This is a genomic window from Bacillus nitratireducens, assembly GCF_001884135.1.
Taxonomy (GTDB): Bacteria; Bacillota; Bacilli; order Bacillales; family Bacillaceae_G; genus Bacillus_A; species Bacillus_A nitratireducens.
Map to the genome: position 1 here is coordinate 1 of NZ_MAOC01000051.1, position 55,769 is coordinate 55,769.

The 55,769-nt window shown below is 35.6% G+C and carries 73 protein-coding genes and 3 pseudogenes (1 of these 76 running past the window's edge); 20 read left to right on the plus strand and 56 right to left on the minus strand.

Annotated elements, in window-relative coordinates:
* Nucleotides 1–20: 20 nt before the first annotated feature.
* The 14 genes from spo0A to accB form a co-directional block, all read right to left on the minus strand.
* A complete protein-coding gene (gene spo0A, locus BAU23_RS15820; RefSeq protein WP_000411416.1) occupies nt 21–815 on the minus strand; it encodes a sporulation transcription factor Spo0A in 795 nt (264 codons plus the stop codon).
* 287 nt (nt 816–1,102) lie between these two features.
* Nucleotides 1,103–2,395, minus strand: coding sequence for a SpoIVB peptidase (gene spoIVB, locus BAU23_RS15830; protein ID WP_002077217.1), 1,293 nt, complete (start codon nt 2,393–2,395; stop codon nt 1,103–1,105).
* A gap of 118 nt (nt 2,396–2,513) precedes the next feature.
* Nucleotides 2,514–4,253 (minus strand): DNA repair protein RecN, encoded by a 1,740-nt coding sequence (recN, locus tag BAU23_RS15835; protein WP_000947733.1) that lies wholly within the window; start codon nt 4,251–4,253, stop codon nt 2,514–2,516.
* A 266-nt stretch (nt 4,254–4,519) separates the two neighbouring features.
* Entirely contained in the window at nt 4,520–4,969 is a 450-nt protein-coding gene (argR, locus tag BAU23_RS15840) for an arginine repressor ArgR (protein ID WP_001032584.1), read from the minus strand.
* A 142-nt stretch (nt 4,970–5,111) separates the two neighbouring features.
* Nucleotides 5,112–5,951 (minus strand): TlyA family RNA methyltransferase, encoded by an 840-nt coding sequence (locus BAU23_RS15845; protein ID WP_000111880.1) that lies wholly within the window; start codon nt 5,949–5,951, stop codon nt 5,112–5,114.
* Between the two features lie 3 nt (nt 5,952–5,954).
* Nucleotides 5,955–7,847, minus strand: a complete 1,893-nt coding sequence (gene dxs / locus BAU23_RS15850; RefSeq protein ID WP_000366440.1) for a 1-deoxy-D-xylulose-5-phosphate synthase — start codon at nt 7,845–7,847, stop codon at nt 5,955–5,957.
* 308 nt (nt 7,848–8,155) lie between these two features.
* A complete protein-coding gene (gene ispA, locus BAU23_RS15855; RefSeq protein ID WP_000149072.1) occupies nt 8,156–9,049 on the minus strand; it encodes a (2E,6E)-farnesyl diphosphate synthase in 894 nt (297 codons plus the stop codon).
* Nucleotides 9,049–9,279, minus strand: coding sequence for an exodeoxyribonuclease VII small subunit (gene xseB / locus BAU23_RS15860; RefSeq protein ID WP_000428422.1), 231 nt, complete (start codon nt 9,277–9,279; stop codon nt 9,049–9,051). Before xseB ends, ispA begins: the two co-directional genes overlap by 1 nt.
* Nucleotides 9,269–10,627 (minus strand): exodeoxyribonuclease VII large subunit, encoded by a 1,359-nt coding sequence (gene xseA, locus BAU23_RS15865; protein ID WP_000415273.1) that lies wholly within the window; start codon nt 10,625–10,627, stop codon nt 9,269–9,271. The genes xseB and xseA overlap by 11 nt, the downstream gene beginning before the upstream one ends.
* A gap of 26 nt (nt 10,628–10,653) precedes the next feature.
* Nucleotides 10,654–11,514, minus strand: a complete 861-nt coding sequence (gene folD, locus BAU23_RS15870) for a bifunctional methylenetetrahydrofolate dehydrogenase/methenyltetrahydrofolate cyclohydrolase FolD (protein WP_000226724.1) — start codon at nt 11,512–11,514, stop codon at nt 10,654–10,656.
* A 23-nt stretch (nt 11,515–11,537) separates the two neighbouring features.
* Nucleotides 11,538–11,930 (minus strand): N utilization substance protein NusB, encoded by a 393-nt coding sequence (nusB, locus tag BAU23_RS15875; RefSeq protein WP_000830246.1) that lies wholly within the window; start codon nt 11,928–11,930, stop codon nt 11,538–11,540.
* Between the two features lie 348 nt (nt 11,931–12,278).
* Nucleotides 12,279–12,671, minus strand: coding sequence for an Asp23/Gls24 family envelope stress response protein (locus BAU23_RS15880; protein ID WP_000807630.1), 393 nt, complete (start codon nt 12,669–12,671; stop codon nt 12,279–12,281).
* 22 nt (nt 12,672–12,693) lie between these two features.
* The gene (accC, locus tag BAU23_RS15885) at nt 12,694–14,046 is read right to left on the minus strand and encodes an acetyl-CoA carboxylase biotin carboxylase subunit (protein WP_016130246.1); all 1,353 of its coding nucleotides are present in this window, start codon (nt 14,044–14,046) and stop codon (nt 12,694–12,696) included.
* 16 nt (nt 14,047–14,062) lie between these two features.
* Nucleotides 14,063–14,551 carry an acetyl-CoA carboxylase biotin carboxyl carrier protein gene (accB, locus tag BAU23_RS15890; protein ID WP_000472879.1) on the minus strand — a complete coding sequence of 163 codons (489 nt, stop codon included), beginning with the start codon at nt 14,549–14,551 and terminating at the stop codon, nt 14,063–14,065.
* Nucleotides 14,552–15,009: 458 nt separating this feature from the next.
* On the opposite strand from accB, the gene BAU23_RS15895 reads away from it, so the two are divergent.
* Nucleotides 15,010–15,207, plus strand: a complete 198-nt coding sequence (locus BAU23_RS15895; protein WP_002094415.1) for a hypothetical protein — start codon at nt 15,010–15,012, stop codon at nt 15,205–15,207.
* 57 nt (nt 15,208–15,264) lie between these two features.
* On the opposite strand, the gene BAU23_RS15900 is transcribed toward BAU23_RS15895, so the two are convergent.
* Genes BAU23_RS15900 through BAU23_RS15940 form a run of 9 tightly spaced genes read right to left on the minus strand, consistent with a single transcriptional unit; the run spans nt 15,265 to nt 20,786 of the window.
* Nucleotides 15,265–15,921, minus strand: a complete 657-nt coding sequence (locus BAU23_RS15900) for a SpoIIIAH-like family protein (RefSeq protein WP_000914726.1) — start codon at nt 15,919–15,921, stop codon at nt 15,265–15,267.
* A 15-nt stretch (nt 15,922–15,936) separates the two neighbouring features.
* Nucleotides 15,937–16,599, minus strand: coding sequence for a stage III sporulation protein AG (gene spoIIIAG / locus BAU23_RS15905; protein WP_000368892.1), 663 nt, complete (start codon nt 16,597–16,599; stop codon nt 15,937–15,939).
* Nucleotides 16,589–17,221 carry a stage III sporulation protein AF gene (gene spoIIIAF / locus BAU23_RS15910; protein WP_001161029.1) on the minus strand — a complete coding sequence of 211 codons (633 nt, stop codon included), beginning with the start codon at nt 17,219–17,221 and terminating at the stop codon, nt 16,589–16,591. Before spoIIIAF ends, spoIIIAG begins: the two co-directional genes overlap by 11 nt.
* A gap of 12 nt (nt 17,222–17,233) precedes the next feature.
* Complete coding sequence (spoIIIAE, locus tag BAU23_RS15915; RefSeq protein ID WP_000944631.1) at nt 17,234–18,406, minus strand: stage III sporulation protein AE; 1,173 nt, start codon at nt 18,404–18,406, stop codon at nt 17,234–17,236.
* Nucleotides 18,407–18,416: 10 nt separating this feature from the next.
* Nucleotides 18,417–18,800, minus strand: coding sequence for a stage III sporulation protein AD (gene spoIIIAD, locus BAU23_RS15920; protein WP_079999168.1), 384 nt, complete (start codon nt 18,798–18,800; stop codon nt 18,417–18,419).
* Between the two features lie 23 nt (nt 18,801–18,823).
* Nucleotides 18,824–19,027, minus strand: a complete 204-nt coding sequence (gene spoIIIAC / locus BAU23_RS15925) for a stage III sporulation protein AC (protein WP_000020914.1) — start codon at nt 19,025–19,027, stop codon at nt 18,824–18,826.
* A 14-nt stretch (nt 19,028–19,041) separates the two neighbouring features.
* A complete protein-coding gene (gene spoIIIAB, locus BAU23_RS15930) occupies nt 19,042–19,557 on the minus strand; it encodes a stage III sporulation protein SpoIIIAB (RefSeq protein ID WP_000238700.1) in 516 nt (171 codons plus the stop codon).
* Entirely contained in the window at nt 19,551–20,477 is a 927-nt protein-coding gene (gene spoIIIAA, locus BAU23_RS15935) for a stage III sporulation protein AA (protein WP_000665882.1), read from the minus strand. The genes spoIIIAB and spoIIIAA overlap by 7 nt, the downstream gene beginning before the upstream one ends.
* 27 nt (nt 20,478–20,504) lie before the next feature.
* Nucleotides 20,505–20,786 carry a YqhV family protein gene (locus BAU23_RS15940; RefSeq protein ID WP_000816054.1) on the minus strand — a complete coding sequence of 94 codons (282 nt, stop codon included), beginning with the start codon at nt 20,784–20,786 and terminating at the stop codon, nt 20,505–20,507.
* A 180-nt stretch (nt 20,787–20,966) separates the two neighbouring features.
* On the opposite strand from BAU23_RS15940, the pseudogene BAU23_RS15945 reads away from it, so the two are divergent.
* Nucleotides 20,967–21,545 (plus strand): annotated as a pseudogene (locus BAU23_RS15945) (GNAT family N-acetyltransferase).
* Complete coding sequence (locus BAU23_RS15950; protein WP_071734820.1) at nt 21,526–21,846, plus strand: hypothetical protein; 321 nt, start codon at nt 21,526–21,528, stop codon at nt 21,844–21,846. The pseudogene BAU23_RS15945 and the gene BAU23_RS15950 overlap by 20 nt, the downstream one beginning before the upstream one ends.
* Nucleotides 21,847–21,882: 36 nt before the next feature.
* Here BAU23_RS15950 and efp read toward each other — a convergent pair whose 3' ends face one another.
* From efp to BAU23_RS15970, 4 genes are read right to left on the minus strand one after another with little or no spacing between them, the layout of a single operon-like run.
* A complete protein-coding gene (gene efp, locus BAU23_RS15955) occupies nt 21,883–22,440 on the minus strand; it encodes an elongation factor P (RefSeq protein ID WP_071734821.1) in 558 nt (185 codons plus the stop codon).
* A 21-nt stretch (nt 22,441–22,461) separates the two neighbouring features.
* Entirely contained in the window at nt 22,462–23,523 is a 1,062-nt protein-coding gene (pepQ, locus tag BAU23_RS15960) for a Xaa-Pro dipeptidase (protein ID WP_000515967.1), read from the minus strand.
* A 4-nt stretch (nt 23,524–23,527) separates the two neighbouring features.
* Nucleotides 23,528–23,968 carry a type II 3-dehydroquinate dehydratase gene (gene aroQ, locus BAU23_RS15965; RefSeq protein ID WP_000735138.1) on the minus strand — a complete coding sequence of 147 codons (441 nt, stop codon included), beginning with the start codon at nt 23,966–23,968 and terminating at the stop codon, nt 23,528–23,530.
* A 55-nt stretch (nt 23,969–24,023) separates the two neighbouring features.
* Nucleotides 24,024–24,509 (minus strand): YqhR family membrane protein, encoded by a 486-nt coding sequence (locus BAU23_RS15970; protein ID WP_001071124.1) that lies wholly within the window; start codon nt 24,507–24,509, stop codon nt 24,024–24,026.
* Nucleotides 24,510–24,753: 244 nt separating this feature from the next.
* Here BAU23_RS15970 and BAU23_RS15975 point away from each other — a divergent pair, with 244 nt between their 5' ends.
* Complete coding sequence (locus tag BAU23_RS15975) at nt 24,754–25,674, plus strand: DUF1385 domain-containing protein (protein WP_000797098.1); 921 nt, start codon at nt 24,754–24,756, stop codon at nt 25,672–25,674.
* 79 nt (nt 25,675–25,753) lie between these two features.
* Complete coding sequence (locus BAU23_RS15980) at nt 25,754–26,155, plus strand: SA1362 family protein (protein WP_001014444.1); 402 nt, start codon at nt 25,754–25,756, stop codon at nt 26,153–26,155.
* An 80-nt stretch (nt 26,156–26,235) separates the two neighbouring features.
* Here the strand turns inward: BAU23_RS15980 and BAU23_RS15985 are convergent, their stop codons facing one another.
* The 3 genes from BAU23_RS15985 to splB all read right to left on the minus strand — a co-directional run bounded on the left by BAU23_RS15985 (nt 26,236) and on the right by splB (nt 28,536).
* On the minus strand, nt 26,236–26,883 hold the full coding sequence (locus tag BAU23_RS15985) for an HAD family hydrolase (protein WP_000643928.1): 648 nt from the start codon (nt 26,881–26,883) through the stop codon (nt 26,236–26,238).
* Nucleotides 26,884–26,936: 53 nt separating this feature from the next.
* The gene (gene mntR / locus BAU23_RS15990; RefSeq protein ID WP_001143080.1) at nt 26,937–27,365 is read right to left on the minus strand and encodes a transcriptional regulator MntR; all 429 of its coding nucleotides are present in this window, start codon (nt 27,363–27,365) and stop codon (nt 26,937–26,939) included.
* 145 nt (nt 27,366–27,510) lie between these two features.
* Nucleotides 27,511–28,536, minus strand: coding sequence for a spore photoproduct lyase (gene splB / locus BAU23_RS15995; protein WP_000802095.1), 1,026 nt, complete (start codon nt 28,534–28,536; stop codon nt 27,511–27,513).
* A 156-nt stretch (nt 28,537–28,692) separates the two neighbouring features.
* On the opposite strand from splB, the gene BAU23_RS16000 reads away from it, so the two are divergent.
* The 4 genes from BAU23_RS16000 to BAU23_RS16015 all read left to right on the plus strand — a co-directional run bounded on the left by BAU23_RS16000 (nt 28,693) and on the right by BAU23_RS16015 (nt 31,421).
* A complete protein-coding gene (locus tag BAU23_RS16000) occupies nt 28,693–29,010 on the plus strand; it encodes a PadR family transcriptional regulator (RefSeq protein WP_000556081.1) in 318 nt (105 codons plus the stop codon).
* A 5-nt stretch (nt 29,011–29,015) separates the two neighbouring features.
* Nucleotides 29,016–29,702: a DUF1129 domain-containing protein gene (locus tag BAU23_RS16005; protein WP_071734822.1), complete on the plus strand. Its 687-nt coding sequence runs from the start codon at nt 29,016–29,018 to the stop codon at nt 29,700–29,702.
* Nucleotides 29,703–29,709: 7 nt separating this feature from the next.
* The gene (locus BAU23_RS16010; RefSeq protein WP_071734823.1) at nt 29,710–30,378 is read left to right on the plus strand and encodes a DUF1048 domain-containing protein; all 669 of its coding nucleotides are present in this window, start codon (nt 29,710–29,712) and stop codon (nt 30,376–30,378) included.
* Nucleotides 30,379–30,578: 200 nt separating this feature from the next.
* Nucleotides 30,579–31,421, plus strand: coding sequence for a hypothetical protein (locus BAU23_RS16015; protein WP_016130248.1), 843 nt, complete (start codon nt 30,579–30,581; stop codon nt 31,419–31,421).
* A 28-nt stretch (nt 31,422–31,449) separates the two neighbouring features.
* On the opposite strand, the gene BAU23_RS16020 is transcribed toward BAU23_RS16015, so the two are convergent.
* Nucleotides 31,450–32,286 carry a lipoate--protein ligase family protein gene (locus tag BAU23_RS16020; RefSeq protein WP_000514069.1) on the minus strand — a complete coding sequence of 279 codons (837 nt, stop codon included), beginning with the start codon at nt 32,284–32,286 and terminating at the stop codon, nt 31,450–31,452.
* 170 nt (nt 32,287–32,456) lie between these two features.
* On the opposite strand from BAU23_RS16020, the gene BAU23_RS16025 reads away from it, so the two are divergent.
* Nucleotides 32,457–32,840, plus strand: a complete 384-nt coding sequence (locus tag BAU23_RS16025; RefSeq protein WP_000108092.1) for a rhodanese-like domain-containing protein — start codon at nt 32,457–32,459, stop codon at nt 32,838–32,840.
* Between the two features lie 36 nt (nt 32,841–32,876).
* On the opposite strand, the gene BAU23_RS16030 is transcribed toward BAU23_RS16025, so the two are convergent.
* Nucleotides 32,877–33,413, minus strand: coding sequence for a hypothetical protein (locus BAU23_RS16030; RefSeq protein ID WP_016130249.1), 537 nt, complete (start codon nt 33,411–33,413; stop codon nt 32,877–32,879).
* 316 nt (nt 33,414–33,729) lie between these two features.
* Here BAU23_RS16030 and BAU23_RS16035 point away from each other — a divergent pair, with 316 nt between their 5' ends.
* The 5 genes from BAU23_RS16035 (at nt 33,730) to BAU23_RS16055 (ending at nt 36,381) form a co-directional block, all read left to right on the plus strand.
* Entirely contained in the window at nt 33,730–34,707 is a 978-nt protein-coding gene (locus BAU23_RS16035; protein WP_001273950.1) for a LacI family DNA-binding transcriptional regulator, read from the plus strand.
* 99 nt (nt 34,708–34,806) lie between these two features.
* Entirely contained in the window at nt 34,807–35,388 is a 582-nt protein-coding gene (locus tag BAU23_RS16040; protein WP_002077232.1) for a TetR/AcrR family transcriptional regulator, read from the plus strand.
* A gap of 71 nt (nt 35,389–35,459) precedes the next feature.
* Complete coding sequence (locus BAU23_RS16045) at nt 35,460–35,792, plus strand: DMT family transporter (protein ID WP_000312339.1); 333 nt, start codon at nt 35,460–35,462, stop codon at nt 35,790–35,792.
* 1 nt (nt 35,793) lies between these two features.
* Nucleotides 35,794–36,108, plus strand: a complete 315-nt coding sequence (locus BAU23_RS16050; RefSeq protein WP_000312621.1) for a DMT family transporter — start codon at nt 35,794–35,796, stop codon at nt 36,106–36,108.
* A gap of 15 nt (nt 36,109–36,123) precedes the next feature.
* Complete coding sequence (locus tag BAU23_RS16055; RefSeq protein WP_000265373.1) at nt 36,124–36,381, plus strand: DUF3975 family protein; 258 nt, start codon at nt 36,124–36,126, stop codon at nt 36,379–36,381.
* A gap of 16 nt (nt 36,382–36,397) precedes the next feature.
* On the opposite strand, the gene BAU23_RS16060 is transcribed toward BAU23_RS16055, so the two are convergent.
* The 12 genes and pseudogenes from BAU23_RS16060 to gcvT form a co-directional block, all read right to left on the minus strand.
* Nucleotides 36,398–36,583: a hypothetical protein gene (locus BAU23_RS16060; RefSeq protein WP_001042460.1), complete on the minus strand. Its 186-nt coding sequence runs from the start codon at nt 36,581–36,583 to the stop codon at nt 36,398–36,400.
* A gap of 247 nt (nt 36,584–36,830) precedes the next feature.
* The gene (locus tag BAU23_RS16065; protein WP_000811456.1) at nt 36,831–37,424 is read right to left on the minus strand and encodes an ABC-2 transporter permease; all 594 of its coding nucleotides are present in this window, start codon (nt 37,422–37,424) and stop codon (nt 36,831–36,833) included.
* Nucleotides 37,425–37,441: 17 nt separating this feature from the next.
* A pseudogene (locus BAU23_RS16070) lies at nt 37,442–37,681 on the minus strand (ABC-2 transporter permease); the annotation flags it as partial.
* A 93-nt stretch (nt 37,682–37,774) separates the two neighbouring features.
* Complete coding sequence (locus BAU23_RS16075; protein WP_001186540.1) at nt 37,775–38,407, minus strand: ABC-2 transporter permease; 633 nt, start codon at nt 38,405–38,407, stop codon at nt 37,775–37,777.
* 14 nt (nt 38,408–38,421) lie between these two features.
* Nucleotides 38,422–39,090: an ABC-2 transporter permease gene (locus BAU23_RS16080; RefSeq protein ID WP_001249440.1), complete on the minus strand. Its 669-nt coding sequence runs from the start codon at nt 39,088–39,090 to the stop codon at nt 38,422–38,424.
* Nucleotides 39,071–39,943 (minus strand): ABC transporter ATP-binding protein, encoded by an 873-nt coding sequence (locus tag BAU23_RS16085; protein WP_071734825.1) that lies wholly within the window; start codon nt 39,941–39,943, stop codon nt 39,071–39,073. Before BAU23_RS16085 ends, BAU23_RS16080 begins: the two co-directional genes overlap by 20 nt.
* Nucleotides 39,944–39,946: 3 nt before the next feature.
* Complete coding sequence (locus BAU23_RS16090; protein ID WP_001021354.1) at nt 39,947–40,321, minus strand: GntR family transcriptional regulator; 375 nt, start codon at nt 40,319–40,321, stop codon at nt 39,947–39,949.
* Nucleotides 40,322–40,437: 116 nt separating this feature from the next.
* On the minus strand, nt 40,438–40,629 hold the full coding sequence (locus BAU23_RS16095) for a hypothetical protein (RefSeq protein WP_000535934.1): 192 nt from the start codon (nt 40,627–40,629) through the stop codon (nt 40,438–40,440).
* A 70-nt stretch (nt 40,630–40,699) separates the two neighbouring features.
* Entirely contained in the window at nt 40,700–40,903 is a 204-nt protein-coding gene (locus BAU23_RS16100; RefSeq protein ID WP_000262494.1) for a DUF3929 family protein, read from the minus strand.
* A 276-nt stretch (nt 40,904–41,179) separates the two neighbouring features.
* The gene (gcvPB, locus tag BAU23_RS16105; protein ID WP_000795709.1) at nt 41,180–42,655 is read right to left on the minus strand and encodes an aminomethyl-transferring glycine dehydrogenase subunit 2; all 1,476 of its coding nucleotides are present in this window, start codon (nt 42,653–42,655) and stop codon (nt 41,180–41,182) included.
* Nucleotides 42,652–43,995, minus strand: a complete 1,344-nt coding sequence (gene gcvPA, locus BAU23_RS16110) for an aminomethyl-transferring glycine dehydrogenase subunit 1 (protein ID WP_071734826.1) — start codon at nt 43,993–43,995, stop codon at nt 42,652–42,654. Before gcvPA ends, gcvPB begins: the two co-directional genes overlap by 4 nt.
* 20 nt (nt 43,996–44,015) lie before the next feature.
* Nucleotides 44,016–45,116: a glycine cleavage system aminomethyltransferase GcvT gene (gene gcvT / locus BAU23_RS16115; RefSeq protein ID WP_000631761.1), complete on the minus strand. Its 1,101-nt coding sequence runs from the start codon at nt 45,114–45,116 to the stop codon at nt 44,016–44,018.
* 538 nt (nt 45,117–45,654) lie between these two features.
* Here gcvT and BAU23_RS16120 point away from each other — a divergent pair.
* Complete coding sequence (locus tag BAU23_RS16120) at nt 45,655–47,337, plus strand: DEAD/DEAH box helicase (RefSeq protein WP_071734827.1); 1,683 nt, start codon at nt 45,655–45,657, stop codon at nt 47,335–47,337.
* Nucleotides 47,324–48,118 (plus strand): YqhG family protein, encoded by a 795-nt coding sequence (locus BAU23_RS16125; RefSeq protein WP_071734828.1) that lies wholly within the window; start codon nt 47,324–47,326, stop codon nt 48,116–48,118. Before BAU23_RS16120 ends, BAU23_RS16125 begins: the two co-directional genes overlap by 14 nt.
* Nucleotides 48,119–48,169: 51 nt before the next feature.
* On the opposite strand, the gene BAU23_RS30830 is transcribed toward BAU23_RS16125, so the two are convergent.
* On the minus strand, nt 48,170–48,301 hold the full coding sequence (locus tag BAU23_RS30830) for a hypothetical protein (protein WP_000064673.1): 132 nt from the start codon (nt 48,299–48,301) through the stop codon (nt 48,170–48,172).
* Nucleotides 48,302–48,398: 97 nt separating this feature from the next.
* Entirely contained in the window at nt 48,399–48,626 is a 228-nt protein-coding gene (locus BAU23_RS16135; RefSeq protein WP_000032702.1) for a hypothetical protein, read from the minus strand.
* A 72-nt stretch (nt 48,627–48,698) separates the two neighbouring features.
* Between BAU23_RS16135 and BAU23_RS16140 the strand changes: the two are divergent.
* Both BAU23_RS16140 and BAU23_RS16145 read left to right on the plus strand, forming a co-directional pair.
* Nucleotides 48,699–48,817 (plus strand): annotated as a pseudogene (locus tag BAU23_RS16140) (GTP pyrophosphokinase).
* A 128-nt stretch (nt 48,818–48,945) separates the two neighbouring features.
* Nucleotides 48,946–49,578 (plus strand): VC0807 family protein, encoded by a 633-nt coding sequence (locus tag BAU23_RS16145; protein WP_001073110.1) that lies wholly within the window; start codon nt 48,946–48,948, stop codon nt 49,576–49,578.
* A 136-nt stretch (nt 49,579–49,714) separates the two neighbouring features.
* On the opposite strand, the gene BAU23_RS16150 is transcribed toward BAU23_RS16145, so the two are convergent.
* The 10 genes from BAU23_RS16150 to comGA form a co-directional block, all read right to left on the minus strand.
* Nucleotides 49,715–49,915 carry a YqzE family protein gene (locus tag BAU23_RS16150; RefSeq protein WP_000106081.1) on the minus strand — a complete coding sequence of 67 codons (201 nt, stop codon included), beginning with the start codon at nt 49,913–49,915 and terminating at the stop codon, nt 49,715–49,717.
* Between the two features lie 38 nt (nt 49,916–49,953).
* A complete protein-coding gene (aroK, locus tag BAU23_RS16155) occupies nt 49,954–50,451 on the minus strand; it encodes a shikimate kinase AroK (protein WP_000836667.1) in 498 nt (165 codons plus the stop codon).
* A 150-nt stretch (nt 50,452–50,601) separates the two neighbouring features.
* The gene (locus BAU23_RS16160) at nt 50,602–51,252 is read right to left on the minus strand and encodes a 2OG-Fe(II) oxygenase (RefSeq protein ID WP_071734829.1); all 651 of its coding nucleotides are present in this window, start codon (nt 51,250–51,252) and stop codon (nt 50,602–50,604) included.
* Nucleotides 51,253–51,425: 173 nt separating this feature from the next.
* Entirely contained in the window at nt 51,426–51,797 is a 372-nt protein-coding gene (gene comGG, locus BAU23_RS16165) for a competence type IV pilus minor pilin ComGG (protein WP_001231181.1), read from the minus strand.
* On the minus strand, nt 51,794–52,255 hold the full coding sequence (comGF, locus tag BAU23_RS16170) for a competence type IV pilus minor pilin ComGF (protein WP_001189035.1): 462 nt from the start codon (nt 52,253–52,255) through the stop codon (nt 51,794–51,796). The genes comGG and comGF overlap by 4 nt, the downstream gene beginning before the upstream one ends.
* Nucleotides 52,239–52,535 (minus strand): hypothetical protein, encoded by a 297-nt coding sequence (locus tag BAU23_RS16175; protein WP_000230010.1) that lies wholly within the window; start codon nt 52,533–52,535, stop codon nt 52,239–52,241. The genes comGF and BAU23_RS16175 overlap by 17 nt, the downstream gene beginning before the upstream one ends.
* On the minus strand, nt 52,528–52,983 hold the full coding sequence (gene comGD / locus BAU23_RS16180) for a competence type IV pilus minor pilin ComGD (protein WP_000810397.1): 456 nt from the start codon (nt 52,981–52,983) through the stop codon (nt 52,528–52,530). Before comGD ends, BAU23_RS16175 begins: the two co-directional genes overlap by 8 nt.
* On the minus strand, nt 52,980–53,279 hold the full coding sequence (comGC, locus tag BAU23_RS16185; protein ID WP_001178689.1) for a competence type IV pilus major pilin ComGC: 300 nt from the start codon (nt 53,277–53,279) through the stop codon (nt 52,980–52,982). Before comGC ends, comGD begins: the two co-directional genes overlap by 4 nt.
* An 11-nt stretch (nt 53,280–53,290) precedes the next feature.
* Nucleotides 53,291–54,328 (minus strand): competence type IV pilus assembly protein ComGB, encoded by a 1,038-nt coding sequence (gene comGB, locus BAU23_RS16190; RefSeq protein WP_033656622.1) that lies wholly within the window; start codon nt 54,326–54,328, stop codon nt 53,291–53,293.
* Nucleotides 54,315–55,358, minus strand: coding sequence for a competence type IV pilus ATPase ComGA (comGA, locus tag BAU23_RS16195; protein ID WP_001089525.1), 1,044 nt, complete (start codon nt 55,356–55,358; stop codon nt 54,315–54,317). Before comGA ends, comGB begins: the two co-directional genes overlap by 14 nt.
* 205 nt (nt 55,359–55,563) lie before the next feature.
* On the opposite strand from comGA, the gene BAU23_RS16200 reads away from it, so the two are divergent.
* Nucleotides 55,564–55,769 carry the 5' portion of a helix-turn-helix transcriptional regulator gene (locus tag BAU23_RS16200; protein ID WP_000434128.1) on the plus strand. It continues 490 nt past the right edge of the window, so 206 of the gene's 696 nt are visible here — the first part of the coding sequence; it begins with the start codon at nt 55,564–55,566; the stop codon falls past the right edge of the window.

The window sequence follows — 55,769 nt, forward strand, 5'->3', positions numbered from 1 at the left end:
TGAAATTAATACGACAATATTTACGAAGCCTTATGTTCAAGTCTTAGCTTATCCGCAACCATTGCGATGAACTCGGAATTCGTAGGTTTTGCTTTTGACATGGATACTGTATAACCAAATAAGGACGAAATAGAATCAATATTCCCACGGCTCCAAGCCACTTCAATTGCGTGACGGATTGCGCGCTCGACACGACTTGCTGTTGTATTATATTTCTTTGCGATATCTGGATATAATACTTTCGTAATAGATCCTAGTAATTCGATATCATTGTACACCATAGAGATTGCTTCTCGTAAGTACATGTACCCTTTAATATGAGCGGGTACACCAATTTCATGAATGATACTTGTAATACTCGCATCTAAGTTTTTCGGTTTTCCATCGATCGTTGTCGCTGATCGGAAAGATGGTAATGGACGTTTAATGGTAGCATTTGCCTTACCACTCACTTGACGAATATGACTTGTTAAATTCTCCATATCAAATGGTTTTAATATGAAATATGATGCACCTAAATCAACCGCTTTTTTCGTCACATCTTCTTGTCCAAATGCTGTCAACATAATAACGCTAGGTTGTCTTAACCTTTCAATATGTCGCATTTTCTCTAGCACAGCTAGACCATCTAAATGTGGCATAATAATGTCTAAAACGAGTACATCAGGCTGCTTGTCTGTCAATAAGTTTAAACATTCTTGACCATTGTAAGCAGTTCCGATCACTTCCATATCATCCTGAGCAGCAACATAGCTCTCTAGCATTGATACCAATTCTTTATTATCATCCACAAGACATACTTTAATTTTCTCCACAGTTTTTCCTCCCTTACCGAATCGATTCTTCCGACATGTGTAAGCTTCTAGGCTACATGAATTGTTCGACAATTGTGTGAAAATTCCCTTTTAAAGTTTCTTACTTTCCGATAAAAACACAAAAAAATATATTTATCGCCCATTTACTTTCTTTCGCAACACATTCCATCATAGAATTACAACGAAACGTTCAACCCTTTTCTTATATTTTACAACAAAAAACAGCTCTTGCGGAGCTTTTACAAAATTTCAACGAATTTTTCAATAGAAAAGCGAGCTAATATGCATTAGCTCGCTTTTTTCTCTTGATCATAAATATTAATTCCAGCCTCATGTAACATCCATTCAATATGAACACCGTATCCTGACGTTGGATCATTTACAAATACATGTGTAACTGCACCAATTACTTTTCCATTTTGTACAATCGGACTTCCACTCATCCCTTGTACAATGCCACCCGTTTTTGCTAGTAAACGTTTGTCTGTCACTTTTATAACCATACCTTTTGTAGCTGGGAACTTTTGTGGTACCGTACTAACAACTTCAATATCAAACGCTTCAACTTTATCTTGATCAATAACTGTTAATATTTTCGCTGGCCCTTCTTTTACTTGATGGGATAATGCGATAGGCATTGCTTTATCCATTATGCCGTTTGTCATATTTGTATTTAATTTTCCAAAAATGCCATACGGGCTATTTATTGTAATATTACCAATCACTTCACGATCCGGTGAAAATCTTGCTAATTTTTCTCCTGGATTCCCGTGACTTCCTCTTTCAATAGAGGTTACGGTCGAGCGCATAATTTGTCCATCTTCTACTTGAATTGGCTTTTTTGTATCATTATCAGAAATGACATGACCAAGTGCCCCGTATTTCATGGAATCCGGATGAACAAATGTCATTGTTCCAATTCCAGCTGCCGAGTCACGAATATATAAACCAATACGATAAGACGATTCCCCGTTGTCTTTTTGTGGTGTTAACTTAGTGCGAATGTATTTTCCATCTCTTAGCAAAACAAGATTAAGCGGTTCACCTGTTTCTCCACTATTATGAATAAATGGCGCTACATCACTCATTCTTTCAATTGTTTTCCCATTAATTGCAGTAATCATATCTCCAATCTGTACACCAGCTGTTTCACCAGGAGATACTTTACCCTTTTCAGTTTGAATTAAATGATGGCCTACAACAAGTACACCTTTTGTGTTCAATTTCACACCAATCGATTGTCCACCAGGGATAACTTTAAAATCTTTTAATACTTTTACATTTACTTTTTTCACTGGAAAACCAGCGAGTTGAAACACCATATCAGCTTCACCATTTTGATGAGAATTCACCATAAGGTCTTGTTCATTTGAACTTACTGTAAATACATTACGATTTGTAGATGAAGCCTTAAAAACTGGTAATGATGCTATTTCTGATTGTTGTCCTTCAAAAACAACAAGTTGCTTCGGGGATGAAATAAACGTTCGAAGCGGTTTAAAACATCCAATAAAAACTAAAGAAACAAGGAGACAAAGACCTATTATTTTTCGAAATCTTTCTAATTTCAATTTGTTCACTCTCCTCGCTCCTACCCCACATTCAGCCTCTTGGCTTCACTTTTTAATCTCTCCTTGCAGTGCTTTATTTATAACCGGAAGAATTAAGAAATCATCATTTGAGAAAAAAAGCTATCCATTACTGGATAGCCTCTGCTGTCTGTTTGAAATGATGTGCTTGCGTAAGTAACTCTTTCGCATGTTCTGTCGTTAAATCTGTAATTTCTACACCAGAAATCATCCGAGCAATTTCTGTTACTTTTTCATCCGTACTTAGCACCGTAACAGATGTAATCGTCCGATCATTCGCCACTTGTTTTCTAATAAATAAATGCGAGTCCGCCATTGAAGCTACCTGAGGTAAGTGCGTAATACAAAGTACTTGCGAGTTTACCGATACACGATAGATTTTTTCCGCAATAGCCTGTGCAACCCGGCCACTCACACCTGTATCCACTTCATCAAAAATAACTGAAGCAACACCTTGATGCTTAGAAAAAATACTTTTTAAAGCCAAAATAATACGAGATAACTCTCCGCCAGAAGCAACCTTTGAAAGCGGTTTTAACGGTTCACCAGGGTTCGTTGAAATATAAAACTCCACGTGATCGTAGCCATCCGCCGTAAGTTTCACCGGTGTTCCTTCTACAAGAGGTTCTTCTGCATTTCCTTCCCTCTTCATTATTCTCACTTCAAATTTCGTTTTTTCCATATATAATTCTTTTAATTCTTGATGAATAGCGTTTGTAAGATGGTCTGCCAGTTCATGACGCATATCACTTAACAACGTTGCTTCTTTTAAGATAACACCTTCTAATTCCTTTAGCTGCTTTCTCGTCGTTTCAATATGTACGTCTTTATTTTCAATTGTAAAAATTTCTTGTTCAATTTTATCAGCATACGCTAAAATCTCTTCTACAGTATTTCCATACTTTCTCTTTAACATACGGATTTCATTCAACCGTGTTTCAATTTCATCTAAACGTTTCGGATCATATTCCATCATATCTAACTTTTCTCTAAGCTGATATGCAACTTCTTCTAATAAGTAATAGCTATTTGCAATTGAATCATGGTTTTCTTGATACGCCTCATCTAAATGCGTAATACTCTCCATTTGGCTCATTGCATTCCTTACATGATCTAGCCCTTGGCTGTCCCCACTCAACGAACGATACGCATCCCCTAACGCTTTATAAATCTTTTCAAAATTGGATATTTTCAAGCGTTCCTCAGTCAATTCATATTCTTCATCCATTTTTAAATCTGCCTTACGAATTTCTTCATGTTGGAATTGAATTAAATCTAGACGATGAGCCATTTGTTGTTCATTTTCACTTAAAGATTTCAGCTGTTTTTTTAATCTTTCATAGTCTCCGTATACGTTCTGATATATGTCTAATTGTTTAACAATACGATCTCCATCAAAATGATCTAGCATAAACATATGACGCTCTTCATTCATTAAATCTTGCGTTTCATGCTGTCCATGTATATCAACAAGCGTTTTTCCAATCTCTTTTAATATACTAAGTGTAACAAGCTTCCCATTTACACGGCATACACTTTTTCCGTTCGCAGCGATATCACGTTTCAAAATAATCATGCCATCTTCTATTTCTATATCTAATTCTTCTGCCTTTGCGATACATGGATGCTTATCATCTTCTACATAAAATAAACCCTCTATTTCAGCCTTTTCTGTTCCATATCGAACAAACTCCGCTGAACCACGGCCGCCAACAAGCAAACTAATCGCATCAATAATAATCGATTTTCCGGCTCCTGTTTCACCACTTAAAACGGTTAAACCTTTTTGAAAAGAAATATTTAATGCCTCAATAATAGCAAAGTTTCTGATCGATAATTCCGATAACAATGCCCCATTCACCTCGTTATAAACTAATCCCCTACTAAGGGCTTTTTTTAAGTACTCTTCATTCAAATAGTTATACTATAATATGTATAAATTACTCATCTAACCCGCTCCATTGTACCAAACATTCGTTTTACGGGTCAATCCACCTATTTTCTAACTTTATTTAAAGAAAATATTATATTGCATTTAATAATTTATATTTTTAACCAATAAAAATATCTTGTTTACTTTCCACTTTACAGAGGAAAGTAAACAAGATTTTTTTGTTACAGCATATTTAAGAAACGATCAGAGACAACACCTGTATCTTCAGGTGTACGGCAAATAATTAAGCAAGTATCATCACCACAAATGGTTCCGATAATCTCATCCCACTCTAAATGATCAATAAGTGCCCCAAGTGAATGAGCGTTACCAGGCAATGTTTTTAGCACAAGCATATGTCCTGCAGTGTCTAATTTTACAAATGAATCCACTAGATTTCGTTTTAATTTTTGCAACGGGTTAAATCGTTGATCTGCTGGTAAGCTATATTTATAGCGTCCATCATGTAATGGCACCTTAACTAAGTGCAGTTCTTTAATATCGCGCGATACTGTTGCTTGCGTTACATTAAACCCCACATTACGTAAAATATCAACTAGTTCATCTTGTGTTTCAATTTCTTTGTTTGCAATAATTTCCCTGATTTTAATATGGCGCTGACCTTTATTCATACATTTGCACCTCACACTATCTCTTACCATAGTTTAAACATTGGTATACTTCACTTATTTATGTTAACGTATAATTCGTTTCTTGTACACAATTGTTTTTACAATCATTATACAATTACAACAAAAAGAGGAACAACATATGTTATTCCCCTTTCCCTTTTTGTTTTAGAACTTCATGCGCTTCTGTAACAACTTGCTCAATTGAAACCGGCGAATGATTTTCGCCATTCTCACGCTCTCCATGCCATTTTAGATGGATTAAAAATTCAATATTACCATCCCCGCCCGTAATTGGTGAGAATGTTAAACCTTCGACATCATAGCCTTCCTTCAGAGCAAAATCGACAATCATTTCCACGACAGCTTCATGTACTTTTCTATCACGAACAATGCCTTTTTTCCCAACTTGTTCTCGTCCAGCCTCAAACTGTGGTTTAATTAATGCAGCTACGTCACCATTTGACATAAGCATTGTTTTTAAAACCGGCAATATTAGCCTTAATGATATAAATGAAACATCGATACTTGCAAACTGAGGTAAACCACGCTCTAAGTCTGCCGGTGTCACGTAACGGAAGTTCGTTCGTTCCATCACAACAACACGCTCATCTTGACGCAATTTCCACGCAAGTTGATTATATCCTACATCTAATGCATAAGATAACTTCGCTCCATTTTGAAGCGCACAATCTGTAAAGCCACCAGTTGATGAACCAATATCTATCATAACTTTATCTTGTAAATCAAGTTGAAATGTCTCTAATGCCTTTTCAAGTTTATAACCACCACGGCTTACATATGGCATAACTTGCCCTTTCACCGTAATCTCTGTATCTTGTGAGATTTTCTCTCCTGGCTTATCGAGCCTCATTTCATTCGCATATACGAGCCCTGCCATAACAGCACGTTTAGCCTTCTCGCGCGTTTCTATAAGTCCTCGCTCTACTAATAGTACATCTACTCTTTCTTTTTTTACGCTCATTTGTTACGCCCTTTTTTGTTTTGATGGAATCATTGTATGAATACGGTCTACAACAGCATCTGTCGTTAAACCAATTTCTTCTAATAATTTTGTTACACTACCGTGCTCTATGAAACGGTCTGGAATACCCATTCTTTCAATTAATGCACTATGGTATCCATTTTCAGATGCAAATTCAACTACTCCTGTTCCAAAACCTCCGATTAAACAAGCTTCTTCAATCGTTAAAATCGGTATATTTTTTCCTAAAAGCTCATGTAAATATGCTTCATCCATTGGTTTAATAAAGCGAGCATTCACTACTTTGACTGAAACTCCAGCCTTTTCAAGACGCTCAGCTGCTTCCATTGCCATTGGTATTGTCGTACCAAACGTTAAAATAGCCGCTTGTTTACCTTCTTTTAACGTTTCCCATGAACCAATTGGAATCGCCTTTAATTCTTCATCCATATGAACACCAAGTCCATTACCGCGCGCATAACGCAAAGCAATCGGTCCATCTTCATATTGCATCGCCGTATAGACTAAATGTTGACCTTCATTTTCATCTTTCGGCATCATAAGCACCATATTCGGCAAGTGACGTAAAAACGCGATGTCAAATACCCCTTGATGCGTTTCACCGTCTGCTCCTACTAATCCAGAGCGATCTATTCCAATGAAAACATTTAAATTTTGACGACAAATATCATGAACAACTTGGTCATATGCTCTTTGTAAAAATGTTGAATAAATTGCTAAGAATGGCTTCATCCCTTGTGTTGCCATACCAGCCGCCATTGTTGTAGCATGCTGTTCCGCAATACCTACATCAATCATGCGATCTGGAAATTCTTTTTGGAATTTCTCAAGTTTCGATCCAACAGGCATTGCAGGCGTAATCGCAACGATACGTTCATCCGTTCTTGCTAGCTTAAGTACAGTATCACTAACAACAGCACTCCATGCTGGTGCAACTTCCTTCGGTTTAACGAAGTCACCTGACTCGATCTTATACGGTCCTGTCCCATGCCAAGTTCCAATAACGTCACTCTCAGCTGGTTTATAACCTTTTCCTTTTTTCGTAATTACATGAACAAGTACTGGGCCTTTTGTTTTCTTTGCATATTGCAACGTTTCGAATAACTTTTCATAATCATGCCCATCGACCGGACCTAAATATGTAAAGCCTAATTCTTCAAAAAAGACGCCTGATACTAGTAAATATTTTAGACTATCCTTTATTTTTTCTGCTGTCGCAGCAACTTTCCCGCCAACTGCTGGGATTTTCTTCAATATATACTCTAATTCATCTTTTACCCAATGGTACTTCCCTGCGGTACGTAAACGACCAAGTACATTATGAAGCGCACCGACGTTTGGTGCAATTGACATTTCATTGTCATTCAAAATAACAATCATGTCCGTTTTTTCATGACCAATATGGTTTAATGCCTCTAAAGCCATTCCGCCTGTTAATGCACCATCGCCAATAATTGGTATAACGTATTCTTCCGTTTTCTTTAAATCCCGCGCTAGAGCCATTCCCATTGCAGCAGATAATGACGTCGAGCTATGACCAGTTTCCCATACATCATGCTCACTCTCACAGCGTTTTGGGAAACCACATAGACCCTGGTATTGCCTTAATGTGCCGAATTCTTTCGCACGCCCTGTTAAAATTTTATGTACATAGGATTGATGTCCTACATCCCATAAAAACTTATCTTTCGGACTATCAAATAATTTATGCAGAGCAATTGTGAGTTCTACTACACCTAAATTAGGTGCAATATGTCCACCTGTTTGAGAGAGCTCTTCAATTAAAAACTTACGAATATCCTCACTCAATCCCTCTAGTTCACTAATAGACATATCTTTCAAAAAACTAGGGTTTTGAATTTGCGTTAGATCCACATGGATCACTCACTTTCATTTCATAATCTGTCAACATGTCAAATATTATAAGAAACATTTACACAACACAAGAAATTCTCTTTCTATTCTTTTTATCTTGTCCTGCTTTCAGAAAACACTTCCATTTTTTTCACTTATCATATTATACATCATATTTCTTTATGCGATGAAAAAAATAGCCGCTAACACGAAGTGATAACGGCAATGTAATCTACATATATTTTTGCCAATAACAAGAAAAGAAAAACCTTTTCCTACATTTATATCATAAAATGATGAATGACTCAACAAATGAAAACGCTGTTATATTAGTTATTACGTTTTGCGATTAAATCACAAATAGATAGTAAATATTCATCTTGTAATTGCAAGGAGCTAATAGAATCTTTTGCTTTTGCAATTGTCTCCTCTAAAATAGATTTTGCTCTATCTACAGTAAATAACGTCGTATATGTGCTCTTTTCGTTGGAAGCATCACTACCAATCGGTTTTCCAATCTCTTCTTCTGTTCCTTCTACATCCAAAATATCATCTCTAATTTGGAAAGCTAGACCGATATATTTCGCAAATGCAAGTAACTTCTCTTCTTGCTCTTCTGTAGCATCAGAAAGTATCGCTCCTGCAAGTACAGCAAACTCAAGCAGTTTACCTGTTTTATGCTTATGGATGTACTCTAATTCATTAATTGTAAGTCGTTTTCCTTCAGCTTCCATATCTGCCACTTGTCCAGCAACCATTCCTTCAGGTCCTGCTGCTTTCGCAAGCTCAAGTACAAGTCTTACTTTCTTTTCAGCAGAGATTTCTTTTTGCTCATATGTCATAATAACTTGAAAAGCATATGTCAATAAACCATCACCTGCTAAAACTGCCATTGCTTCACCAAATACTTTATGATTTGTAGGCTTTCCTCGTCTTAGATCATCATCATCCATACAAGGTAAATCATCATGAATTAACGAATATGTATGAATCATTTCAAGGGCACAAGCTGCACCCACTCCAAGATTTTTTTCTTTCCCAAATGCTTGTAACGTTGCAAATAAAAGTAACGGGCGGAGACGTTTCCCACCCGCTTCCAAAGAATATGCCATCGCTTCACGCAGCACATTTGGACATTGTAATTCATTTGCATAGCTTACAAGCTTTTCTTCTACGAAAGTTTTACTCTCTTTCAAAAAAGCATCAAAAGCTAAATGTGTCACTATGCTTCATCTCCTAAAGCAGTAAACGGTTTAAGCTCTCCATCTTCCCCAAGGATAACTGCCATTTGTTCTTGTACATCTTTCAATTTCTCATCACAAAGCTTAGATAATTCCATACCTTCTTTAAAGTAAGAAATCGCTTCTTCTAAAGGTACATCACCTTGTTCAAGCTTAGAAACGAGATGCTCAAGTTGCGAAATTGCTTCTTCAAAACTTAACTTATTTTCCACTATTCAATTCACGCTCCTCTATGCTTGATACGCTACAATCTAGTATTCCATCTTGTAATTGAACTGAAACAGCATCTCCAAGGCTAACATCTTTCACACTTTTTAATACTTGCTTCTCTTCATCATATACAAGCCCATACCCTCTCATCATTACTTTGAGTGGACTTAGTGCTTCAAGCTTTTGAGCAGCTCTCACAAATGCAAACTCCTTCATCTGAAGTAAGGTTTGCATTTCACGTTGCAATTGCTTTTGCAACGTTTCAATCGCTACCTTTGTTTGCATGATTTTTTGAGATGGGTGGTGCTTTTCTAAATAAAATGAAAGTTGCTTTAATTGATTTACTTTTTTATCTATATAACGCTCTTTCGCTAAAACAAGTTGTTCAAGAGCCCTGTCTAGCTGCTCTTCTTTTTGTTCATACACTTGCCTTGGATAACGGAACGCATAAGATTTTTGTAACACTTGCAGTTTTTCTTCTTTTTTATGTACTCTCTCTCTCATTGCTCTTTGCAATCTCAGAGTTCTTTGTAATACCTTTTCTTGTAACTCTAGAACATTAGGTACCGCCAGCTCAGCTGCTGCAGTCGGTGTTGGTGCACGTAAATCCGCAACAAAATCTGCGATTGTAAAATCTGTTTCATGACCTACAGCCGAAATAATTGGAATCTCACTTGTAAAAATTGCTCTTGCAACTACTTCCTCATTAAAGGCCCATAATTCTTCAATAGAGCCTCCTCCGCGACCAACAATTAGTACATCTATCTCTTCCATTTCATTCGCTGTACGAATCGCTTGTACAATCGAGGGAGCTGCTGACTCCCCTTGTACAAGTACCGGAAACACAATAACATTCCCAATTGGGTAACGACGTTTAATTGTTGTAATAATATCACGAATTGCTGCTCCTGTTGGTGACGTGATTACACCAATTGTTTTAGCGTACGGAGGAATTGTTTTTTTATAAACTTGAGAAAACAAGCCCTCTTCCTCTAAACGAACTTTTAACTGCTCATAAGCTAAATGCAAGTTTCCAATCCCGTCAGGCTGCATGTCTTGAATATAAATTTGATAAGACCCACTCGCCTCGTAAACAGAAATCTTTCCTTTTACAAGTACTTTCATTCCATTTTCCGGTTTGAATTTAATATTACGATTATGACCCGCAAACATAACCGCTGCAATTCTTGCATTTTCATCTTTCAATGTAAAATACATATGACCACGGCTATGATATTTAAAGTTGGAAATTTCTCCTTTTAACCAAACAGACTGCAAATGCGGATCATACTCTATTTTTGTTTTAATATAGCGTGTTAATGCTGTAACGGTTAAATATTGTTTCTCCATTGCTCTCTCCTCATAGCCGATTCAACTTATTGACAAACAACACCTGCACGCTTTGCAGACTCAACAGTGTTGTGAAGAAGCATTGTAATAGTCATTGGGCCGACTCCTTTTGGTACAGGCGTAATGTATCCCGCAACATCTAATACGTTGTCAAAATCAACATCACCACAAAGTTTTCCTGTCTCTAAACGGTTAACACCAACATCAATTACAACTGCACCTTCTTTAATATAATCAGCTGTTACCATTTTCGCTCTTCCAACAGCTACGATTAAAATATCAGCTAACTTCGATAATTCTTTAATATTTTGCGTCTTTGAATGACAATATGTGACAGTTGCATTTTCATTTAAAAACAGTTGTCCCACCGGTTTACCAACAATATTACTTCTTCCGATTACAACAACATGTTTTCCAGAAACATCAAGATTTGTTTCTTTTACTAATTCCACAATACCGTGCGGTGTACATGGAAGGAATGTATCTTGTCCCGTCATCATACGTCCTACGCTGATTGGGTGAAATCCATCTACATCCTTTTCAGGTGAAATTCTTTCAATGATAGCTTTTTCTTCAATATGTTTTGGTAAAGGTAATTGTACTAATATGCCATTAATACGGTCGTCTCCATTTAAGCGATCGATTTCAGCAAGCAAACGCTCCTCAGTAATCGTTTCAGGAAGTTCAATTAGCTCTGAATAAATTCCTACTTGCTCACAGCCTTTTTCTTTTCCTTTTACATAAGAACGCGATGCTGGGTCTTCTCCAACTAAAATAACTGCTAATCCTGGTACAATCCCTTGCTCTTTTAACTTCACAACTTCTTCTTTTAATTGTGCTCGTTTTTTCTCCGCAACTTCATTTCCTTTGATGATTACTGCTACCATTTTAAGATTCCCCCTTAAAGAAATTACAGTGTATCTTTTATATTAGATAAAACGCCGTTAATAAAACGACGAGATTCTTCATCCCCAAATGTTTTTGCAATTTCAATCGCTTCGTTAATTGTTACATTGTGTGGAATTTCTTCCATGTATTTCATTTCATACACAGCTACACGTAAAATACTGCGATCAACAATACTAATACGCTCAAGCTTCCACTTCTTTAAATTTTGACGAATTGCTGCGTCAATCTCTTCTTTGTTGTCTACAAATCCTACAACAAGTGATTCTAGAAACTCATTTGTTTCTTCACCTTCATCTAGCGTATTTTCCACCGCTACTTTTGGTTCTAATTCACCTGTAATATCCATTTGGTATAATGCTTGCATAGCTCTTTCTCTAGCCGTCCTACGTTTCATTGTAACTCTCCTTTATACTTCAAGTCTTTCCTTATGCTTTGTTATATTATTATAATTTATAAGCCGTCAATTCACTTACTCTTGTAGTTTTCATTGATTTTCCAACCTTATAATACAATGATAATAACACAATTTATCGTTTCACACACGGGGTACAAGGCTGAAAAATAATAAAAAGATTAACTTCAAGTTCCATATCTTATCACAATGTACGTTTTTTGGAAAAATGAAACATTCCCTTTTATATTTCTTATTTTTTGAAATAGTATAATAATTTAGAGGTTTTTAATTTGTGAAGAAATGAAACGATAAAAAAGGTGCCTATGTTACTAGGCACCTTTTTCACTCTTACACTGGTTCGATTTCTGTTTTTTGTGTTTCGAATGTTACGCCAACGATGTGAACATTCACTTCTTTTGGCTCAAGTCCTGTCATTGTAAAGAGTGCCTGGCGTATATTGTCTTGAATTTTTTGTGCAACAACTGGAATTGCTACACCAAAATACATAACAACATAAAGGTCAACAATAATATCTTCGTTTGCTAGCTCAACCTTTACACCTTTACCGTGATTTTTCTTACCTAACTTCTCAACAACATCTGTAGCAAAATTACCACGCATTGCCGCTACACCTTCTACTTCAGCAGCTGCAATACCTGCAATTACTTCGATTACTTCTGGTGCAATTTCTACTTTTCCAAGAGTTGTATCTTGACCCATATCTAACATATGTTCAGCCATGAAAAAAACCTCCTTTAATGTATCACTGCGTCACAAGTTCATGCTCTTCCAAAAATTTCGTGTTAAACTCACCTTTTACAAAATCAGGATGATCTAACAATTGCAAATGGAACGGGATTGTTGTATGTACGCCTTCAATGACAAACTCACTGAGTGCTCGCTTCATTTTTGCAATTGCCTCTTCACGTGTTTTTCCGTGAACAATTAATTTAGCAACCATCGAATCATAGAAAGGTGGAATTGAATATCCCGGATATACAGCTGAATCGACGCGAATACCAAATCCGCCTGGTGGCAAGTACATTTCTACTTTACCTGGAGATGGCATAAATTTTTTGGCAGGGTTTTCCGCATTAATTCGACATTCAATTGCCCAACCATTAAATTGTACTTCTTCTTGCTGTAACGATAACTTTTCTCCAGAAGCAACACGAATTTGTTCTTTAATTAAATCCATCCCTGTTACCATTTCTGTAACTGGATGCTCAACTTGAATTCTCGTATTCATCTCCATGAAATAAAAGGTTTTCGTTTTATATTCATAAATAAACTCAACCGTACCAGCACCTGTATAATCAACCGCTACCGCTGCTTTAACTGCTGCGTCACCCATCTGCTTGCGAACATTTTCATCAAGTGCAGGTGATGGACTTTCTTCTAATAGTTTTTGCAAACGGCGCTGAATTGTACAATCACGCTCTCCTAAATGAATGGCATTTCCATGTGTATCTGCCATTATTTGAATCTCAACATGGCGGAAATCTTCAACGTACTTTTCTAAGTATACACCAGGGTTCCCAAAAGCGGTACTAGCTTCTTGCTGTGTAATTCGAATTCCTTTTACAAGCTCTTCTTCATGGCGCGCAACACGAATACCTTTTCCGCCGCCACCTGCAGTCGCTTTAATAATAACTGGATATCCAATTTGATTAGCAAGCTCGATCGCTTCTTCGGTATTTTTAATAATCCCTTGTGAACCTGGTACAATCGGAACCCCTGCTTCTTTCATTGTATCACGTGCAACGTCTTTTGTGCCCATCTTTGAAATAGCTTCTGGGCTTGGACCGATAAAAATCAAGTTACACTCACGGCATAATTCTGCAAAATCCGCATTCTCTGCTAAAAATCCATATCCTGGATGAATTGCATCACAACCTGTTAATTTCGCAACACTAATAATGTTCGTCAAATTTAAATAGCTTTCTTTCGAAATCGTTGGTCCAACACAATACGCTTCATCTGCAATTTGTACATGAAGTGACTCTTTGTCTGCTTCTGAATAAATTGCAACTGTTTCAATATCCATTTCTTTACAAGCACGAATAATTCGTACAGCAATTTCCCCACGATTGGCTATTAATACTTTTTTTATCATCACAAAGACTCCCTTATTACGCTTTTACAAGAAATAGCGGTTGTCCATACTCAACAAGCTGTCCGTTATTAACAAGAATTTCAACAATTTCGCCCTCTACATCTGCGTCAATTTCGTTAAATAATTTCATAGCTTCAACAATACATACGATAGAATCTTTCGATACTTTGTCCCCAACACTTACATATTGAGGTGTATCTGGCGAAGAAGAGGAATAAAATGTTCCTACCATCGGTGATGTGATTTTATGCAGGTTTTCATTTTGAACAGCTGTCTTCTCTTCTTGTTTTGGCACTTCTACTTGTGCCGCCGCTACTGTTGTTTCTACTTCAACAGGTGCTACTGGTTGCATGACTTGTTTCGTTACAGGTGCTTGCACAGTAACTACTTCATTACCACGTTTTTTCATTTTAATTGTTGTACCGTCTTTTTTGTATTCAAATTCATCAATATTAGAGCTATCAATTAATTTAATTAATTCACGAACTTCTTGAATTTTAAACATGTAAAATCCACTCCCATACTCTTGTTTGTCCCGTTTTTACAGATTCTCATCACTAAAACTAGATTGACTGTAAAAATACGATGTATTCTATTAGAAAATTTATTTCATTTACTAATAGAAATATTTACTATTCCCATCTTACGATAAATTTTTTAAACATTCCAATTTATATTTCTTTGTAATAAATCGAAACTCCTGTAAAAATATTATTCCACTAAAAAATTATTACCTAGTAATAATACCAAGTTTCACACGAAATTGGCAAGACCACTTCCCCAAAAAACATTTTTAACTTCACATTGTAAACACGTAATTCCCTAACTACTCTTCTTTTTTCTAAGATAAAAAACATATTTTTACCAAATATTATTTTTTTGTTTACGTGCCGTTCATTCTTCCTTCATATAAGAATAGTATGTTCAAAGTGTATAAAATTTATTGTAGTGAGGTGTGGACATATGATATGGCTCATTCTATTCTTGCCTGCCGTAGTGATTTGGGCATTGGTCCTCTTCATCCACGTCAAATCTGGAAAAAGTAATCACCATTATCATGAACCATTAATCTTTTACTCACAGCGTATTTCCCCGTTTCCAATTGAAAAGACTAAATACAACAACAAAGATGAAATAGAAAAAAGCTATCGAAATCGATAGCTTTTTCTATTATTCTTTTATCTCATTTGAAGCAGCAACACCTATTATAATTTCAATTTATTTTACTGATGGATCAAATTTCACACCTACATCTTTTGGACCACCTTCACTTCTTACAAGCTGAATAATTTTATTCGCTTCTTTTTGTGAATGTTTTGCTGATTTAACCGTTACTTTAATGTCTGTTCCATCAGCTCTTACAAGAGCATCTTTATATCCGCCTTGAGATTTAATCACTGTCTCAAGTAATTGTTGCTTCGTTTCCATTGTAGTGATTGCATCAAGATTATCTTTCGCTTTACTCTTTTCTTCTGCTGAAGATTTTGATGATTTCATTACATTTTGTAGCTTTTCTTTCTCTACACTACGCTGATCTTCCATTTGCATACGTAGCGCCGTGAAATTCTCATCGCTTGATTGAACTGTTACGCTAGCCTCTTTTTTACTTGTTTCCTTTTTGTCATTCTCTTTTTTGTCTGTTTCTTTATTTGTAGTTTCCTTGCTTGTACTTTCTTTTGTTGCCTCTTTATTTGTAGTTTCTTTCGTTGTTTCTTTTGTAACTGCTTTATCAGCACCTTGCTTTTCTTGCCCCATCTTTTCACCCGTTGCCGGTGCTGCTGTATTCATTTTTTCAGGAGTTGTTACGTAATAAACAGATAGTACAACCACTAAACTTAACATCGTTAATAGCCAAACCGTTTGTTTTTTTAACACTTTATTTCCTCCCTATCAATTTTTCGGTGATACTGAAACGCGATGAGATGGTACATCTAACAATCGCGTCACAGCTTCTTTTACCATTGCTTTTATTTGTATATTATCCACTCCCTTTGCTACGACAAGAACACCTCGTACTTTCGGTTTCTCTGTTCGCAAAACAATTGGAGTTTCTTTATCACCTTCACGTATAATGACGGTCTTTTCATCAAGAGACTCGTCCTCTACTTCCCTTTTACCGCCTGCTTTATCAGTTTCACCTGTTGTTTGCGAGCGTTTCACTGTATTTTTCTCGAGTATTTTTTCTTCAGATGAATCTAAGTTCACTTTAATAGTTACGTCTTTTACTCCAGCTATCTCTTCTAAAGAAGCTTTCAATTCCTGTTCATACGCTTTTTCATATTTTTCTACATTTGACATATTATCATTGTTTTTTTGTCCGAAAGTTGGTACATCTTTATCTTGGTTTTGACTTGTCTTTTCTTTAAACACAGGCACTTCTTCTTTTTTAGGTGCAAAGAAATTACTAGAAAACATAAGCGCAATCCCAAGTATGAGTAGGACAAGCAAAAACTTAGGTGTTACTTTTTTCCCCTTCTCATTACTTTCTTTTTCATCCCCATTCAATAAGTTTCGAAAAAATGAGAACCTCGAATTTTTATCTTTATTGTCCATTTACGCTACCTGTCCTCCCTTCCATCTGAACTTGGATTTGTTTATCCTCTAGTTGCCACCTGCTTGAAAAGAAATTTTCCATTTCTACATTCGTTTCTTCTAATTTTTTTGGTGGTTCTTTCGTATTAATTTCAATTGACTTTACTGTTTCGATTGCATCATTTTTACTACGCTCTTTTTCTTTCAACGTCACAACAACAGATTGAATATCTTTCGCTGACTTTACTTCTTCTGCATGTTTCACTGCGACTATTTGTATTTCAGAGACTGTCATACCATACTTTTTCTCAAAATCTTTTCCTACGTCTTTTTTCATTTTGGTAGCCATCTCTTCTAAACTATATGCACGTGTTAGAGCTTGTATTTCTTTTTTCTTCGAATCTATCGAATTTTTTACTGATCCATCTGCTACGTACTTTTCTTCATTGAAATTTGCGATAACTTCATTTACATCTGTTTGTAACAACTTAAATAGAGGCGTTAAAATTAATACAACTAACAATAGACTTACAACGAATTTAACGTACTTTTGTAAATTTGAATTCGGAAGAATAAGATGAAGCATTGTCGCTAAGAGTAAAAAAACGATAATATTTCTAATCCACTCTGTAACAAATTGCATACTCTTCACCTCCTATCGCATCATGAGCGTAATGTTCCCCGCAGCAATAATAATCGTGATACTTAAAAAGAACATAAACGACACGATAGCTAAACAAGCAAATACGTAAATGATACTTCGTCCGATAATATCTAAACATTGAATAATTGCTCCTCCGCCAACTGGTTGCAATACTGCTGCTGCGAATTTATAAATAAATGCGATACAAAATATTTGAATCGCTGGAAAAGCGACAATTAGGCACAGAATGACGAGCCCGATAATCCCGACTGTGTTTTTTAATAATCCAGATGCACTAATAACGGTGTCCGCTGCCTCAGTAAACATCCTTCCTACTACAGGAATGAAGTTTCCTGTTACAAATTTAGCAGTTTTCACAGCTATGCCATCAGCAACGGCTGAAGCGGTTCCCTGTACAGATAATACCCCTAAAAAAACCGTCAAAAAGATACCCATAATCCCAACGCTAACGTTTTGCAAAAGCTTGGACAATTTCGTAACTTTATATTGATCACTCATCGTACTTACAATACTTAATATAGTTGCAAGTAATAAAAGTGGTAGAACGATATAATTCATAAGAAGCCCACTCGTATTCATTAAGAAAATGATGATTGGATGGAAAAATGCTACAGACACGACACCGCCACCAGTCGCTATGAGTGCAAGTAAAATTGGTAATAATGCTAGTATGAAATCTACCATTGTTTGTATCGTCTCTCTTGCATATGTCATAACAACATAAAAACTATTTAAGGCGAAAATAATAAGTACCATGTATACGACTGCATCAGCAATTTTACTTACGCTACTCTTCGAAAAAGCAGATTGCAGTGATTGTAACAATGCACTAAAAATTGTGAGCATAATGAGCGTTCCAAGTAATTTACCATTTGCAACGAGCTCGTGAAATAAATATTTTAATAACCCTAGCATCCACTCTTTAATGGAGAATTCTTTCTCTCCCTTTACAAACTCCATAAAGCTTCCTTTTTGACTCTCTGGTAAATAACCTCCATATTTTGTAACAAGCCCGTCCCAAAATTGCTTCACATCTTCAATTCCGAGCTTATCCAATTGTTGATCCATGACGTTTGTTTCTATAGGAGAAGCTTGTACAACAATCGGTAAAGAAAAGAAAAGGAAGCAAGCAAATAGCAGCTTAGCTCCGAACTTTCTCAACATTCACTCCCCCTTATCCCGTAGGTAAAAATCCGAGAATGGTTTCAATTACAACCGTCAAAATAGGAATCGCCATAACGAGAATTAAGATTTTTCCAGCTAATTCAATTTTCGAAGCGATCGCGCTTTGACCAGCATCTTTTGTTATTTGCGCTCCAAACTCAGCGATATAAGCAATCCCAATAATTTTCAATAACGTTTCTACATATACGTTACTTACTTTCGCTTCACTCGCCACTCTCTCAATCATTTGTAGAATAGAGTGGATTTGATCAATTAACAGAAGAAACATCATGCTACCAATGAACACAATAAATAACGATGTAATACTAGATTTATGCTGGTTCAAAACAGCAGCTAAAAATGTAGCAACGAGGCCTAATCCGACAATTTGTATAATTTCGATTCGAACCGCCTCCTTTATTGGAAGAGAAAGACACTTTTAATCTTGTCGAACAGAGTATTAATTAAAAATGCAACATGAAATAAAATGACGACGAAACCGACAAGGATAACCCAATTTGCAATATCCTCACGCTTTAATTCTTTTAGTACGGTATGAATGAAAGCTAAAACAATGCCGATTCCGGCGATTTGAAATATTAATCCAACATCAATAGACATCGCCTTTCTCCCCCCTATAGCAGTAAAATTACGATAAGTAGCCCTGCTAGTACCCCTAAACTCTTTATCATTTTTTCGTATTGTAGTTGTAATGCTTTTGCTTCCCCTTCCTCTCTTTCCAAATGAGTAATACATAAGCGAATATGTTTTTGTTGTGATTCACGATCATGTTGTCCGAGTGTTTCACCAAATTGTTGCAAAATCTCATACTCAGTTTGTTTAAACGCTGTTAATGACCAGTTCTCCTTCAAGCTATCAATCCAAGCTTCTCTAACTGTTTGTTCCCCGCTTTCTAGACGTCTCGAAAAGCTTTGAAATATCCAATTTAATGGCTTGGGCATTTGCTTAACTAATCTCTCTGCAGCTTCAGATAAAGGTGTGTGCCCATACATAATTTCAGCTTCTAATGATTGTAATGCCGCCTTCAATAACCTAAGTTGCCGCGGTCTCTCACTATACCGCTTAGCGTACGAAAATCCGAAAAAAGTGCTAACTGCAACTATTAATACCGCACCAAATATTTTCACCATACGCCTTGAGCCTTTCTATGAGCTAATACTGGTTTTCCATCTCTGTCTTTCACTTGCATAACCGTTCCTGGTCCTCTCGCTTTTGACAATTCCACAAACCTATCAAATACACCAAGTTCCAGCACCGCCCGTAACGATGGACGTTTCACAACATCATCATAAGAAAATCCGTGTGCACTTATAAAAAGCTGAACGCCAGCATGCACCGCCTCCATAATCGCTTCACTATCTTCTTTACGTCCAATTTCATCTACGATTAATATGTCTGGACTCATAGAACGAATCATCATCATCATTCCTTCAGCTTTTGGACAAGCATCTAATACATCTACTCGCGTGCCAAAATCATATTGCGGGATCCCTTTCACACAGCCCGCAATTTCTGATCGTTCATCAACAATTCCCACTTTACATGAAGGAATTTTCGAAGCACTCACACCTTGACTCATACAGCGTGCTACATCTCTTAAAAGTGTTGTTTTCCCCGTTTGCGGTGGGCCAATTACCATCGTGTTTAACCATCGTGATTCATAAAGATATGGCAGAAGCGGCTCAGCAATCCCTATTTTTTGACGGGCAATACGAATATTAAAAGAAGAGACATCCCTAATCATTTTCACCGCACTTTTTTCTGTAATGACTTTTCCGGCTAGACCAATTCTATGTCCTCCTCGTAGTGTCACATATCCACGTTTCAATTCCTCTTCCATCGTATAAATCGAAAATTGACTTAATTTATTCAATAAGTAGAGTGCATCTTCCGCTGTAGCGATATAGTCATAAAAAAACACTTCTCCATGCGCGATACACTCTAGCGGCCTTCCAATTCGAACGCGAATTTCTTCTAGAGCATCGTATTGCTTACAACCTTCAACTAACTGTTTCATCGTTTTCGGTAATACCTCTAATACTTCTTTCATAAGCTTCTCCCCACTATACTCGACTTACTATTTCAACAACGCGATAAAAATGCAGCCAATTCCAAGCGCTAGAAAAAAGAGTTTCAAGAAAGAAATTTCACTTGCTACACTCGCTATGCCAATTGTCATTGTTAAAATTAATACGGTCGGTCCAACAAACGCCAACATACCATTTATAAACAATGCTTTCTTCGCATCATTCACATAAAGCATAAGCAAAGCGGCGAATATTTCCGCGCTACCTGAAAACAACCGAAGTAACCCCATCACAAGTACGGATGTTTCCATTGCCGCTAGCCACTGTTTCATTCTCTCACCTTCTCCCATAACGGTTACTAGTTCCTTATTCTAAAAAAGAATATATTTGTACAACCATATGCAGAGGTTGTCTATTTCAGAAGTAAAAACATAATTTTCCTATTCCGACCTTTTTTAAATCTGAATATTCTTATTTTTTATGATATATTTAATAGAAAAGGAGTATGGCCGATGCAGCACGTTACTTTATTACCACTCGATTTTCGCTATGCAAATGTGATTTTCGAGCTATCAAGCAATCCACATGTAAAAAATGCATTAGGGCTAAAAGTAGAATCAGTGTAAGATACAAAAGCATTCATTCTTTTTGCAATTGAAGAGGAACGAAAAAAGCACTCCTTATCAAGAGTGATTGTAAATGAAGAAAATGAAATAATTGGCCTCACCACGCTTAAACATATTAATTATGAGAAAAAGCAATCTCACATTGGCAGTTGGCTCGGCTATCCATACTGGGGAAAAGGATATAATGAGGCCGCTAAAAAAGAAATCTTTAAAGTCGCTTTCTTAGACTTACAACTCACATACGTATTCGCTGGTGCTAAAACGACTAACATTCGCTCTTTAAAGGCGCAGGAGAAACTACCTTATATTTCATTACATGTGGAAAACAAGTTTCCAGGCGAACATGCTGCACTGGAGAAAGAAGTAAAGTCACCTTGCTCACTACATGTCGTATCACGCAAGAATTTTTTAAATTGGCTGGACGTACAAAATGAGGGGGGAAAATATGAAAGCATTAAAAATTAGTTTAACAATTGTAGTAGAATTAGCTATTATTTATCTTTTTTCAAAATTCGTTGGTTGGTCATTTATGGAGAGCTTTTTCCTTAGTAGCTTAGCAATATTTGCAATTACATGGTTAATTATTATGAGTAACTTTAGAAATAACAATATGGATCATGCAATGAATAAAACTTTTACCGGTGTTGAAACTGGTGAAATACGCCCGTTTCAAATTGTTTTGACTCCATATATTATGGGTACCCTTTCACTCGTCACAGTTAGTTTTGTTATAACTGCCATTTACTCTCTACCCTACTTTCTATAAAAAAAAGCACTCGTGATAATCACGAGTGCTTTTCTACTATGCACGAGAAACGTATTTACCTTCACCAGTGTTGATGATAAGCAATTCGCCTTCGTTAATGAAGATTGGTACTTGTACAACAAGACCAGTTTCTAATGTAGCTGGTTTTGTTACGTTAGAAGCTGTGTCACCTTTAATACCAGGTTCTGTCTCTGACACTTTTAATTCAACAGTATTCGGAAGTTCAACACCAAGTACTTCATCTTGGTATGTCATAATAGATACTTCCATGTTTTCTTTTAGGAATTTTAATTCGCGCTCAATTTGGTTTTCACCAAGTTCGATTTGCTCATAAGTTCCGTTATCCATAAATACGTGAGACTCACCACTCGCGTATAAGTATTGCATACGACGGTTTTCGATGTGTGCTTTTTCTACTTTTTCACCTGCACGGAATGTTTTCTCTTGAACAGATCCTGTGCGAAGGTTACGTAGTTTAGAGCGAACGAATGCAGCGCCTTTACCTGGCTTTACATGTTGGAAATCCATTACTTGCCAAAGGGCATTGTCCACTGAGATTGTTAAACCTGTACGAAAATCGTTTACTGAAATCATGTAAAAAAATCCTCCTGTGTATTACAAAATAATAAGTTCTTTTGGTGATTTCGTAATTACTTCATTACCTTCACTTGTTACAATGATATCATCTTCAATACGTACGCCGCCAATACCTGGAATATAAATACCTGGTTCTACTGTTACAGCCATACCTGGTTCAAGTACTGTATCAGAACGGAACGCTAAACCTGGTGCTTCATGGATTTCAAGACCGATTCCATGACCAGTAGAGTGTCCGAAGTATTCACCATATCCTTTTTCCGTTATGTAATCACGCGTTAACGCATCCGCTTCACGGCCTGTTAAACCAGCTTTAATACCGTTTACACCACGTAGTTGTGCTTCTAAAACGACATTATAAATTTCTTTTAATTTATCAGATGGTTCACCGACTGCAATTGTACGAGTAATATCAGAGCAATATCCTTTGTAATAAGCACCGAAGTCTAATGTAACGAAATCTCCTGCTTCTATCACTTTTTCAGATGCCACGCCGTGCGGTAATGCCGAACGAAGACCTGAAGCAACGATAATATCAAAAGAAGAAGATGTTGCTCCTTGTTTTCTCATGAAAAATTCAAGTTCATTTGACACTTCAATTTCAGATACTCCCGGGCGAATGAATGATAGAATATGCTCAAAGGCAGCATCTGCAATCTGTGCAGCTTCCTTTAATATCTTAATCTCTGAATCAGTCTTTATCAAGCGTAACTTTTCTACAAGCCCAGAAGTTGGGATAAATTCAGCATCGATCGCTTCATTATGCGTTACGTAAGAGCTATATGTAAGAGTATCTTGTTCAAATCCTAGTTTTTGAATTCCAAGTTCTTTAACTTGTTTCGCAACTTCATCAAGAATTAATCCTGCATGCTGTACAATTTCATATCCAACCGCTTGCTTACTAGCTTGCTCTACATAACGGAAATCTGTAATAAATAGAGCACGTTCTTTTGAAATTAGTACAACACCAGCTGTTCCTGTGAAATTCGCCATATATCTACGACTATGTTCATTCGTTAATACGATACCGTCAATGCCAGCCTCAGCAAATGCGCTTCTTAATCTCTCGATCTTTCCCATTACTTTATGCCTCCCTCAATTTCTCCATTAATGCAAATAACGCTAACTTATAGCCATAAAAACCAAATCCAACAATTTGTCCTGCACAAACAGCCGCCGTCACAGATTCGTGACGGAACGATTCACGCTGGTGAATGTTAGAAATATGTACTTCAATAACTGGAATCGAAACACTTGCGATAGCATCCCGAATCGCATAGCTATAATGCGTAAATGCACCTGGATTTAGAATGATTCCTTCATATATGTCATCAGCCTCATGAATAATATCAATAATAGCTCCTTCATGATTCGATTGAAAACATTCTAACTCCACTCCCATTTTCTCTGCTTCTTGTTTCATATCTGTTTCAAGCGTCGCTAACGTTCCTTCTCCATATACATTTACCTCTCTGACACCAAGGCGATTTAGGTTAGGACCATTTACGAGGAGTAACTTTTTCATTTTCTTAAAACTCCTTAATATTAAAGAATGTCTATACGACATTTTAACATACGAATCACTTGTTTGAATAGTTTGTCTTCTCGAGCCCTTCTCCTCTATTTGTATTGTTCGCTTCGAATGCAACAGAGTATGAAATAAAGACACCATATAATATAAAGATACATGCTGTTGTTATGATTGTTTCTTTCGGTAAATGAAGTGCACTTTTAATAACTGGTGCCATTATCCCCATTCCCAAAAATAATAATGCCCACCAAAATAAACCGTATAGTATACCAGGTAATACACCTTCAAACTTTTTAAAAAGAGCTTTATAGAGCAAGGCCACTAAAATTGAAAGAAGTCCCATACAAACGATGCCTAGCACATTTCCCCAAACCCCTTCTTTCCAATCTCCAAATGCAAACGGTAAAAGGAAATAATTAGGTCCAGCTTCTGTAAACGAGAATATATGAAGGAAATACCATATACTTCCCCAAAATAAGCCACCAAATAAACCAATTTGTACAAAGTTCCTTATCGTTGATTGTTCTTGATTCACATTGACACCTCCGCTCAATAGTATGCCCGAAACTATTTTGAAGCATGTTTAAATTCTGCGAAATTTGTCTATAAAAAGAATAAGAAATGTCCTACTCTCGTAACATTTCCCCTTGTCATCTGCTTGTATTTGTCGATAAAATAAAGGAAACTCGGTGATTGTCTCATTTCAAAATGGCAGGACCAAGTATGACAATTACCTCTTTTTCTACATAAGAGAGAAACAAATACAGGTTGGTGTTAACATGGCAGAAGAGTCAAAACAAATATATGGCGGGCAAGCAGTCATAGAAGGAGTTATGTTTGGCGGTAGAGAATATACTGTTACAGCGGTTCGTCGTAAAGATAAATCGATTGAATTTTATCGATTACCACGCGTTCGTAATAAAGCATTATCTATCCTAAAAAAGATTCCATTTATACGAGGTATTGCCGCTATCGTGGACGCAAGTGCGAATGGAGCGAAGCATTTAAACTTTGCTTCAGAACGATTTGATGTCCACCCAGAAGAAGATGAACAAATTGCAAATAAAAAAGAAGAACAATCAAAATTAACGATGGTATTAGGAGTTGCAGCAGTTGGCGTTTTATCGTTCATATTCGGTAAAGTAATTTTCACAGCAGTTCCTGCACTATTAGCTGAACTAACAAGACCGATTTTCCCATCTCATACAGGGCAAATCATTGTCGAAAGTGTCATTAAGCTCATGTTATTATTGAGCTATATATACTTTATTTCTTTAACCCCACTTATTAAGAGGGTGTTTCAGTACCACGGTGCAGAGCATAAAGTAATTAATGCTTATGAGAATAATCTTCCACTAACTGTAGACAACGTTCAAAAGCAAACTCGCCTCCATTATCGCTGTGGCAGTAGCTTTATAATATTTACAGTCATTATTGGAATGTTTGTTTATTTCCTAGTTCCTACAGATCCACTTTGGGCAAGGGTAGTAAACCGAATTTTATTAATTCCAGTTGTTCTCGGCATTTCTTTTGAAGTATTACAATTTACCAATCGATTACGAGATGTCCCTGTTTTGCGAGTACTTGGATATCCAGGATTATGGCTGCAACTATTAACAACGAAAGAACCAACAGATGATCAAGCTGAAGTTGCAATCGCATCGTTTGAAGAATTATTACGTTTAGAAAACAAACAATAATTATTTAAAAATGGTGTTCAACTCCTTTCCTCATCGTTAATATACTAATTTTAATATATGTTTTTAGGAGGTGTCCCTTATGAACGGTCGTTCGTTTACATTCGCTATATTTGTGCTTATTATCGGATTAGCAATATTCGGCCTTGTTTCATCTGTTATTACAGATCCAATGGGAGTATTGAAAAACATTGGTATCATGTTAGCTGTCGTCGGTATCTTTTACTTACTCTACAAAATGTTTACAAACTCTAGTGGTTCTGCAAATTCGCAAAGCTCATATAAGCGTGCAGCGAAACACTCGAACCGCAAACACGGGAAACAAAATGTAGCACCCCTAAGCAATTCTTTCTTGAAACGAAATGCTTCTGATGACAAGGGGAAAAAGGGTAATTCTCCATCGTTGAAAAGAAAAAGAAAACAATCTCATTTAACTGTCATTGAAGGTAAAAAAAACAAAAAGAAAGACCGTGCTTCCTTTTAGGAAATACGGTCTTTTTTTTATCTCAATTAGTATAGGCAAATAATCAGTGGGGATGAGAACAGCCCCGACTGATTAAAGTTTCACTTTATATGTTGAAGTACTTCTTTCAAACTTTTTTCTTTCATACTTTCGATACGAAGGTGATGGTTTTCAAATTGTAAATTTCTTGTCACATCATTAGGTACGACGACACATTTTAATCCTGCTGCAATTGCTGCTTTCAATCCATTTAATGAATCTTCAAATACAACAGCTTCCGATGGTTCAACTCCTAATTCTTCTATCGCAACTTTATAAAGAGCTGGATCTGGTTTTACCTTCTCTACATCTTCTCTCGTTTTAATCACTTCAAAATACTCTCTAATCTGTAGCTCTTCTAAAAAACGAACGACCCACTCTCTAGATGAGCTAGAGGCTAATGCGATTTTTAATCCAAGTTCTTTCGCTTCTTCTAAATATTCTTTTACACCGTCACGTGCTTTCGGTATTTTCATTTTTTCTTTATGTAAAGTTGTTACTTTTTCCTTTAATGTATGCTCATTAAACTTTTCTTTTAATTGCTCTTTTAAATATGCATAAAGCACTTCATCTGTCGTTCCAATACATTTTGCAAATTCCTCTAAAGGTAACTCGCTTCCGTATTCACGAACAGCATCTCTGAAAGAGTGAAACCATATTGTTTCTGTGTCCACAATTAATCCATCAAAATCAAAAATAATCGCTTTCATTATTCTCCCGTCCTTTTCGATTGAAATAAAAAAGGAAACGCCACACGTTCCCCTTAATTACTTTTCTCTTCATTTGCTTTTTGAACACCACGAAGTGTTTCTACTCGAACTTCATCTTGTTCAAAGTATTGTACTAAATCACCGATACGGTCAATTGATTCCCAACTTAAATGATGTTCAATTCCTTCTACATCATTATAAATTTTGCTTTCATCCACACCGATAATGCGCATGAACTGTTCTAACAATTCGTGACGATATACGAGACGTTCTCCGATTTTTTTACCTTTTGATGTTAATACAAGCCCTCTATATTTTTCATAAATTAGATATTCGTCTTTGTCTAATTTTTGTACCATTTTTGTTACAGAGGATGGATGTACACTAAGCGCTTCAGCAATATCAGATACACGGGCATAACCCTTTTCATCAATCAACAAATAAATTTGTTCAATATAATCTTCCATACTAGGGGTAGGCATCGGTTTCCTCCATCCAATTTCATTTTGCTTATTCCGTACGAAGCAATCAATAAAATGATACACCAGAAAGAATAACGTGACAAGGTAGAAACGAGCCTAAATATATAAAACAAAAAAAGAATCTATATTCGCATACAGATTCCCCTTATGTAAAATATTGAATTTCTGCATCAGGAAAATACTCATGTATATAACTTCTTATTGTTACCTCCAGCACTTCTGCATCATCCTTTTGATATACATATTTCCCAATCCCGTATCGTCCCCATTTATATTTACGCTTCTCTTCATCCATTTCAAGTTTCGTATTTGGATAACGCTCTTGAATGACCTTTTTTGCCGGTTTCGTAAAGCGGTGTTGAATTAATTCAAATGTTAAGTTTGGTATCACCATATCTTTCAACGCATTGTACAATCGCTCAAACAATTCACGGTATCCTTCTTCCCACCCTTCATGCATATAAATTGGCGCAACAATAAAGCCAAGAGGATAACCAGCCCCCGCTACTTTACGAGCAGCCTCAATTCGCTCTTCAAATGGCGATGTCCCTGGTTCAAAATTTTTAATCACATAACGTGAATTAATACTAAATCGAAAACGCGTTTTCCCATTATGCTTTGCATCTAATAAATGATCAACGTGCGAATATTTTGTAACGAAGCGTAAACGTCCATGTTCACTTTCTCCGATAAACTCTATCGCCCGCTTTAATGCATGTGTTAAATGATCAATTCCGACGATGTCTGATGTACACGCCGCTTCAAATCTTGTTACTTCAGGGGCCCTTTCATCCATATATTGCTTTGCCTTCTCAAATATTTCATCTAGATTCACATACACCCTTACGTAAGGTTTACTACCAAGTGTCGTTTGCAAATAACAATAATGACAATGTCCCATACACCCTGTTGCAAGTGGGATTGCATATTCAGCTGATGGCTTTGATGTATCAAACTTTAATGTCTTCCTCACCCCAACGACTAGTGTCGCTTTTGCATTACGATACTTTTGCAATTCATTTTCGCCTGGCAAATTTCTAATTTGATTGTGTGATGTCGTTTCACGAATTTCTAATCCCATCTTCGTAAACCTCTCATAAAGCTCTTTTCCGAGCGGATATTCGAGTGCCCTCGGTTCAAAGTAAACGATTTTTGGCATAAATGGTTTCATATGCTTCCCTCCTCTCGTTAGTATGGGAAACAAAGTAAAATTAACACAGATTAAAGTTTTCCACTTCAGTAACTTGCGTTGCAAGTTACTGAATGTTATAATTTGGATAACAGCTACCTTGCAACGCAAGTTACCTGAGTAAAAGGTGGTGAAATCATGCACAGCCAAATGTTAAAAGGTGTACTAGAAGGTTGCATCCTATACATCATTTCACAAGAAGAAGTGTACGGATATGAACTGAGTACAAAATTAAATAAACACGGCTTTACATTCGTAAGCGAAGGAAGCATATATCCGTTATTGTTACGTATGCAAAAAGAAAAATTGATTGAAGGGACATTAAAAGCCTCCTCACTCGGTCCAAAGCGTAAATATTATCACGTAACCGATAAAGGATTAGAACAGCTTGAAGAATTTAAAAAAAGCTGGGGAATGGTTTCAACGACCGTAAACAACTTATTACAAGGGGAGTGATGAGGATGAAGGCGAAAGATTTAATCGAATTAAATAACCAAAAGCGCAAATTATTAACTACAGAAAATGAAACCGCCTATAGTGACATGTTAATATACATCCGCTTAGCTAAAGTACCAGAATACCACACAGAAGAACTGCTAATTGAAATTCTAGATCACCTTATTGAAGCCCAGCAAGAAGAAAAAAGTGCTTACGATATTTTTGGCGACGACTTACAGGCGTACTGTGACGAGCTAATTACTGCCCTACCGAAGCAAAGTTTATGGGAACAATTATCAATCCCTTCATTTATAACTTGTTACCTGCTAGCAATATACTTTACTATTTCGTCCGTAATTGCATTTGTATTCCCCTTATTTTCAAATGAGGCACGTTTTAAATTTGTACACATTGATTTCATTTATCTGCTCGCATTTATCTTGTCCGTACATCTTATGATACGTTTTGTTTTCGATTTTATTAACACTGATTTATTTAAAAATAAAACAACTATTTTGAGGCATATAGGAAGTTTTTTAATACGCCATAGCCTATGGATACTATTAATCGGTATTTCCTTTTTATTTATTAAACAGCCCTATGCTACATTACAAATCTCACCTTGGATCGGCACTTTACTAGCCATCTCTTGCTATGCACTATATAAACTTTTCTTCAAAAAAGAATACTTAGAATTTAAAAAGGAGTAATGAGGTTATGACCGAAAAAGAAATGGTTAAGTTAAACAATGAAAAAAGAAAGTTATTAACAGCTGAAAACGAAGCTGCCTATGGAGATATGCTTATTTATTTACGTTTTACTAGCGTTCCGCAAAAGCAAATGGAAGAATTGCTTTTAGAAATATTGGATCATCTTTTAGAAGCGCAAGAAGATGGTAAAAATGCACATGATATTTTCGGAGAAGATTTAAAAACTTACTGCGATGAATTGATTAATTCTTCAGAACATCAAAATTCTCTCCAACAAGCTGCCGTTATTGGATTTGCAGTTAGTTTATTATTAGCTATTCAAATTGGATACGATACATTCACTACTCTTATGCAAAAACTATTTTCAGATACAAACACTTCAGGAATTCCATTTAGTATTCCTGGAACAATATTATCTGCTATCGTTTTAACAATTGGTGCTTTCATAACTTTTTCGTTATTTAGACGTTTTTCTTTTACAATACTAGTTTCCTGGAAACAACAAGCACTTCTCTTATTATCAGTATTTATACCTTTTGTCTTATCAGTTTTTTCAAACGTATTTTTTAAAACACAACCGTACTTATTTTATAATTTATCTATTTGGCAAGGTACTCTTGTGACACTTTCTTTTTATATTCTATACAAATTTTTATATAAAACATCTAAATTTTAACAGCCTTTCAAAAGGCTGTTTTTCTTCTGTCTAATTTTACAAATTGAAAAATTTCATAAAGAAAATAAGAAAAATGCAAAATAATTAAAGTTAATTGTTGACGTGATGCTTTTATTATCGGTATCATAAATCTTCGTGAGCAATTATTTTTCGTTATACGATTTTTTTATTATTACTGAATTTTTGAGAGGAGAAATTAGATGTCAGTTAAGAAGAAAACGCAAGTACGCACCGGCAAAATGGTACGTGAACTAATGTTAGCAGACGAAGATGTAAATGCTTCGCTAATTATGGTATATAGTGAAAACGGTGTAAACGCAGAAATTAAAATCGAGGGCTTAACGCCGAAATGTAACGAAGAATTATTTTTGAGCGGAAACGTGGATTGGAACAAGAGTGTTATTTATAAAATTGTTGATTTCACTGGGAACGCTGAAGTTGGTAAAGTTACATTAACAGCGATGAACAAAAACAATGTTTCTCTAGAAGTTGAACGCGTTATGTGGAGCAAAGAAAATAAAGAAGCTGCTGAGCAAGAAGAAACAGTTGTAGAAGCTACTCCGAAAAAAGAAGTAGTTGTAGAAGCTCCAAAAGCAGTTACACCTGCTCCAAAGCCTGTTACGCGAGTAGAAACACCTGCTACTGCACCTAAACCTACTCCGGTACCAACACCGAAGCCAGTAAGTGTTGAGGCAGCTGTAGAACTATCTACTCCAGCACCTGTGAAAAAAACAGTACCTACTCCAGTTAAAAAGCAAGAGACAGCACCGGTTACTCCTGCAAAACCAAAGCAACCTGCTTTGACTGAAACAAATACAAAACTACAAGAAAATTATGTTAAACTTGTGAAAAAGACAATTGAAGTTTGTCAAGATTACGAGCTTGGCATCGACATAGATGATTCTATTGAAGGATTAAAAGAAGAGCTACAAAGCCAAGGTATTAGCGTTACATTCGACAAAGAAATTATGGACGTTGTAAATCGCCTTCGTTCTTTACAAGATAAAGGAATCAAAGTAGAAAAAGTACTTAATTTACTATAAAAATAAGGAGATGGCGGTCGCCATCTCCTTATTTTTTATAATTCCATTCGTTACTTTCATACTTCTCTTTTGCTAATGTTTGAACTTCATGAAGCTGTTCTTCTGTTAGTTCATACGGCACAAGCTCTATATCTAATCCTTTTTCAAATCCAGTTTCAAATGCTTTAATTAACTGTTCAATCGTAAATGTACGATCTGTTAATTCATTAATCGCTACCGCTTTAGAAGAAAACATATTTTTCATACGCTCTTTTACACGTTCATTCGGGAATAAAAATAGATCGTATAACTCATCTAAATCTATTTCTAACGGAATAGAACCGTGCTGTAAAATAACACCTTTTTGACGTGTTTGAGCACTGCCTGCGATTTTTCTTCCTTCCACTACAATCTCATACCAAGATGGTGCATCAAAACATACACCTGAACGTGGGTTTTTCAAATTTTCACGATCCGCTTCTGTTTTGGGAACCGCATAATATGCTTCTAATCCTAATGCCTTAAAACCGTCTAATAACCCTTGCGAAATCACGCGATACGCTTCTGTAACTGTTTTTGGCATATTTGGATGATCTTCAGACACAATAACACTGTACGTTAATTCTTTATCATGTAATACACCCCTGCCGCCTGTTTGACGACGAACGAAACCATATTCCTTTTCGTTAACTACATCCATATTAATGTCTTTTTCGACACGCTGAAAATACCCGACTGTTAGTGTCGGCACTTCCCATTCATAAAAACGAATTGTTGGCGGCATTTTCTTTTCACTTTGCCAATTTAATAAGCATTCATCTAACGCCATATTAAATGCTGGTGAACATTGACCAGAGTTAATATAACACCATTTTTCTTTTCCCATCCTGCACCTCATATAACCAATTATTTTTCACATTCTCTAGTCTACCAAATTCGACAAAATTTGTGAAAGAATACGAAATTTCTTCATATATGCGAATGAATCTGTTGCATAAATACATATGGGCATTATAATATTGAAAGTAGGATTAGAAAAAAGGGAGCGATAGAACCGTGTCAACAAGTTGGATTATTTTATTAGCCGTAATCGTAGCGTTCATCGGTTACACTGTATGGATGTATTTCTATCAGAAAAAATTAATTAAAACTCTTACAGAAGAAGAATTTCGCGCTGGCTACCGTAAAGCACAGCTTATCGATATTCGCGAAGCAGACGAATATAGCGCAGGGCACATTTTAGGTGCACGTAACATTCCGTTATCACAAATTCGCCTTCGCCACAAAGAACTTCGCCAAGATCAACCTGTTTATTTATACTGCCAAAGCGGATTCCGTACAGGCCGTGCAGCTCAATACTTAAAAAAGCAAGGATACAAAGATTTCTACCAATTAAAAGGTGGATTTAAATCTTGGTCAGGCAAAATTAAAAAGAAATAACATACAAAAACTAGCTGTATAATTCAGCTAGTTTTTTCATTCCATATTGTTCGCAATGTACAGTAGATTTTGTTTAATCACATCTCCATCTTTCTCGTCTACATTACGATATAATAGCTGATATTCAATCCCCTTCTCTTTCCATATAAGCGTAGCAAATTCGTCCCCTCGCTCGTAATCATCCTTATTTTTAAAATAAGCAGGTGCTCCATTATTCAATTTCATTTGTTCTTGAAATCGATTCTCTTCTACGAGGTATGGAAAACTGTAAGAAAAGTTGGCCACTGTTAATTCTATATAATCGTGCCTTCCTTTCTCTTGTTGCTTATATTTAATCGTTAAGACAGTATTCTTCTTTCCCATCGTTCTTACCTCTCCCTTCACATCACTCGTAATGTCATAAGGTAAAAACGTTGGAACTTTAAACTTCTCTGGAAAATATTTTGGAAGTTCCTTTAGGGGAATCGGATCAGTAACACGGTCCTTAGCCCCTCCTGTTGTTCCTACAAATGTTTTTTCTTCTTGCATCGTTTGTTGAAATGAACATGAGCTAAGTATTACACTAGAAAACACGAAACAAATGATTCCTTTTTTCAATTTGTTTCCGCCCTTTCATACCGCTCTCTTAACGAGCGAAGCGTTTATACTCTCTTCTATTCGCTTCGTTATGAAACGCCTCCTCCGAAAACTTTCCACGTTATTCTCACACATTTTGACAAAACTTCTTTGCAGACATACAAAAAAGACCTCGCTATTCTTACGCCCAAATAAAAAGGTTACGCGAATAACAGAAGTCATACTTATAACATAGATTGTGAAAAGCTTTTCAGGTCAAGATTTTTTCATTCTTATTATTTTCCCTTTATAATTAAGTAAAGAGGTGATACATATGGCCAATATAAAACAGATTGCAAAAACTGCTGGTGTATCCATAGCAACTGTTTCCCGCGTCCTTAATAATCACCCTTACGTAAAAGAAGAAAAACGTAAGCGTGTTCTAGATGCAGTTGAAGAATTGAACTATGCAAAAAATATTAATGCTATTCACTTAATAAAGGGAAAAACATATACAATCGGGGTTATGCTCCCTTTCATTAATGTTCCATACTTCAGTACCATTATTGAAGGGATCGGAAACGAAGCATTAGCATCTGGATATCATATTAATTTATGCCAAACGAATTACGATAGCATTGAAGAAATTCGTGTTCTTGAAATGATGAAAATGAAACAATTCGACGGTATGATTATTTGCTCTCGAACTAGTTCATGGGAACAAATTGAACCGTTCGCAAAATTTGCCCCCATTATTTCATGTGAAAAAACGAAACATCCGCTCATTTCATCTGTCTTTGTAGATCATTATGAAGGATTCCGCCTTGGTACTTCCTATTTACTTCGTAAGGGCCATGAAAAAATCGGCATTTGTTTAGCAAGAGAAACAAGCGTTAATTCAATCGAGCGTAAAAAAGCTTTCGCCGATACTCTTCGTCACGAAGGAAAAACAGTACACCCTGATTGGATTTTTCATCAATGTTATACGATGCAGGACGGGGCAAAAATACTTCATCGTATTTTAAACATGAAAAATCGTCCAACCGCTATTTTTACAGCGAACGATCAAGTTGCAGCTGGTTTATTAACAGAGGCGCGAAAACATGGCATTCGCATACCTGAAGACCTCGCTATCCTCGGATTTGATAACCATGAAATTTCAAAAGCATTAGAAATTACAACTATTGAACATCCTGGGCTCACAATGGGCTCACATGCTTTTTCTTTATTCCATAAACAAATTCAAAGTGAGCAAATTATCGGCAGCGCAGAAGAACTTTCATTCCATTTAATTGAGCGAGAAACAGTCTAAAAAGGAGCGTTAACTATAGCGCTCTTTTTTTCAACTCTTCACCTATTGACTTTATATTTTCCATCTCATATAATTAACCTAACGAACGGTAGGTAGGGGATGAAAATGACAGCAAACCGCATTAAAGCTGTAGCACTTTCTCATTTCGCACGCTACGGCTATGAAGGAACTTCATTAGCAAATATTGCTCAAGAAGTCGGGATTAAAAAACCATCGATTTACGCACACTTTAAAGGAAAAGAAGAGTTGTACTTTACATGTTTAGAGGCTGCTCTTCAAAAAGATGTACAGAGCTTCACAGATGATATTGAAAAATTTTCAACGTCATCTACAGAAGAACTCCTCGTAAGTCTGTTAAAAGGCTATGCAAAACGATTTGGTGAAAGTGAAGAATCAATGTTTTGGTTACGAACTTCTTATTTTCCGCCTGATGCATTTCGCGAACAAATTATTGATAAAGCAAATGTACACATTGAGAACGTTGGAAAACTTTTATTCCCTGTATTTAAAAGGGCAAGCGAGCAAGATGAGCTGCATAACATTGAAGTAAAAGATGCCTTAGAGGCTTTTCTATGCTTACTTGACGGTCTTATGGTTGAACTACTATACGCAGGTTTAAATCGTTTTGAGACACGTTTAGACGCTTCTTGGAAAGTGTTTTGGCGCGGACTTTCAAACTGACGGATTGCTCCTTTGCAATGCGTCGTTTTTAAGCCCTTTACCTAACGACTGGTAGGAAGGAGAAATAACATATGGCATGGATTTATGTAATCATAGCTGGTATTATTGAAATCTTTTGGGTGATTGGACTTAAAAAAGCGGAGGCACCACTTGAATGGGCTGGTGTTGCTCTATTAATTACAATTAGTTTCGTCTTATTATTTAGAGCTTATAAAGATTTACCTGTCGGCACTGTATACGCAGTCTTTACAGGAATTGGAGCTGGTGGAATCGTTCTTACAGAGATTTTCATCTTTGGAGAACCTTTCTCTATTGTAAAAGTATTATTAATCGGTTTAATCTTCTTCGGAGTAATTGGTTTAAAACGAGTAACAGAAGAAAAAGAAGCGAAGGAGGCCGCATAAAATGGCTTGGGTATTTTTAATTCTAGCTGGTATTTGTGAAATTATTGGTGTACTCTTTATGAAAGTAGCCACTGAAAAGAAAGGCTGGGCACCAAAAGTTATTTTAATCGCTAACTTCGGCGTAAGCTTCTTCTTCTTATCTCTTGCGATGGACACATTACCGATGGGAACTGCTTACGCAATTTGGACTGGAATCGGAACTGCCGGAAGTGCACTTCTAGGTATTCTTATTTTCCGCGAATCAGCGGATTGGCGTCGTCTTGCCTTCTTAAGCTGCATTCTATGCGGTGCTGTTGGCTTAAAACTATTAAGCTAACGTGAGGTGACTGTCATGTGGAAAGAAAAAGGAAAACAAATATTAGCATGGATTACACTCGGGATCGTCATTCTATTACAAATAAGTTTTCATATAATAGAATGGTTGTTTCATAGAGTAATATCCATTCTTACATTTCTTCCTAACATGGCACTTGAAATTGCATCTATCGTTTGGTCAATTATTGCCTCCATTGCAATCGTGATTATATGGAGTATTGCCAAACTATGGAATAAGTTATTTAAAAAGGACAGTACTTCTGAAAAAGAGTAACTGTCCTTTTTTATGTCTATTCAGATTTTCTATAGAAATTTGATGTGATAAGACAAAGCAAACCAGCTATGACAACACTCATACCAATCCCTTTTTGCAAATTAGGAAATGGTGATGGGATATCTGAGTAAAAACTCACTAATATGAGACCGATTGAAAATAAAAGTACTCCTATTCTATATAACCATTTTCTTTTGTTCATCATTCTCCCTCCTAAAATTTTTCATACCCTCCTTTCTTTTGGACATACTACCTAAAAAAGGAGTGAATAATATGCAAAATTCTATACATAAGCAGATCCTATTTTTATTTTTCCTCTTTCTCACTCTCATCATCGTTTTCAGCTTTATCTTACATACTCCGAAAGATGTGCCTAATAGTGTTTCTTTTTATAAACTTTTGCTCTCATATTGCCGTTATTGAAGAAGGTGCCTTTTATGAGGCACCTTTTAAAATTCTCTCTTCTCATATAATTTTACTGAAACGAAGACAGATGCTATGAACATGCATATTGAACTAATAAACAATAAACTATTGTATAGATGAATTTGTTCCAGGTTGATTTGAAAGATCATCTCGAAAATAACAATCGGTGCTATGAGTATTAATATCGTAATAAAAACCATTTTTTTATATGCTAGCCAAAACGATAACGGCAATGCAAAGCTTAAATATACTAAAATAAAACTAATACTAGTAACCACTGTCGTTTCAATAAATTCAACTACATTAACTCCATTCTTCATTCCCATCGCGAAACAACCGACCGTTACACTTATAAAAAGAATAATAATTGCTACTATATACTTTGCAAATACAATTTGTTTTTTCGATATTGGCAAACTATTTAATATGACTTCACTCTCATTTTTACCATCAGCTTCAAACGTTTTTATCGTCGCCATAACTGTAAAAATGACCGACATAATTACGAATACATTTCCCGTATCTTTTAAGGCCATATAAAAGAGAATTGGATATAGTATGTACCACATTAAGAATTTCCATTGGACGATGAAATCTTTTAAAATTAGTTGTTTCAACACTATTCTCCTCTCTCTTACAAATCACGCTCATTATACAAGTTAATTGAGAGTAACATTGATATAATATATAAAAGAAAAAGTCCTACTATAAAGCAAACATTTACGACTAGACTCGTGCTCCAAACATTCTCTACATCTAACCACACGTTACTTACAATCACTCCACTTAAATACCCCAATGCAAGTCTAGCGAACGGAGCAATTTGTTTTGCACTGCTATATCCTACTGAAAATTCGATTGGGAGTACGATTAAGATAAGCTAACCCTAACTTTCTTTGCAACATCATATCTTTTAAAATTAGTTTCTTTATCATTTATTACACCTCCTAATATGAAAATGTCACTTCTATAACTCTGCCTCCTGAAACATTTTCATTGAGAGTAACATTGATATGAATACACTTACTAACAATCCGATACCAAGAACACCCATTGCTAGTGTAGCATCTTCAGATTGAAGTACTTTTAACATAATTATTTTATCACCAAAAACATTGCACATAAGGCCAATCATACCCGTTAAAGGCAAAACCATAATAACATTCAAAACAGAAGTAGCTTTATATCCTCCAATGTAATTAGCAGGTATCGTTACAACACAATAGATCAAAGTTGCTACTATTGCTGAAAATATTGCATATCCAGGAATAGCTATGTCTCTGTTCAATAAAATATTTCCTAATATTACGACTATAAAAGTTGTACTCAAACCAGCCATAATAAATAATGAGCTTGAAATATATTTAGCTATAACTATCTCTTTTCTCGTTATAGGCAAACTCACTAATACTTTTTCTGTTTTACTTTTCTCTTCATGATAAAAAGAAATATATATAATCGTACTACATGTTATAAATAATCCTATTGCAATCCCCATTGGTTGGACGGGATTCCTAAAAACAGAGAAAATAGGTATTAAAAAATATAAAGGAAACATCTTCTTATGTAAGAAAAACTCCTTTAAAATCAACTGTTGCATATGAATTCTCCTCTCTACAAATCACGTGCTCCATAAATTTTAATTGTAAGAAACATAGAGGCGATATACATACTAACTAATGTAACGAATCCAATTATAAATACACCAATATGCAGAGGATTCATAATCCACTCAATGAATGAAGTTGTTGTTTCATTCAGCCCATCACTAATAAATATCCAAAGGATTCCCCCCACTCCTATTGATGCTGCTGATACTATACTTCTTACTACCTTCGATTTTGTACCATAATAACTAGGGAAAAACGTGACAACCAAAAATACGGCGTAAACAACTCCATTTATTACTTCATACCATGGAATTTCAATGTATAGATTAGGATGATATGCACCGATGTCACCAATGACCACAATGCCTCTTATAAGAAAAACAACTAACATTGTAGAAAGCATGCTACCTACAATGGATATTGCACAGGAAATATATCTAGCAATTATGATATCCTTTCGACTTACCGGTAAACTATTTATTATAATGTCACTTTTATTCCTTTCATCCATAAGGACTAACGTCATAACGGATGAAAGTGTTATAAATAGACAACTCATCGAAAATAACAATTCACCACTTGGATCTACTATAAATAATACAAAGGGCACAACAAGATTCACTAACCACGTTACTCGAAAAAAGAACAAATCTTTATATATGAGCTGACGCATAGGCACCTCTCCCTTTCGCGGTGTAAACGATAATATCGTCTAATGTTGGTTTTTCTAGTACAACCTCATTTCCAAACCAATCGATAATTGCTTGTTTATCCTTTGCTAAACCTTCGAAACCAAATTTATTTTTTCGTAATCCAACAAGTAATTCTTTTCCTTCTCTATCTAATAAATCATTACTTCCTTTTACAATTACGTAGTTCTCCATTAATTCATCTTTCTCACCAGTAAATATAATTTCTCCATCATTGATGAACGTAATATAATCCGCGATGCGCTCTAAATCTGTTGTAATGTGCGTTGAGAATAATACAGATACTTCATCTTCCATTACAATTTCTTGCAACATATCAAGTAGTTCACTTCGAACGACCGGATCTAATCCTGCTGTCGGTTCATCCATAATGATAAACTCCGCGTGGTGTGAAAGTGCGATGGCAATCGCAAATTTCATTTTCATCCCTTTTGATAACTCTTTAATTTTTTTAGACTTTGGAACTTGTAATCTTTGCATATACGATTGATATTGATTTTCGTCCCATTTTTTATATAACGGTGCAATAATACGCTTCATTTGCTCACACGTTAAATCTTCGTAATAATGATTTTCATCATATACAAAACCGATATTTTGTTTTATTTCCTTTTCGGCTTTCTTATTGTCTTTGCCAAAAATTTTTATATCGCCACTATCTTTTCTAATTAGATTCATAATCATTTTGATCGTCGTACTTTTCCCGGCTCCATTCGGTCCGACAAATCCCATAATATATCCTCGTGGTAATGTGAAACTTATATTCTTCACTGCAAAATCTTGATACCTTTTACAAACATCTTTCAGCTCTAACATCTCTTATTCCCCCTTGTATAAACACGCAATCATCTGTTGTAAATCTTCAAGTGAAAGCTGCAACACTTTACTTTCATTCACAATCTCTTCCGCTTTACTTTCCAATAGACGTAGCCGCTGTTCTTTTAATAGTTCATTATTTTTACGTGAAACATAAGTCCCCTTCCCAGCAACAGTTTCTATATATCCTTCTTTTTCAAGCTCCTCGTACGCACGCTTCGTTGTAATTACACTAATTTGTAATTCCTTCGCTAAGCTACGAATAGACGGTAATTGATCTCCACCCTTTAAACCACCATTTAAAATAAGCTGGCTTAATTGTTTCCTTATTTGCACATAAATAGGGTCTTGGGAAGAATTCGAAATAATAATATTCATGTTTTCCTCCAGTGTGTATATACTGTATATACCTTATATACACAGTATATACAGAACATCCTATTTTTGGCAAGAAAAAAAGACCAACATTTTCCTGTTGGTCTTTCGTATATGTATCACTTTTCAAAGCGATCTAACATTTCGTCTCTCATTCCGAAACTAACAACCGCAATTCCTACATACATAAATAAAAGGAATGCCGGATGAACTGTATTGTACCAGCTGCTATCAACAATTAAATAAATTGTTAACGCCACAACAAGAACAAACGCTAAAATAAACATATAAAAGTGTCTTGTACTACCCATGATAAACTCCTCTCTGCTCTCTTCACCATTCAACAGTATATTTTATCGAATAATTCGATATGACTCAAGGTTAACTTTCTGTTATGTAATCAAGTTCTACCTTTACAATGTCCTCACACGCTATTGAAATGATCGTTCCCTGTTTATCAATCGCTGTCACCTCTCTATTGTCCATTACACGATGAGCTACTCTTTCTAGCACTTTCCCTTGGTCTCGGTAACAAAATTCTTTTATATCCTTAATCGTTTCTCCATTTTCTAAATGGTATACCATTCTATAACATCGATATCCCACACTTCCACCCCCATATTGCTCGTTTTTTCACATATACATAAAAATGAGTAATTTTTGCCTCATCACATCTTCTTAATTTCAATAAAATTCTAACAAAAATAAATACTTTTATCAAACCTACTTTTTCAACAAAATCACCTATAAAACTGCTTCTTTACAGCAATATGAAACAAAAAATAATAATTTTTAACACTTTTTTCATCCTACCTGCATAAAAAAAAGAACCCGCATATAGCGAGTTCTTTTTTATTCTAATCAAACTTGTACAGGAGCTAGCTTTTCATAACGTAAAATAGGTTTACGTGCAGCCATCGTTTCGTCTAAACGTTTAATGACTGTAGTATGCGGTGCTTCTTGTACAACTTCTGGATTTTCTTCTACTTCTTTAGCGATTTGAATCATCTTATCAATGAAACCATCTAACGTTTCTTTTGATTCTGTTTCTGTTGGCTCAATCATAATACATTCTTCCACATTTAATGGGAAGTAAATTGTTGGTGGATGGTAACCGAAATCAAGCAGACGTTTTGCAATATCTAACGTACGTACACCAAGTTTCTTTTGACGACGACCTGATAATACAAATTCATGCTTACAATGTCTATCGAACGGAAGATCATAGAATGGTGCTAATCTTCTCATCATGTAGTTCGCATTTAATACAGCATACTCAGTTACTGCACGCAAGCCATCTGGACCCATAGAACGAATATATGTGTATGCACGAACGTTAATTCCGAAGTTACCATAGAATGGTTTCACACGCCCAATTGCTTCTGGACGATCATAGTTGAAGTGATAGCCATTTTCCGTTTTCTCCAAAATCGGTTTTGGTAAGTACGGAATTAAATCAGCTTTCACACCTACTGGACCAGAACCTGGACCACCGCCGCCGTGAGGACCTGTAAATGTTTTATGAAGGTTTAAATGCACAACGTCAAATCCCATATCTCCTGGGCGTGCTTGGCTTAATACCGCATTTAAATTTGCACCATCATAGTATAATTTACCGCCTGCGTTATGGACGATTTCTGCCATTTCTAAAATGTTTTCTTCGAATAGGCCTAATGTATTTGGATTTGTTAACATAAGTGCCGCTGTTTCTTCATTTACAACACGTTTTAAGTCTTCTAAGTCAACAAGACCATGTTCATTTGATTTTACTGTAATTGTTTCAAAACCAGCTACAGTTGCAGATGCTGGGTTCGTTCCGTGAGCAGAGTCAGGAACAATTACTTTCGTACGGTTAAAGTCACCATTTGCTTCATGGTATGCACGAATTAACATTAAACCTGTCCATTCTCCGTGTGCACCAGCTGCTGGTTGTAATGTAACAGTATCCATACCTGTAATTTCGATTAAATGCTCTTGTAAGTCGTACATTAATTCCATTGCACCTTGCACTGTCTTTTCATCTTGAAGTGGATGAATATTTGCAAATCCTGCGAAACGAGCTACGTTTTCATTAATTTTCGGATTATACTTCATCGTACAAGATCCAAGTGGATAGAATCCAGAATCAACGCCGTGGTTACGGTTTGAAAGTGCTGTATAGTGGCGCATAATGTCAAGTTCAGATACTTCTGGTAGCTCTGCATCTTCTACTCGGATATAATCGCTCTCAAATACATCTTCTAGTTTCACTTCTTCTACATCTAATTTGGGTAAGCTATATCCTACGCGTCCTTCTTTAGTCACTTCAAAAATAAGTGCTTGGTCTTGGTTCTTCATTGGATAGCCCCCATTTCGTTTACAAGTGTGTCAATTTCCTCTTTTGTACGAAGCTCAGTTACTGCTAAAAGCATATGATTTTCATGCTCTTTATAATCACGGCCTAGGTCGTAACCACCGATAATATTCTTTTGTAATAATACATCGTTTACTTCTTTCACTGGACGCTTGCAATCTACAACGAACTCATTGAAGAATGGTCCAGCAAATGTTACAGTGAAGCCTTTCGCTTCAAATTGACGTTTTGCATATTGTGCTTTAGAAATGTTTTGACGTGCCATTTCTTTCACACCTTGTTTACCAAGTGCCGTCATTGCAACTGATGCTGCTAATGCATTTAACGCTTGGTTTGAACAAATGTTAGACGTCGCTTTGTCACGGCGAATATGCTGTTCACGCGCTTGTAACGTTAATACAAACCCACGTTTACCATCTGAATCTACAGTTTGTCCAACAAGACGTCCTGGAATTTTACGCATAAATGCTTTCGTTGTTGCAAAGTAACCACAGTGTGGTCCACCAAACTGCGTTGGAATACCAAATGGTTGTGCATCACCGATTACAACATCAGCACCAAATTTTCCTGGTGGTGTTAATGCGCCTAATGATAATGGATTTGAAGAAACGATAAATAATGATTTTTGTTGATGAACGATTTTTTCAATATCAGCTAATTTCTCAACTTGTCCGAAGAAGTTGGGATATTGAACGATTACACAAGCAACTGTATCATCTACTTCACTTTGTAATACGTCTAAATCTGTTACACCATCTTTATGATTAATTTCAACAACTTCAAGATGTTGACCTTTTGCATACGTTTCAAGTACTGCTCTTGATTCTGGATGAACTGCACTAGATACAAGAATTTTCTTTTTACGAGTATGGCCAGCTGCTAGCATTGCCGCTTCAGCTAAAGCTGTACCTCCATCGTACATAGAAGAGTTTGCTACATCCATTCCTGTTAATTCACAAATCATTGTTTGAAATTCAAAAATAGCTTGTAATTCCCCTTGTGAAATTTCAGGTTGGTATGGTGTGTAAGCTGTGTAAAACTCTGAACGAGAAATAACATGATCAACAATTACTGGAGCGTAATGATCGTATACGCCTGCTCCTAAGAAAGAAGCGTATTCTTTTAAATTAGCATTTTTACTAGCCATTTGAGATAGCTCTTTTAAAAGCTCTGGCTCTGATTTTGCTTCTTTAATTTTTAAATCCCCTTTAAAACGAACACTCTCTGGAATATCAGAGAATAATTCGTCGATCGTTTGAACGCCGATCGTTTGTAACATTTCTTTTTTGTCTTCTTCTGTCATTGGAAGATAACGATGCAACATGAAATCTACCCCTCTCCCCGTTACTTAGAACGTTTATAAAATGGTGTTGGAACAACTACTGCTTTGACGCGTTTATTACGAATTTCAATTTCTACTTCTGTATCAACTGCTGCGTATTTTACATCAATTAGTGCTAAACCAATGCTTTTCTTTAACGTTGGAGATTGTGTACCACTCGTTACTTCCCCGATTTTTTCTTCTCCTACAAATACAGGGTAATGCGTACGAGGAATACCGCGTTCGATTACTTCGATGCCGACTAATTTACGAGATGCACCGTTTTCTTTTTGCTCTTTTAACGTTTCTTTTCCAAAGAAGTCTGCTTCTTTGTTTGGTTTTACCGCAAAGCCAATTCCTGCTTCAATCGGTGTAATATCTTTTGATAATTCTTGTCCGTATAACGGAAGTGTTGCTTCAAAGCGAAGTGTATCACGAGCACCTAAACCACATGCTTTTAAGCCCTCTTCTGCTCCAACTTCAAGAAGTTTCTCCCAAAGTTTTGCAGCATCTTCACTCTTACAGTAAATTTCAAATCCGTCTTCACCTGTGTAACCTGTACGAGATACAAGTGCAGGAATTCCATCTACAAGAATATCGTTTTTAAATTTAAAGAACTTAATTTCTTTCAAATCTTCTGACACAACTTTTTGTAAAATGCCTTCTGCTTTTGGTCCTTGAATTGCAAGCTGCGCAACTTCACTAGAAACATTGACTACTTTCGCATCGCCAATTACATGACTTGCTAACCATTCGTAATCTTTCTCGATATTGGATGCATTGATTACTAATAAATAGTCTTCTTCACCACGTTTGTAGATTAATAAATCATCTACTGTACCACCATTTTCGTAGCACATAGCTGTATATTGTGCGCCTCCTACCTTTAAGGTAGATACGTCATTTGTAACAACACGTTGTAAAAATGCTAAACTATCTACACCTTTTACCTCAACTTCTCCCATATGAGACACATCGAACAAACCTGCCGCTGTACGTACAGCTTCGTGTTCTTCTTTAATGCTTGAAAATTGAACTGGTAATTCCCAACCACCAAAGTCGATTGTTTTCCCACCATACTTCGCGTATACATCAAATAACGGTGTACGTTGTAATGTAATCATGCTCTTTCCCCCTTATGCTCTGACAAATCAATAAAAGTTGCTTCCCATATCTAAACATTTTCATTCTGAAAAGATAGGATATACGGAATCTCACTATATTTTTTTATGAAAGCGTAAATAAAAAAGTACTTTCTTGGATAAAATACGAAAGATTCCACACATTTCACACCATTATCCTAACATCATTCGCTATATTTCATCAATATTCTAGCATAAAAAATAATTTAGAATTTTTTATTCTTATTCTTATTAAATACAACTTTTGAGATTTATCACTTTATCCCGCATTAACTGGCAGTAAGACTCCCTCCTCAAAATTCAGCGAATGCGAGGAAGTTAGGTGGGAGATAACTGCCCGTAAATGCCCGATTCGTTCAACTAATAATCAGTGGGGATGAACCCTCCCCACTGATTAAAGTTTCACTTTATCATTGCTTATTCTTTAATTTTTAGTAATTGTGATAATGCCTTATAACAAGGCTTATAATAAAGATTTTTTTAATAATCACTTTAGTTTATAAAAGGTGGGAGCGTCTGAATGAATGTCGATATTTCCGTAGATCGAACGTGGCAAAATAATTTTTTAAAAAGAATTGATGAAGATGGCCCTTGGACAAATTGGGATTTATATCAATTAGCTTATAAAACTGAAAAATCATTACTCGTCCCTACTTTTGATGGATTACAAGCACCAAAACACTTATCACATTTCACGCCACTTCCGCATCAATTAGAAGTCGCTCAAAATGTTATTGAACAAATGAATGGTAAAGCGATTTTGGCAGATGAAGTTGGACTTGGAAAAACAATCGAAGCTGGTCTTATTTTAAAAGAATATATGGTGCGGGGACTTGTAAAAAAGGTACTCATTCTAGTTCCAGCTTCGCTCGTATCTCAGTGGGCATATGAACTAAACACAAAATTTTTTATTCCTGCGGTCGCTCAAAAGAAAAGTTATTCTTGGGAACAAGCTGATGTCATCGTTTCATCAATCGATACTGCGAAACGATCGCCGCATCGCGATATCGTTTTAAACTTAGAATATGACCTTATTATTATTGATGAAGCACATAAACTAAAAAATAATAAAACAAAAAACTATGAATTTGCACAACGATTAAAAAAGAAGTTTTGTTTATTACTAACCGCTACTCCTGTTCAAAATAAAATCGATGAAATCTTTAACCTCGTTTCTTTATTAAAACCAGGTCATTTAGGCAACCAATCTAATTTTGAAGAATATTATGCTTCAAAAAATCGTTCGGCTGAATCTGATGAAGATTTAAAAACTCTCATCAACAAAGTAATGGTCCGAAATCGACGTCATAATACTGGAATTGATTGGCCCAAAAGGCATGTACGTACAATTTTTGTTGAGTTTAATGAAGAAGAACAAGCGTTATATAACGCGATTGAAAATTGGCGAGGACAAGATGCCTTCACGTCTGCTTTCTCATCTTTAACTTTAAAACGGGAAGCATGTAGTAGTCGCGAAGCTGTTTACTATTCATTAAAAAAACATGTAGAAAAAAGACAGAAAGAAAATGAGCACTACATAAAGGAACCACATATCGATGTGTTAATGGACAAAATTAATCATATTCCTTTCAACTCAAAAGCAAATAAAGCTCTAGAGCTTATAAAAGAAATTGACGATAAAGTCATCATTTTCACTGAATATAGAGCGTCGCAAATGTATTTACAATGGTTCTTACAACAACATGGAATTTCCTCTGTTCCATTTCGTGGTGGATTTAAACGAGGAAAGAAAGATTGGATGAAGGAACTTTTCCAAAATCGTGCTCAAGTGTTAATCGCGACCGAAGCTGGCGGTGAAGGAATTAACTTACAGTTTTGTAGCCATATGATTAATTATGACTTACCGTGGAATCCAATGAGACTCGAACAAAGAATTGGGCGTATTCATCGTCTTGGACAAAAAAATGATGTTCATATTTATAACTTAGCAACCAAGCATACTGTTGAAGAGCATATTTTAAAACTGCTGTATGAAAAAATTAATTTATTTGAACGGGTAATCGGCGAACTTGATGAAATTTTAACGAGAATCAACATGAAAAATATCGATGCGCATATTCAAGAAATTTTTGCACAGTCAAAAAGCGAAGGAGAAATTCGAATCAAAATGGAAAATTTAACATCTATTATCGATTTTGCGAAGCGCAATGAAGCAGAGGTGCAGGGCTATGCAGCAAAATGAAATTCATAATTACTTATATAACTTTTTTGAGGCGAATAACTGCGAAATTTTAGAACATTCCCCTCACCTATTAGACGTGCAGTTAACAATTGAAATGGATAAGCTATTAATGAATCGCCCTTTCTATTGGCACTATCTTGAAAAAACAGGAGGCGTTCCGAATCCGATGCGCCTTACTCTTATTACAAATCCGGAAAACGAAGAAAACGATGGTGAACTTATTCATTACGGTTCACCACGTTTGCATCAAATCTTTGAAACGACAAAAGAACTAGGCTCATACATACGGTTATACGAGGACGTGAAACATAACGGGGCAACACATACTCCGCTCCACCCTTGGCTTGGTGTAAATATAAAAGTATCTTATCAATGCGATCGAAAAAAAGACATCCTTCATTCCATCGGTATTCACCTTATTTCTGGAACAATGATCGCAAACTTCCATGACACTTTAACAGAGATAAAAGTCACCCCAAAAATACCTGATTTTTGTTTTACGCTTTCCCCTATCATTAAGCCACAAAGTGGTTTACAACGTATAGAGGACGCTTTAAAACATATAATCGCAGAAGATGACCATACGTGGGCAAAAGAAGCAAGAGTGCGTTGGAATCACGATTTAGACCTTTTAAATCGATTTTACGAAGATAGCGATGAGCTTCCAGAAAGCTATGAAATTGAAAAGCAAGCATTACAAGAACAATACGAACCACGCATTACAATGCAAATTATAAACGGCGGCCTCTTTTATATTACCGCAAATCATTTTCTATCTTAAAAAAAGCTCCTTCAACTGTAGAAGGAGCTTTTTTTAAGATGTTTTACCATCCTATTCTCTATCGTCATTACGCTCTCGTTGTTTTTTCTCTGTCATACGTTTTTGATATGCGCGATCCTTCGCACTTACATGATTTGCATCAGTCGGCAGATTTTCTTTTGAACGTCCAATTCCATTGCTCATCTTTTCCACTCCTTTTTAAGTCTTTCAAAATACACCCTTATTTTCAGCTAGAGGCGCAATCCTTATACAAAAAAATAAGAGCAGCCATTGGCTACTCTTACTCACTCACATATTTTTGAAACATATCATGGATGCCTTTATTTACGAGGTTCGAGATCTGCTCGTCAGATTTATTCGGATAACGATCACGCAATCTGATAGATGCCTTCACCATTAAATTTTCTAATACAGAACGGCCACCTTCTCCATAAATAATTTCAGCATACTTAACAAGCCTACCATCCTCTACTGTTGCTGGATTATGATTGAAGAAAAATTTACTCATTGTCTCCACCTCTCTCTTTGGTAACGTTTACATTTATATAGATTATTTATGTTATTTATTTCACAATATTGTATGCATGTATATTTAATTAGTTTCATTATAAAGCAACATATCGATAGTAAATATGTGATTTTCCGTCCATTTTGTGAACAAAATAAAAAAATGAAAGCGTTTCCTTTATTATATACTAAAAAAACTTACTACGCTAGGGACAATTTTTTTAATCTACTAATCATCTACTTTTCTTTTTTCCATTAAACCTTATACAATTTTCAGAAATTATATTATAAAATATATGTATGACTTAAGGAGGATTTATATGAATCAAAATAAAAAAGCTATATTAGATCTTGTCTTTTATCTCGTAATACCATTCCTCATTTGGAAATTTGCAAAACCTTATATCGATCCTTATTACGCGATGTTACTTTCCTCTGTTCCGGGGATTATTTATACACTGTATACCTTTAAGAAAGAAAAACAGTTTAACGTAACAGGGTTCTTTATTTTAATTACACTCATTTCTAATACAACAGTAGATTTATTATCTGGATCAGCTGAACGAATGTTGTGGAACGATGCGTATTATCACATCGTACTCGGTATTATCGTCATATGTACAATTTTTATAAAAAAACCACTTATGTTATATTTCGCAGCAGACATTGCTGCATTGCAAGGTCATGACCGCGATAAAAGTCGTGAGCTTTACCGAGATAGCCGTATATATCCAGCACTGCAATATTTAACACTATTTTTCGGTCTTCAATTTATATTAAAAAGTTTCTTAAAAATCTATTTCATCTCTGTTTTCGGTGTAGATGGATATGGTGAAATGAGAGCGATTATGACCGCTGTTGGGTGGGGCATTTCTATTTGTATTGGAATTGGATTTGTATGGGTAAACAATAAAATACATGCCGTTACTGAAGAAAAAGAATCTGTGCAATAAAGTTAAACTTTAATCAGTGGGGGTTTTGTCCTTCCCTTACTGCCCGTTAATGCGGGATAAACAAAAAATCCCCTAGCATCTTGTTATACTAGGGGATTTTTATTGGCTATACGCCTCACAAGTGAACGAAGAATGATTAACTTGATTTTTTTCTTTTATTTTTTACATTTCGATAAAACAAAGCAGCACTAAGTGGCATAACACCAAACCACTTATTCATAAATGGCTCTTTTTCAGCACGGCGTTGTTCTTTCTTTTGTTTTCGATCCTCTTTGGGAGCATCCATATACGACACAAATTGCTGTGTCACAAAGCGTACATAATCATTAGTAGACATATTATCATCACCTCTACTTGATTAGTATGTCCACTTTTTTATTCATTAATCTTTTCCTTTAATTCATTCATGATTTGCTTTACCGACTTACTTGTCGTATCGATATGAATGTGTGCCTCTTCATAATAAGCTCGACGCGATTCGAATTTCGTTACAAATGCATCTATATCTTTCTTCTGAAATAGTGGCCGTGTCGTATCTTCACGAAGCCTTTCTGCAATTACATGTGGATCACAATATAAATACACGACAGTTCCATTTTCCTTCATCCACTTTCGATTTTCCGCTCGTTCAATAATCCCTCCACCAGTTGTAATAATTACATTCTGAACCGGTAGTGAACGTAACATTTCACTTTCATATTCCCGAAAAGCCATTTCGCCTTCTTCGGCAAAAATATCACGAATTGCCTTCTCTTGCTTCTCTTCAATTTTTTGGTCTGTATCTACAACATCCATATGAAGTTCTTTACTTAACACTTTTCCAATTGTTGTTTTCCCGGCTCCCATATAGCCAGTTATGTATATAGATTTCATTTTCGTTCCTCTCAATCATCCGTTATTATTTGTTATTATAACGAAAGTTGTTGCTTTATTTAATAAAAAAACGTTTTGTTCTTCTTATGCTATGAAGAACAAAACGTAACATACTCGCTATTTTCTTGCAATCAAACAAGCTGATCACTTTTACTTATAAGTACCTCTTCTCACCCACTGCGTTGCAATCCATTTCTCGCCCTTCGTAACAGGTGCCCCTCCATGTAACGTAAGCTCATTTAGTGATTGATCTTGATAAAAGTACTCAAAGTATACTGCCATTCCCTTTCTAGGGTGTACAGAAAGATTTAATTTCGGAAAGAATGTTTCTCCGCCTTCTTCTACATCATTTAAGTACATCACAAGAGTACTTATACGATTATTAGCAGCTGATCTACTATGTTCCGCAAAATAATCATAGTGCGCTTTATATTCTTGATCTACTTCATAGTTTAAAATGTGCAATCCTTCTCCATGCGCTACAGGAACATTCGTGATAGATGAAATTCGTTTTTCAATCTTCGAAGTTATTTCATTCTCTTCCAAAAATGCACCACTACTTGTTCGAATATCATTTACATCACGTGATGAACCAACTTTAGAACGTTTCATCTTATTTTTAGACAATTCAATTAATTCGTCACACTCTTCATCACTTAATACATTTGCTAATACGACAATAAGAGGTTCTTCGAATTTTGAAATAATTTGTATTTCCCTATCCTCTGTCATAATCGTATTTCCTTTATGGTCAAAAATAGTTTGTTCCTTATTTTCACCTATTTGATTGTTATTTGTCATTTCCTTATCTCCCTAGAAAAAAATGATTGGATAGCATGAATATATCATATTCTTTCTACCTTTCTCTTTTTTGAGAAAATTTAAACTTTTAACTATCATTTTATCCCTTTCCTCAAAGAAATTAAATCACTCCACAATAGGAATTAGTGGTTCTCTCCCGCGTATTTTACACACTATCCTTCTACCCAATCAAATATTTTATTATCCCTTTTCCTATAGCGAAAGCTCACTGTATAGAAAACTCTCTGCTTTGTAACACATTGCAACGAAATGATAATAACATCATTTTCAAAGACGTACTTTCCACTCACTTCTCCTCTTTCATACTGAAACAAAAAAATATCCTCTTTTTCTTTTTGCTGTAAGTCTCTTTTTATATCTGAAATAGCTCGATCAATAAGTTCCTCCATGAAAAAATTCCGTTCTATTTCAGAATAAAATTTTTTATCCAAAAGTAACATATTCGTTTCGCACATCAAAAAAGAAATTAATAAAATAAGAAAAATAATTGTTCCTGGCATTGCAAATCCATCTTGTTTTCTCATGTTTCTATCTCAATTTCACTATAGCGTACAACCACGCCTTCATATATTTCACCACCTATATCTTTCACACGTATATATAGCAACTGAGGTGTTAATTTATACGAAATCGCTTCAATCCTTTGTAATATAACTTCCCTTCCGCGCATATTTACTTTTCTTATTAAATTACTATTCACTTTTTCATACGTCACCTCATCATCATTACGAAGTTGGAAACGCAAAATATTCCAATCATTTTCTCGTTCTATCTTCCTCCCACTTATTACTTCACGAAATTCTAATTGCATTTGTCCTAAAAACACATCCCACTCCCAGTCATTTAATCCTTTTGAATGTGTATTTTCTATCCCCATAATATGAAGACGCGGTAAAAGTAAAAAGAACATTGATAAAAGTAAAAAACATGCAATCATTTCTATTAAGGTAAATCCCGCTTCCTTTTTATCTTTTCTCTGCATAAAGGCATTGCTCCATCGCTTTTCCTCTCATATCTTTCCACACCGCACAAACTTCATCTCCTCTCCAATATGTGTAATATACAATCCCTTTTATGACTTGCTCTTTTTCTCGCTTTTCCTCATCCTCATACTTAAACAAGGCCGCTTCTTTTTTTAATAATATTAATGCTTTATAGCTCATTTTTATATTTTTTCTTTCCTGCATAATTAATAATGTTTGCGGGAGTAATAACGATACCGCCATCATTATTAAACTTAACGCTACAACCATTTCAACCATTACTGATCCTTTTTGACACTTCACGATACGTAAATCTCCCTCTTCCAAGCTGAAATACAATCTCATATTTATACCCTTGATAGGAAAGTAAAATCGTACCACCTCTATTAATATTTCCGCTCGGATTATACGTCATTGGATTTGGAAAGGTATGCAAATCAAATTGGATATCTTTATTGTATTCTCTCTTAACAATTAAAAAATCCGTCTCTGATTCCGAAATATAATACATCTGTTTCCCTTTAAACCAGCGTAACGTATAATGTTTTTGACGCTTAATTGCCAACTGCTGCATATACAAAATATCATTTGAAAACTGTTTTAAAAACTGCTCAACTCTTTGTTTTTCATGTAATGAAGTAACGTTAAAATGCGTAACAACACTCAGTACAGAAATAGCAAATAAGACAAGTAGCATCTCTAAAAGAGTAAAACCTTTTTGCTTCACGATTTCCCTGCTGATACTGATCCATCATCAGAAATATGGATTGGTTTACCTTTCGGACATTCATCAACAGCAATATATTTTTTAGTTTTTAATTCCTCGATTGTAGGTATTTTATTATTTTCGAGTTGATATGCCTGTATTTGTGCTTCTACAGATTTCACGTAGGCTTCACACCCTTTTTCCTGCACCGAGGATCGCTGCTTAACTACATTTGGAATAATTAATAGTAATAATACAGTTATAACAACCATAACTAACAACATTTCTAAAAGAGTAAAACCTTCTTCATTCTGCATGTAAATGCCCCCTAAATAGAATTCATCATTTGAAACATCGGCATAATCATCGCTAAATACATAAGAATGACTATAAGCCCAAGACATGTAAATAAAATAGGTTGAATCACAAATAACATACGTTTAATTTTTTGTTCTACCTTTTCAATAATGAGCTCACTGTAATCACCAAGCTCATTTGCTAAATTACCATTTGCTTGTCCATGCGTAATGATATAAGAAAGTTCTTTCTCGTAACAACCGCTTTTATCAATAATAGATTGTAACGGTTCTCCTGCAATTAATTGCCGCTCAATTCGGGCTGCTTCATACTGAAAGAACGGATGATACTTTTGCTTCATCATTATTGTTAATGCTTCGTGTACTGACAATCCACCGTGTAATAAACCACTTAATTGAGCTGAAAAGTAATGCGAATGATTTAAAATAAGAAATGTTTTCATAAGGGGAATACGGATCATAATCTTTACCTTTTGAGTAGGCGGAAGTTTTCGGAAATAAAAAATATATAAACTAAAGCCCATTATAACGATAAGAAAAATGCTATAAATGAAGTAGGGTAATAATTTAATTACAACTAAAATTTGCTCCGTAAGTGGTGGTGCTGTAGAATGTAAAGAACTATACATCATTTCAAACTGAGGCAATAAAATGAGGTTAAAAACAGAGAGCATAATCATTAAAAAGAATGATAAAAACATAGGATATCGCATTACTTTCATCATATCTTTCCTATATTTATCCTTCTTGTAAAGAAGTACACTCCCTTGTTGCAAAGCAAAAGAAATGTCACCATGTCGCTCTGCATAAAACAAATAGCTTAACACCTCAGGGTGAAACATTAATTGGTGAAAAGAAGCGTGCAAACTTTGTCCATTCTTCAATCCCTCGATCATACGCTGTAGCTGTAATTTCTTCCCTAATGGTAGTTGCAACTGCAAAAATTCTAACGCCTGCAAAAGTGAGTAACCTTTATCTAATAAATCACTTAATCTTTTCCATAATAATGCTTGATCACTTAAACCCCATTTCCTCTTAAACATATACATCTTCTTCCAAAAATCCTAAAGCATACCCTTTTCGAACCGACGATTCCAACGTTTCATAGTGATACGTAACATTTTCTCCACTTGCTTCTTTAATCGCTTGTTTTAATTCATATCCATATAACAGTTCATAAATACTTGCCTGTCTCACTTGCCTCATTGATTTACATACAGTTGAACACTTCCCTCTGCAAAATGGACATTTTAATTCGACGAGCCGCTGAGCAGCTACTGCTAATAATGATTGTTCAATTTCTTGCCTTGTAATACCATAATCCATAAATCGTAGTATCGCTCCTTTCGCATCATTTGTATGCAAGGTTGTCATTACTAAATGTCCCGTCAAACTGGCCCTTACAGCTACTTTTGCTGTTTCTTCATCACGAATTTCGCCAACTAAAATAATATCTGGATCATGACGCAAAATAGCCTTTAATCCCGTTTTATATGTGATACCAGCTTTTTCATTTATTTGAATTTGTAATAAACCGTCTTTTCTTTGCTCAACTGGATCTTCCAGTGTAATGATGCGACGTGTTTGCCATTTTCTAGCTACTTCTAATAACGCATACATTGTTGTTGTTTTTCCAGAACCAGTCGGCCCAGTAAATACGAGTAACCCATGTGAATGCTTTAAAAAAGAGAGTAATTTTTCCGCTGAACTTGGAAATAACGAAAGGTGAGACAACGGCTGAGAAGATGCTTGTAAATGGAGGCGAATAACGAGACTTTCTTGATATACTGTTGGAAGTGTTGAAAGGCGTAAATACACTTCTTGTCCATCAATTTGTAAGTACAACGAACCATTTTGAGGTTTTCTCCTCTCTCCTATATCCATTGATGCTAAAAATTTAAAGTGCGAAACAAGCTTTTCTCCAAATTCCTTTTCAATACACCGTTTCATAATTAAATCTTTTCCTATACGTAATTGAATCGCCATATCCTTCTGCCTGGGCACAATATGTAAGTCCGATGCTTGCACCCCACAAGCTTCTTTCATAATCATATTTGCAAAAAGCTCGACACTATTCATCAAATTTCCCTCCTCACCATGTATATATCATGAAAAACTGCAAAACAAAAATTAGCAATTTTTTATTTTCACTAAGAGAAAAAGGGAAAATATGTTTGTGAAATTATGAACAATTTCCGAATTATTGTCTGAAATTACCTATATAAAAGTTTATCTGTATTATAATGTTAATATCTTGGATAAAGTGATAAAGGTGGAGATCCTAATGGAACAAGCTTTAAAAATTACAGGTGTGTTATCTGACCCTACTCGTTATTACATTTATAAATATATTTCTCAAAAGCATAGTTACGTAACTGTACAAGAAATCGCAGATGAGTTTGACATTCATCCAAACGTAGCTCGTTTACATTTATCTAAATTAGAAGATGTTAATATGCTAAAATCAGAAACAAAAAAAACTGGGAAAGG

Bases quoted from the DNA above. Each gene is read 5' to 3' on its own strand.
- BAU23_RS16020 (WP_000514069.1), bottom strand. From the start codon at position 32,286: ATGGGAAAAGAAAAATGGTGTTATATTAACTCTGGTCAATGTTCACCA.
- BAU23_RS16145 (WP_001073110.1), top strand. From the start codon at position 48,946: ATGAATCAAAATAAAAAAGCTATATTAGATCTTGTCTTTTATCTCGTA.
- splB (WP_000802095.1), bottom strand. From the start codon at position 28,536: ATGAAACCATTTATGCCAAAAATCGTTTACTTTGAACCGAGGGCACTC.
- BAU23_RS16160 (WP_071734829.1), bottom strand. From the start codon at position 51,252: ATGACAAATAACAATCAAATAGGTGAAAATAAGGAACAAACTATTTTT.
- xseA (WP_000415273.1), bottom strand. From the start codon at position 10,627: ATGGAGAAACAATATTTAACCGTTACAGCATTAACACGCTATATTAAA.
- argR (WP_001032584.1), bottom strand. From the start codon at position 4,969: ATGAATAAAGGTCAGCGCCATATTAAAATCAGGGAAATTATTGCAAAC.
- BAU23_RS16150 (WP_000106081.1), bottom strand. From the start codon at position 49,915: ATGTCTACTAATGATTATGTACGCTTTGTGACACAGCAATTTGTGTCG.
- BAU23_RS16135 (WP_000032702.1), bottom strand. From the start codon at position 48,626: ATGAGTAAATTTTTCTTCAATCATAATCCAGCAACAGTAGAGGATGGT.
- mntR (WP_001143080.1), bottom strand. From the start codon at position 27,365: ATGCCTACCCCTAGTATGGAAGATTATATTGAACAAATTTATTTGTTG.
- BAU23_RS15895 (WP_002094415.1), top strand. From the start codon at position 15,010: ATGATATGGCTCATTCTATTCTTGCCTGCCGTAGTGATTTGGGCATTG.
- BAU23_RS16050 (WP_000312621.1), top strand. From the start codon at position 35,794: ATGGCTTGGGTATTTTTAATTCTAGCTGGTATTTGTGAAATTATTGGT.
- BAU23_RS15985 (WP_000643928.1), bottom strand. From the start codon at position 26,883: ATGAAAGCGATTATTTTTGATTTTGATGGATTAATTGTGGACACAGAA.
- comGG (WP_001231181.1), bottom strand. From the start codon at position 51,797: ATGAGAAAACAAGATGGATTTGCAATGCCAGGAACAATTATTTTTCTT.
- gcvPB (WP_000795709.1), bottom strand. From the start codon at position 42,655: ATGAAGAACCAAGACCAAGCACTTATTTTTGAAGTGACTAAAGAAGGA.
- BAU23_RS16100 (WP_000262494.1), bottom strand. From the start codon at position 40,903: ATGGTATACCATTTAGAAAATGGAGAAACGATTAAGGATATAAAAGAA.
- BAU23_RS16045 (WP_000312339.1), top strand. From the start codon at position 35,460: ATGGCATGGATTTATGTAATCATAGCTGGTATTATTGAAATCTTTTGG.
- BAU23_RS16015 (WP_016130248.1), top strand. From the start codon at position 30,579: ATGTCAGTTAAGAAGAAAACGCAAGTACGCACCGGCAAAATGGTACGT.
- BAU23_RS16040 (WP_002077232.1), top strand. From the start codon at position 34,807: ATGAAAATGACAGCAAACCGCATTAAAGCTGTAGCACTTTCTCATTTC.
- BAU23_RS16035 (WP_001273950.1), top strand. From the start codon at position 33,730: ATGGCCAATATAAAACAGATTGCAAAAACTGCTGGTGTATCCATAGCA.
- BAU23_RS16060 (WP_001042460.1), bottom strand. From the start codon at position 36,583: ATGAACAAAAGAAAATGGTTATATAGAATAGGAGTACTTTTATTTTCA.
- spoIIIAC (WP_000020914.1), bottom strand. From the start codon at position 19,027: ATGTCTATTGATGTTGGATTAATATTTCAAATCGCCGGAATCGGCATT.
- spoIIIAB (WP_000238700.1), bottom strand. From the start codon at position 19,557: ATGGTGAAAATATTTGGTGCGGTATTAATAGTTGCAGTTAGCACTTTT.
- comGB (WP_033656622.1), bottom strand. From the start codon at position 54,328: ATGTATATGTTTAAGAGGAAATGGGGTTTAAGTGATCAAGCATTATTA.
- BAU23_RS16080 (WP_001249440.1), bottom strand. From the start codon at position 39,090: ATGCGTCAGCTCATATATAAAGATTTGTTCTTTTTTCGAGTAACGTGG.
- comGA (WP_001089525.1), bottom strand. From the start codon at position 55,358: ATGAATAGTGTCGAGCTTTTTGCAAATATGATTATGAAAGAAGCTTGT.
- BAU23_RS30830 (WP_000064673.1), bottom strand. From the start codon at position 48,301: ATGAGCAATGGAATTGGACGTTCAAAAGAAAATCTGCCGACTGATGCA.
- comGC (WP_001178689.1), bottom strand. From the start codon at position 53,279: ATGCAGAATGAAGAAGGTTTTACTCTTTTAGAAATGTTGTTAGTTATG.
- comGF (WP_001189035.1), bottom strand. From the start codon at position 52,255: ATGCAGAGAAAAGATAAAAAGGAAGCGGGATTTACCTTAATAGAAATG.
- BAU23_RS15950 (WP_071734820.1), top strand. From the start codon at position 21,526: ATGAAAGCATTAAAAATTAGTTTAACAATTGTAGTAGAATTAGCTATT.
- nusB (WP_000830246.1), bottom strand. From the start codon at position 11,930: ATGAAACGTAGGACGGCTAGAGAAAGAGCTATGCAAGCATTATACCAA.
- BAU23_RS16120 (WP_071734827.1), top strand. From the start codon at position 45,655: ATGAATGTCGATATTTCCGTAGATCGAACGTGGCAAAATAATTTTTTA.
- aroQ (WP_000735138.1), bottom strand. From the start codon at position 23,968: ATGAAAAAGTTACTCCTCGTAAATGGTCCTAACCTAAATCGCCTTGGT.
- BAU23_RS16000 (WP_000556081.1), top strand. From the start codon at position 28,693: ATGCACAGCCAAATGTTAAAAGGTGTACTAGAAGGTTGCATCCTATAC.
- aroK (WP_000836667.1), bottom strand. From the start codon at position 50,451: ATGAAATCTATATACATAACTGGCTATATGGGAGCCGGGAAAACAACA.
- BAU23_RS16085 (WP_071734825.1), bottom strand. From the start codon at position 39,943: ATGTTAGAGCTGAAAGATGTTTGTAAAAGGTATCAAGATTTTGCAGTG.
- BAU23_RS16095 (WP_000535934.1), bottom strand. From the start codon at position 40,629: ATGGGTAGTACAAGACACTTTTATATGTTTATTTTAGCGTTTGTTCTT.
- BAU23_RS16175 (WP_000230010.1), bottom strand. From the start codon at position 52,535: ATGGTTGAAATGGTTGTAGCGTTAAGTTTAATAATGATGGCGGTATCG.
- efp (WP_071734821.1), bottom strand. From the start codon at position 22,440: ATGATTTCAGTAAACGATTTTCGTACAGGTTTAACAATCTCAGTGGAC.
- BAU23_RS16010 (WP_071734823.1), top strand. From the start codon at position 29,710: ATGACCGAAAAAGAAATGGTTAAGTTAAACAATGAAAAAAGAAAGTTA.
- BAU23_RS16005 (WP_071734822.1), top strand. From the start codon at position 29,016: ATGAAGGCGAAAGATTTAATCGAATTAAATAACCAAAAGCGCAAATTA.
- accB (WP_000472879.1), bottom strand. From the start codon at position 14,551: ATGTTTAAAATTCAAGAAGTTCGTGAATTAATTAAATTAATTGATAGC.
- BAU23_RS15940 (WP_000816054.1), bottom strand. From the start codon at position 20,786: ATGAAACAGTGGCTAGCGGCAATGGAAACATCCGTACTTGTGATGGGG.
- pepQ (WP_000515967.1), bottom strand. From the start codon at position 23,523: ATGGGAAAGATCGAGAGATTAAGAAGCGCATTTGCTGAGGCTGGCATT.
- BAU23_RS15980 (WP_001014444.1), top strand. From the start codon at position 25,754: ATGAACGGTCGTTCGTTTACATTCGCTATATTTGTGCTTATTATCGGA.
- accC (WP_016130246.1), bottom strand. From the start codon at position 14,046: ATGATAAAAAAAGTATTAATAGCCAATCGTGGGGAAATTGCTGTACGA.
- spoIIIAG (WP_000368892.1), bottom strand. From the start codon at position 16,599: ATGGACAATAAAGATAAAAATTCGAGGTTCTCATTTTTTCGAAACTTA.
- gcvT (WP_000631761.1), bottom strand. From the start codon at position 45,116: ATGATTACATTACAACGTACACCGTTATTTGATGTATACGCGAAGTAT.
- folD (WP_000226724.1), bottom strand. From the start codon at position 11,514: ATGGTAGCAGTAATCATCAAAGGAAATGAAGTTGCGGAGAAAAAACGA.
- BAU23_RS16055 (WP_000265373.1), top strand. From the start codon at position 36,124: ATGTGGAAAGAAAAAGGAAAACAAATATTAGCATGGATTACACTCGGG.
- BAU23_RS16090 (WP_001021354.1), bottom strand. From the start codon at position 40,321: ATGAATATTATTATTTCGAATTCTTCCCAAGACCCTATTTATGTGCAA.
- BAU23_RS15845 (WP_000111880.1), bottom strand. From the start codon at position 5,951: ATGAGCGTAAAAAAAGAAAGAGTAGATGTACTATTAGTAGAGCGAGGA.
- gcvPA (WP_071734826.1), bottom strand. From the start codon at position 43,995: ATGTTGCATCGTTATCTTCCAATGACAGAAGAAGACAAAAAAGAAATG.
- BAU23_RS15975 (WP_000797098.1), top strand. From the start codon at position 24,754: ATGGCAGAAGAGTCAAAACAAATATATGGCGGGCAAGCAGTCATAGAA.
- spoIIIAA (WP_000665882.1), bottom strand. From the start codon at position 20,477: ATGAAAGAAGTATTAGAGGTATTACCGAAAACGATGAAACAGTTAGTT.
- spoIIIAF (WP_001161029.1), bottom strand. From the start codon at position 17,221: ATGCAATTTGTTACAGAGTGGATTAGAAATATTATCGTTTTTTTACTC.
- spoIIIAE (WP_000944631.1), bottom strand. From the start codon at position 18,406: ATGTTGAGAAAGTTCGGAGCTAAGCTGCTATTTGCTTGCTTCCTTTTC.
- BAU23_RS15880 (WP_000807630.1), bottom strand. From the start codon at position 12,671: ATGGCTGAACATATGTTAGATATGGGTCAAGATACAACTCTTGGAAAA.
- BAU23_RS16075 (WP_001186540.1), bottom strand. From the start codon at position 38,407: ATGCAACAGTTGATTTTAAAGGAGTTTTTCTTACATAAGAAGATGTTT.
- BAU23_RS16125 (WP_071734828.1), top strand. From the start codon at position 47,324: ATGCAGCAAAATGAAATTCATAATTACTTATATAACTTTTTTGAGGCG.